40 protein-coding genes, 3 rRNA genes, 2 pseudogenes and 1 riboswitch (2 of these 46 only partly in view) are annotated in these 57671 nt (G+C 70.7%); of the genes and pseudogenes, 33 read left to right on the top strand and 12 right to left on the bottom strand.

Features of this window, described 5'->3' with window-relative positions; all coding sequences use genetic code 11:
- Positions 1 to 569, bottom strand: the 5' portion of a protein-coding gene (locus tag ACWZEH_RS04645) for a glycerophosphodiester phosphodiesterase family protein (RefSeq protein WP_456195858.1). 199 nt of this gene lie to the left of the window's left edge; only the first 569 of its 768 coding nucleotides appear in the window; the start codon lies at positions 567 to 569; its stop codon lies off the left edge, out of view.
- A complete protein-coding gene (gene yczE, locus ACWZEH_RS04640; protein ID WP_456195856.1) occupies positions 566 to 1231 on the bottom strand; it encodes a membrane protein YczE in 666 nt (221 codons plus the stop codon). Before yczE ends, ACWZEH_RS04645 begins: the two co-directional genes overlap by 4 nt.
- A gap of 98 nt (positions 1232 to 1329) precedes the next feature.
- On the opposite strand from yczE, the gene ACWZEH_RS04635 reads away from it, so the two are divergent.
- On the top strand, positions 1330 to 2829 hold the full coding sequence (locus tag ACWZEH_RS04635) for an SCO1417 family PLP biosynthesis transcription factor (protein WP_456195854.1): 1500 nt from the start codon (positions 1330 to 1332) through the stop codon (positions 2827 to 2829).
- A gap of 160 nt (positions 2830 to 2989) precedes the next feature.
- Here ACWZEH_RS04635 and ACWZEH_RS04630 read toward each other — a convergent pair whose 3' ends face one another.
- Together ACWZEH_RS04630 and ACWZEH_RS04625 are read right to left on the bottom strand one after the other, a co-directional pair.
- Entirely contained in the window at positions 2990 to 4693 is a 1704-nt protein-coding gene (locus ACWZEH_RS04630) for a hypothetical protein (RefSeq protein WP_456195852.1), read from the bottom strand.
- Between the two features lie 45 nt (positions 4694 to 4738).
- Positions 4739 to 4933, bottom strand: coding sequence for a membrane protein (locus ACWZEH_RS04625; protein WP_042173973.1), 195 nt, complete (start codon positions 4931 to 4933; stop codon positions 4739 to 4741).
- Positions 4934 to 5246: 313 nt separating this feature from the next.
- On the opposite strand from ACWZEH_RS04625, the gene ACWZEH_RS04620 reads away from it, so the two are divergent.
- From ACWZEH_RS04620 to ACWZEH_RS04600, 5 genes are all read left to right on the top strand, one after another.
- Positions 5247 to 5639 carry an ankyrin repeat domain-containing protein gene (locus tag ACWZEH_RS04620; RefSeq protein ID WP_456195850.1) on the top strand — a complete coding sequence of 131 codons (393 nt, stop codon included), beginning with the start codon at positions 5247 to 5249 and terminating at the stop codon, positions 5637 to 5639.
- Positions 5640 to 6044: 405 nt separating this feature from the next.
- Positions 6045 to 7463, top strand: a complete 1419-nt coding sequence (locus tag ACWZEH_RS04615; RefSeq protein WP_456195848.1) for a HEAT repeat domain-containing protein — start codon at positions 6045 to 6047, stop codon at positions 7461 to 7463.
- 162 nt (positions 7464 to 7625) lie between these two features.
- Complete coding sequence (locus ACWZEH_RS04610; protein WP_456195846.1) at positions 7626 to 8750, top strand: glycosyltransferase family 4 protein; 1125 nt, start codon at positions 7626 to 7628, stop codon at positions 8748 to 8750.
- Positions 8747 to 10075: a glycosyltransferase gene (locus tag ACWZEH_RS04605; RefSeq protein WP_456195844.1), complete on the top strand. Its 1329-nt coding sequence runs from the start codon at positions 8747 to 8749 to the stop codon at positions 10073 to 10075. Before ACWZEH_RS04610 ends, ACWZEH_RS04605 begins: the two co-directional genes overlap by 4 nt.
- Complete coding sequence (locus tag ACWZEH_RS04600) at positions 10072 to 10950, top strand: SGNH/GDSL hydrolase family protein (RefSeq protein WP_456195842.1); 879 nt, start codon at positions 10072 to 10074, stop codon at positions 10948 to 10950. The genes ACWZEH_RS04605 and ACWZEH_RS04600 overlap by 4 nt, the downstream gene beginning before the upstream one ends.
- On the opposite strand, the gene ACWZEH_RS04595 is transcribed toward ACWZEH_RS04600, so the two are convergent.
- From ACWZEH_RS04595 to ACWZEH_RS04585, 3 genes are read right to left on the bottom strand one after another with little or no spacing between them, the layout of a single operon-like run.
- Positions 10928 to 11797 (bottom strand): 5-oxoprolinase subunit C family protein, encoded by an 870-nt coding sequence (locus ACWZEH_RS04595; RefSeq protein WP_456195840.1) that lies wholly within the window; start codon positions 11795 to 11797, stop codon positions 10928 to 10930. The genes ACWZEH_RS04600 and ACWZEH_RS04595 overlap by 23 nt on opposite strands.
- The gene (locus ACWZEH_RS04590) at positions 11794 to 12522 is read right to left on the bottom strand and encodes a 5-oxoprolinase subunit B family protein (protein ID WP_456195838.1); all 729 of its coding nucleotides are present in this window, start codon (positions 12520 to 12522) and stop codon (positions 11794 to 11796) included. The genes ACWZEH_RS04595 and ACWZEH_RS04590 overlap by 4 nt, the downstream gene beginning before the upstream one ends.
- Entirely contained in the window at positions 12519 to 13277 is a 759-nt protein-coding gene (locus ACWZEH_RS04585) for a LamB/YcsF family protein (RefSeq protein ID WP_456195836.1), read from the bottom strand. The genes ACWZEH_RS04590 and ACWZEH_RS04585 overlap by 4 nt, the downstream gene beginning before the upstream one ends.
- A gap of 133 nt (positions 13278 to 13410) precedes the next feature.
- Here ACWZEH_RS04585 and ACWZEH_RS04580 point away from each other — a divergent pair, with 133 nt between their 5' ends.
- The 4 genes from ACWZEH_RS04580 (at position 13411) to ACWZEH_RS04565 (ending at position 21553) form a co-directional block, all read left to right on the top strand.
- Positions 13411 to 14115, top strand: a complete 705-nt coding sequence (locus tag ACWZEH_RS04580; RefSeq protein WP_456195834.1) for a GntR family transcriptional regulator — start codon at positions 13411 to 13413, stop codon at positions 14113 to 14115.
- 69 nt (positions 14116 to 14184) lie between these two features.
- Complete coding sequence (locus ACWZEH_RS04575) at positions 14185 to 15711, top strand: hypothetical protein (RefSeq protein ID WP_456195832.1); 1527 nt, start codon at positions 14185 to 14187, stop codon at positions 15709 to 15711.
- Between the two features lie 187 nt (positions 15712 to 15898).
- Positions 15899 to 16783: a hypothetical protein gene (locus ACWZEH_RS04570; RefSeq protein ID WP_456199440.1), complete on the top strand. Its 885-nt coding sequence runs from the start codon at positions 15899 to 15901 to the stop codon at positions 16781 to 16783.
- A 120-nt stretch (positions 16784 to 16903) separates the two neighbouring features.
- On the top strand, positions 16904 to 21553 hold the full coding sequence (locus ACWZEH_RS04565; protein ID WP_456195830.1) for a hypothetical protein: 4650 nt from the start codon (positions 16904 to 16906) through the stop codon (positions 21551 to 21553).
- Positions 21554 to 21643: 90 nt separating this feature from the next.
- Here ACWZEH_RS04565 and ACWZEH_RS04560 read toward each other — a convergent pair whose 3' ends face one another.
- A complete protein-coding gene (locus tag ACWZEH_RS04560) occupies positions 21644 to 22273 on the bottom strand; it encodes a hypothetical protein (protein WP_456195829.1) in 630 nt (209 codons plus the stop codon).
- Between the two features lie 422 nt (positions 22274 to 22695).
- Here ACWZEH_RS04560 and ACWZEH_RS04555 point away from each other — a divergent pair, with 422 nt between their 5' ends.
- From ACWZEH_RS04555 to ACWZEH_RS04525, 7 genes and pseudogenes are all read left to right on the top strand, one after another.
- Positions 22696 to 25653 (top strand): sensor histidine kinase, encoded by a 2958-nt coding sequence (locus ACWZEH_RS04555; protein WP_456195827.1) that lies wholly within the window; start codon positions 22696 to 22698, stop codon positions 25651 to 25653.
- Positions 25654 to 25665: 12 nt separating this feature from the next.
- Entirely contained in the window at positions 25666 to 26100 is a 435-nt protein-coding gene (locus tag ACWZEH_RS04550) for a roadblock/LC7 domain-containing protein (protein WP_456195826.1), read from the top strand.
- Between the two features lie 9 nt (positions 26101 to 26109).
- Positions 26110 to 26505 (top strand): DUF742 domain-containing protein, encoded by a 396-nt coding sequence (locus tag ACWZEH_RS04545; RefSeq protein ID WP_456195824.1) that lies wholly within the window; start codon positions 26110 to 26112, stop codon positions 26503 to 26505.
- A gap of 24 nt (positions 26506 to 26529) precedes the next feature.
- Positions 26530 to 30225: a hydantoinase B/oxoprolinase family protein gene (locus tag ACWZEH_RS04540; protein ID WP_456195822.1), complete on the top strand. Its 3696-nt coding sequence runs from the start codon at positions 26530 to 26532 to the stop codon at positions 30223 to 30225.
- Positions 30206 to 30805, top strand: a pseudogene (locus ACWZEH_RS04535) (GTP-binding protein); the annotation flags it as partial. The gene ACWZEH_RS04540 and the pseudogene ACWZEH_RS04535, both read left to right, overlap by 20 nt.
- Positions 30802 to 31095 (top strand): annotated as a pseudogene (locus ACWZEH_RS04530) (M15 family metallopeptidase); the annotation flags it as partial. The pseudogenes ACWZEH_RS04535 and ACWZEH_RS04530, both read left to right, overlap by 4 nt.
- A 55-nt stretch (positions 31096 to 31150) precedes the next feature.
- Positions 31151 to 31687 (top strand): NUDIX domain-containing protein, encoded by a 537-nt coding sequence (locus tag ACWZEH_RS04525; protein ID WP_456195820.1) that lies wholly within the window; start codon positions 31151 to 31153, stop codon positions 31685 to 31687.
- A gap of 23 nt (positions 31688 to 31710) precedes the next feature.
- Here ACWZEH_RS04525 and ACWZEH_RS04520 read toward each other — a convergent pair whose 3' ends face one another.
- On the bottom strand, positions 31711 to 34077 hold the full coding sequence (locus tag ACWZEH_RS04520; protein ID WP_456195818.1) for a glycoside hydrolase family 31 protein: 2367 nt from the start codon (positions 34075 to 34077) through the stop codon (positions 31711 to 31713).
- A 212-nt stretch (positions 34078 to 34289) separates the two neighbouring features.
- Between ACWZEH_RS04520 and ACWZEH_RS04515 the strand changes: the two genes are divergently transcribed.
- Positions 34290 to 36257 (top strand): acetoacetate--CoA ligase, encoded by a 1968-nt coding sequence (locus ACWZEH_RS04515; RefSeq protein ID WP_456195816.1) that lies wholly within the window; start codon positions 34290 to 34292, stop codon positions 36255 to 36257.
- 99 nt (positions 36258 to 36356) lie between these two features.
- Positions 36357 to 37244 (top strand): hypothetical protein, encoded by an 888-nt coding sequence (locus tag ACWZEH_RS04510; RefSeq protein ID WP_456195814.1) that lies wholly within the window; start codon positions 36357 to 36359, stop codon positions 37242 to 37244.
- 97 nt (positions 37245 to 37341) lie between these two features.
- Here ACWZEH_RS04510 and ptsP read toward each other — a convergent pair whose 3' ends face one another.
- Positions 37342 to 39012 carry a phosphoenolpyruvate--protein phosphotransferase gene (gene ptsP, locus ACWZEH_RS04505; RefSeq protein ID WP_456195812.1) on the bottom strand — a complete coding sequence of 557 codons (1671 nt, stop codon included), beginning with the start codon at positions 39010 to 39012 and terminating at the stop codon, positions 37342 to 37344.
- 76 nt (positions 39013 to 39088) lie between these two features.
- A complete protein-coding gene (locus tag ACWZEH_RS04500) occupies positions 39089 to 39538 on the bottom strand; it encodes a PTS sugar transporter subunit IIA (protein WP_456195810.1) in 450 nt (149 codons plus the stop codon).
- A gap of 576 nt (positions 39539 to 40114) precedes the next feature.
- Here ACWZEH_RS04500 and ACWZEH_RS04495 point away from each other — a divergent pair.
- From ACWZEH_RS04495 to ACWZEH_RS04435, 13 genes are all read left to right on the top strand, one after another.
- Positions 40115 to 41644: ribosomal RNA gene (locus tag ACWZEH_RS04495) — 16S ribosomal RNA — on the top strand.
- Positions 41645 to 41962: 318 nt separating this feature from the next.
- A 23S ribosomal RNA gene (locus ACWZEH_RS04490) occupies positions 41963 to 45082 on the top strand.
- 99 nt (positions 45083 to 45181) lie between these two features.
- A 5S ribosomal RNA gene (gene rrf / locus ACWZEH_RS04485) occupies positions 45182 to 45298 on the top strand.
- Together the 16S, 23S and 5S rRNA genes form the textbook arrangement of a ribosomal RNA operon.
- A 109-nt stretch (positions 45299 to 45407) precedes the next feature.
- Positions 45408 to 46016 (top strand): cardiolipin synthase ClsA, encoded by a 609-nt coding sequence (locus ACWZEH_RS04480; protein WP_055692599.1) that lies wholly within the window; start codon positions 45408 to 45410, stop codon positions 46014 to 46016.
- A gap of 114 nt (positions 46017 to 46130) precedes the next feature.
- Positions 46131 to 48626: a sugar phosphate nucleotidyltransferase gene (locus ACWZEH_RS04475; RefSeq protein ID WP_456199438.1), complete on the top strand. Its 2496-nt coding sequence runs from the start codon at positions 46131 to 46133 to the stop codon at positions 48624 to 48626.
- A 109-nt stretch (positions 48627 to 48735) separates the two neighbouring features.
- The gene (locus ACWZEH_RS04470) at positions 48736 to 49653 is read left to right on the top strand and encodes a DUF881 domain-containing protein (protein WP_456195808.1); all 918 of its coding nucleotides are present in this window, start codon (positions 48736 to 48738) and stop codon (positions 49651 to 49653) included.
- The gene (locus ACWZEH_RS04465; RefSeq protein ID WP_030808725.1) at positions 49650 to 49982 is read left to right on the top strand and encodes a small basic family protein; all 333 of its coding nucleotides are present in this window, start codon (positions 49650 to 49652) and stop codon (positions 49980 to 49982) included. The genes ACWZEH_RS04470 and ACWZEH_RS04465 overlap by 4 nt, the downstream gene beginning before the upstream one ends.
- Before the next feature lie 59 nt (positions 49983 to 50041).
- On the top strand, positions 50042 to 50995 hold the full coding sequence (locus ACWZEH_RS04460; RefSeq protein ID WP_456199436.1) for a DUF881 domain-containing protein: 954 nt from the start codon (positions 50042 to 50044) through the stop codon (positions 50993 to 50995).
- 61 nt (positions 50996 to 51056) lie between these two features.
- Complete coding sequence (locus ACWZEH_RS04455; protein ID WP_456195806.1) at positions 51057 to 52004, top strand: FHA domain-containing protein; 948 nt, start codon at positions 51057 to 51059, stop codon at positions 52002 to 52004.
- A 46-nt stretch (positions 52005 to 52050) separates the two neighbouring features.
- The gene (gene ftsR / locus ACWZEH_RS04450) at positions 52051 to 52794 is read left to right on the top strand and encodes a transcriptional regulator FtsR (protein WP_456195804.1); all 744 of its coding nucleotides are present in this window, start codon (positions 52051 to 52053) and stop codon (positions 52792 to 52794) included.
- 95 nt (positions 52795 to 52889) lie between these two features.
- Complete coding sequence (locus tag ACWZEH_RS04445) at positions 52890 to 53363, top strand: bifunctional nuclease family protein (RefSeq protein WP_003988851.1); 474 nt, start codon at positions 52890 to 52892, stop codon at positions 53361 to 53363.
- Positions 53364 to 53580: 217 nt separating this feature from the next.
- Positions 53581 to 54267: a MerR family transcriptional regulator gene (locus ACWZEH_RS04440; protein WP_456195802.1), complete on the top strand. Its 687-nt coding sequence runs from the start codon at positions 53581 to 53583 to the stop codon at positions 54265 to 54267.
- A 110-nt stretch (positions 54268 to 54377) separates the two neighbouring features.
- Complete coding sequence (locus ACWZEH_RS04435) at positions 54378 to 55880, top strand: DNA polymerase IV (protein WP_456195800.1); 1503 nt, start codon at positions 54378 to 54380, stop codon at positions 55878 to 55880.
- 106 nt (positions 55881 to 55986) lie between these two features.
- Here ACWZEH_RS04435 and ACWZEH_RS04430 read toward each other — a convergent pair whose 3' ends face one another.
- Positions 55987 to 56361, bottom strand: a complete 375-nt coding sequence (locus ACWZEH_RS04430) for a PRC-barrel domain-containing protein (RefSeq protein ID WP_456195798.1) — start codon at positions 56359 to 56361, stop codon at positions 55987 to 55989.
- A gap of 120 nt (positions 56362 to 56481) precedes the next feature.
- Positions 56482 to 56578, top strand: a riboswitch (glycine riboswitch).
- Positions 56579 to 56749: 171 nt separating this feature from the next.
- Between ACWZEH_RS04430 and gcvP the strand changes: the two genes are divergently transcribed.
- Positions 56750 to 57671, top strand: partial view of an aminomethyl-transferring glycine dehydrogenase gene (gcvP, locus tag ACWZEH_RS04425; protein WP_456195796.1) — the beginning only. It continues 1964 nt past the right edge of the window; 922 of the gene's 2886 nt are visible here — the first part of the coding sequence; it begins with the start codon at positions 56750 to 56752; its stop codon lies beyond the right edge, outside the window.

Genomic DNA, 57671 nt, shown 5'->3' with positions numbered 1-57671 from the left:
GGCACCTGGGCGGCGACGGCCGACCGACGCACCGCCACCGGCACACCCCACGACCGCAGCCGGAGGTTCAGCACCCCCCGCGTGCCGTACGACGTCGCGAGGCGGGGCCCGGCCAGCCGCTGGGCGCGCACCACGCGTGCCTCCGAGAACGAGCCCAGGCAGACCCGGTCCCAGGCGTTCGTCCGCCCGACCAGTTCCAGAAAGGGCAGGAGGGCGGGCTCTGCCTTGACGTCGACGTTCCACCGCACCTCGGGGAAGGCGGTGAGCAGCTCCTCGAACAGGGGCACCGGCTCCCGGCCCGCCACCCGCGCCTGCTCCACGTCCCGCCACGGCAGGTCGCAGATCGGGCCGGCTCCGTCCGTCACCCGGTCCAGGGTCGAGTCGTGGAACGCGACGAGCCGGCCGTCGCGGGTGACATGGACGTCGGTCTCGATGTAGCGATAGCCCGCCTCGACGGCGCACCGGAACTGGCGCGCCGTGTTCTCCAGGCCGCCCCCCGCCCCGCCCCGGTGGGCGAAGGCGATCGGACCGGGATGGTCGAGGTACGGGTGGCGTATCGGTGGAGTCACGGACGCAGTATCGCCCCACGCGGTTGACCCGTGGCAACGACCGTGCTGCCGCCGGATGCCGGGGAGACGGCGAACACCCGCAGGAACAGCTGGGCGAGCGGACCGATCGTCACCGCGTACAACAGGGTCGCCACGCCCACGGTGCCGCCGAGCGCGAAGCCCGTGACGACCACCGTGGCCTCGATCACCGTACGTACCAGCCGGATCGACACCCCCGTGCGCCGGTTCAGTCCCGTCATCAGCCCGTCGCGCGGACCGGGCCCGAAGCGTGCCGCGATGTACAGCCCCGTCGCCGCGCCGTTCAGCACGATGCCGGCCGCCGTCATCGCCACCCGGAGGACCATGCCGTGCGCTTCGGGCACCACGGCCAGGGTCGCGTCCATGGCCGCCCCGATCACCAGGACGTTGGAGACGGTGCCCAGCCCCGGGCGCTGGCGCAGCGGGATCCAGAGCAGCAGCACCGCCGCGCCCAGGACGGTCAGCACCACGCCCATCGACAGGCCCGTGCGCTCGGAGAGACCCTGGTGCAGCACGTTCCACGGCTCCAGGCCGAGCCCCGACCTGACCAGCAGCGCCGAGCTCGCGCCGTACAGCGCCAGACCGGCGTAGAGCTGGAACAGCCGCCGTGCGAGGTGCCCGTACCGGGGCGGGTGGCTGGACAAGGTGTCCCCCTGTGGTGGAAGTGGACCGATGCATGACACCCTGTGGCGTGGATGGAAATCTCATCCATGGCCAATTCGGGGAAGGTGGACTGATCTCGATGGCGCAGTGGACCTCGGCGGTGGGTGCGGCGCAGCTCGCCCGGCTGCTCAACTCCCAGCAGGACCGCCCTGGCGGCCCCGGGACCCGCCGCCCGCCCGCCTACCGGGCCCTCGCCGACGGCATCCGGCTCCTGGTGCTCGAAGGGCGCGTCCCCGTGGCGGCCCGGCTGCCCGCCGAGCGGGAACTCGCCCTGTCGCTGTCCGTCAGCCGCACCACCGTCGCCGCCGCCTACGAGGCGCTGCGCGGCGAGGGCTTCCTGGAGTCACGGCGCGGCGCCGGCAGCTGGACCGCCGTCCCGGCCGGGAACCCGGTCCCCGCGCGGGGGCTGGAACCGCTGCCCCCCGAGACGCTCGGCTCGATGATCGACCTCGGCTGCGCCGCGCTGCCCGCGCCCGAACCCTGGCTCACCCGCGCCGTGCAGGGCGCTCTGGAGGAACTGCCGCCCTACGCACACACCCACGGCGACTACCCGGCCGGACTGCCCGCGCTGCGCGCGACGATCGCCGACCGGTACACCGCGCGGGGCATTCCGACCATGCCCGAGCAGATCATGGTGACGACCGGGGCGATGGGCGCCATCGACGCCATCTGCCACCTCTTCGGCGGCCGAGGCGAGCGCATCGCCGTCGAATCGCCGTCCTACGCCAACATCCTCCAGCTGATGCGCGAGGCCGGGGCCCGGCTGGTCCCCGTGGCCATGGCGGAGGGGCTGGCCGGCTGGGACGTGGACCACTGGCGCCGGGTGCTGCGGGAGGCGGCACCGCGCATCGCGTACGTCGTCGCCGACTTCCACAACCCGACCGGGGCGCTCGCCGACGAGGACCAGCGACGCCGGCTCGTGGACGCGGCGCGGTCGGCGGGGACGGTGCTGGTCGCCGACGAGACGATGAGCGAGCTCTGGCTCGACCCGGACGTGGAGATGCCACGCCCCGTGTGCGCCTTCGACCCGGCCGGGTCCACGGTGATCACGGTCGGCTCGGCGAGCAAGGCCTTCTGGGCCGGCCTGCGCATCGGCTGGGTGCGCGCGGCCCCCGACGTGATCCGCAGCCTCGTCGCCGCGCGCGCCTACGCGGATCTGGGCACGCCCGTCCTGGAGCAGCTGGCGGTGAACTGGCTGTTCGGCACGGACGGCTGGGAGCGGGCCGTGGAGATCCGGCGCGCACAGGCCAGGGAGAACCGGGACGCGCTGGTCGGTGCGGTGCGACGGGAACTGCCCGACTGGCAGTTCGAGGTCCCGCGCGGCGGGCTCACCCTGTGGGTGCGCACCGGAGGGCTCTCGGGGTCGCGGATCGCCGAGGCGGGGGAGCGGGTCGGCGTACGAGCGCCTTCGGGGCCCCGCTTCGGGGTCGACGGGGCGTTCGAGGGATATGTGCGGCTGCCGTTCACCGTGGGCGGCGCGGTGGCCGAGGAGGCGGCGCTACGGCTGGCCGCGGCGGCACGGATGGTCGAGAACGGCGGGACGTCGGGGGTGGAGGCGCCGCGCACCTTCGTGGCGTAGGGCCTGCCCGGCGGATCGTGCCAAAGACGCGGGATCCGGCGTGTCCTCCCCGAGTTCCTTCGAGCAGGGGCCCCATGAGCAGGGGCCCCATCACGTCGGCGCCTGCGCGAAGGGGCGACGGGAGCCGGGGCGGGCGCCACGGCCGACGCGCGGCGGACGGTCAGGAAGGGGACTCGGTGGCGGCCGCCTCCGCGGGAACCGGCTCCAGAAGGGACTCGTCCGCGTCCGACGCACGCGTGTCCGTGGTGGTCTTGTCCATGGAGCGCTTCTCCATGGACATCGCGTCCGCCGTGACCCCGGGTACGGGGCCGGGTTCCGCTGCAGTGCGCTCCCGCTCCGCCCGTGCGTGGTCCTGGACGGAGCGGGCCGGGAGCAGCTCCAGTACCGCCTGCCGATGGTCGTCGCGGGTCGCGTCGTCGTACGGGTTCGGCGTGGCCGGGACCTGGAGACGGTGCACCGGGCCTGTACCCAGGCGGGCGTATCCGCGGCCCGCGGGGACGTGATCGAGGGGGGTGGTGTGCGGAGGAGCGCCCAGGACGGCCGTCACCTGTTCCAAGGTCGCGGGGCCGAGGACGACACGCGCGCGGGTGTGCTGCCGTACCGCGGCGCTGAGGGTCTCCAGACTGTCGAGCTGATCTGCGACGACGACCGTGACGTTCGCCGGACGGCCGTGCCGCAGCGGGACCTGGAGCAGTGACTGGGGGTCCTCCCGGCCGTCGGCGGCGGCGAGGTGCGTGAACGTGCCGGGGCGGTCCAGCAGGATCCACAACGGCCGCTTGGTGTCCTCGGGCGGCGGATCGCCCGCCTGGTGGGCGCGGTTGGCCGCGATCAGCCGGCGCTCCGTTTCGCGCGCGGCCCACTGGAGACTCTCCAGCGCGCCCGCCAGGCCGCACTCGACGGCGAGCACGCCGTCCCGGCCGGTCAGGCACGCGTACTCACCGGTGCCGCCGCCGTCGACGATCACCACGTCGCCGTGGAGCAGCGCCTGGAGGGCGACTGAACGCAGCAGGGTGGTGGTGCCGCTGCCGGGCTGCCCGGCAGCCAGCAGGTGTGGTTCGGTGGAGCGGATGCCGGTGCGCCAGACGACCGGGGGGACGTCGCGCCGCTCCTCGCCGTGGGTGAGCGGCAGGGTCCGGCGCACCTGCGTGGGGTCGGTGAAACCGAGGACCGTCTCACCGGGGGACGTGACGAAACGCTGGGCGGCGATGTCGGCGGGCAGCGGGGCGAGGACCTGGACCGTGAGTTCATTGCCCTCCTCGTCCCAGGCGAAGTGGTATTCGCGGCCGCGCCCCGACTTGGCGGTGAGAAGATGCTCGATCCGCGCGCGGGACTCCGCCTCGCTGTCGGTGTAGTAGGCGGGGTAGGCGATCACCAGGCGCGTGATACGGCCGGTGCCGTCGAACTCGTACGCGGGGAAGGCCTTCTCCCATGTGCCGCCGTGGGTGTACAGGGGGTCGGGGTCGCCTGCCGAGGAGAAGTACGGCACCAGGGCGTCGTACAGCGACTTGAGGCGCTGGGCCTGCGACTCGTCGGGGCCGTCCGGTGCGGCGGGGCCACGGTCCCGGCCCTGCCAGGCCGCCGCCGCCATCAGGGTGATGGCGGCGAGCAGCGGACCGTACGGGAGCAGTGCGACGGCCAGGATCACCGACGCCACCAGGAAGAGCAGCGCACCGCGCCGGTCCCTGGGGGTGTCGAGCCACCTGCGCCGCCCGGCCGAGGCCAGTCGGCGCAGTCCGCGCGCGATCGTGATCAGCGGGTGGAGGACGTCGGTGGCGCCGTCGGCCGCCGTCCGGGCCAGCTCCCGGCTCCGGGCGAGGTGAGCGCCGCGGTTGCTCAGGATGCGGGGAAGGGGACGCCGGGCCACTGCTGCCTCCAGGGCGTGGGTGAGGGTGGGCGAGGGCTTGGGGGGTCAGAACCTGATGCCGCCGAGGAGGCCTGCCAGGCTCTCGCCGCCGGCCTTGATGCTCGGCGCGATGGCCGTACTGGCCAGATAGAAGCCGAACAGCATCGCCACCACGGCGTGCAACGGCTTCAGGCCGTCCTTGCGGCAGAGGATGAAGAGGACGATGCCGAGCAGGACGACGCCTGAGATCGAGAGGATCATGTGAGTTCTCCTGGTTCGCGGGGGACAGTCACCATGAGTACTTCCAGGATCACAGAATGTATCTATACGACAAAAGGTGCAAGTGAGTGAATGCAGCATGATTTCGCCCGGTCGGCGGACTGTTCCCGGCCTGAACGACGTGGGCGGTTGCGCACGGACGGGTATGCCGTGATCTTTGCCTCGGGCACGTCGGCCCATGTGCCGGGCGAGCCAGTACCCTGGCGATTCACCCGTACGGCTCTGCCCCGCTCGCAGACGTACGCCCTGTCCCCGATGCGCGGAGTGATCCGTGGTGAGAGGCGGTTCGGCCGATATGACTGAAGCCCCCGACCCCGAGGTCGTGGAGCTGGCGACCAGGATCTTCGACATGGCCCGGAGCGGCCGGACCGAGGAACTCGTGGCCTACGTCGACGCGGGCGTGCCGGCCGACCTCACCAACGACCGGGGCGACTCGCTCGTGATGCTCGCCGCGTACCACGGTCACGCCGACGCGGTCCGCGCGCTGCTGGAACGCGGCGCCGACGTCGACCGGATCAACGACCGGGGGCAGACCCCGCTCGCGGGAGCCGCCTTCAAGGGCGACACCGAAGTGGTCAAGGCCCTCCTGCAGGGCGGCGCCGATCCGGCCGTCGGCACTCCCTCGGCCGTCGACACGGCCCGGATGTTCGCCCGCGCGGAGCTGCTCGAGCTGTTCGGCGTGAACTGAGGCGCCCCGGCGCAGCGGATGAACGCAGCGGACGGAAGAGCCGCGCGACGAAGAAGCGCACCGAACGGCACTGAACCGCGCAGCCGCGCACGCTCCGGCCGACGAAGGCGCGGAAACGGCAGCGGAAACACACGGCGAACGGGGGAGGCGGTGGAGGGCCGCCGGAATTCGGTCGCGGCAGATGTGACCGCCGGGTCATCATGACGACGTGATTCACGGACGCGATGGCTGGGCAGGTGTTGCCGCACCGCGCGGGCCGTGACGCGGTCCGCGAGGGCCACGGACGAGAGGCAGAGGAAGATGGTCTACAGCAAGCAGGAAACGGCGGGCGCCCCGACGTGTTGGCACGCGGCCAGGTAATGCACGTCCCCGGTTGCGTCGACGCTTGATGTGAGGCTGTTTCCCATGTTCGATCCGGTCATAGCGCCCAGCGGTACGCTGCTCGGCCTGCTCCAGCGGGGTCGTGGCGACGGCACGCTGCATGCGCTCACCGCCCCGCGCTTCGAGACGCTCGAGGCGCTGAACCACTGCGTGCTCCACGACCCGCGCCACGACTGGCAGGTGGAGAACCGCTCCCTCTACTACGCCCGCCTCTACCTGGACCTGCACGGCGAACTGGACGCCATCGAGGCCCACCTCTTCGATGCCGAGGACATCCTCGACACCGACGAGTCCCGCACCGGCCTCGCCCTCGCCGTGCTCGGACACCTGGCCTCCTACGGCAGGCGGGACGCGCTCGCCCTGTTGCGCAGGTACGCCGCCGAGGGGGCCAACTGGGCCTGGGCCCTGGACGAACTGGCCCTCCGGGACGACGACGCGGGCCTGCGCGCCCTCGCCGCCCCCGTGCTCGCGCGATTCGCCACCGATCCCGAGGGCGAGGCCGAACTGGCCGCCACGGTCCGCGACGCCTTCGAACCGCGGCCCTGGCGTTTGTGGGCCGACGACCCGCGTGAATCCGTCGCCGCGCGCGTGCGGGCCGCCCATGAGACCGGCTGCTTCGACCGTTGGCAGCGGCAGATGCGCCCCGCCGGGCCCCGCCCCGGGTGGAGCGTGCAGGCCGTGTTCGCATGGGCCCAGCAAGGGATCGAGCGCGGTGCCGCCCTGCATGTCCCGGCCGCCCGCTGCCTCACCGCCGTCGCGGGCCCCGAGGACCGGCCCGAGATCGTCCGTGCCGCCGAGGACGGCACGGAGGGCGCCCGCTGCACCGCCCTGCGCTACCTGGCCGACGGCAACGACCCGGACGCCCTCACCCTGATCGAGCGGGCCGTGGCCGACGGGCCCGCGCCCGTCGTGGAGGCCGCCGTCGACGCCTTCGAACGGATGCGGAGTCTCGCTGCCGTGGACCGCGCGCGCCGCTGGGCCTGCCGGCCCGACGCCCTGGGCGCCGCCGCCGGCCGCGTCCTCGCCTGCCGGGGCGGTGTCCAGGACCGCGACCTGGTCCTCGCCGCCCTGCGCGAGGCGGTGCGGGGCGAGGGCCCCGACGCGCCGACCCTGTGGACTCTCGTCGACGGTGCCGGACGCCTGGACATCGCCTGCGCCGCTCCCGTGCTCCGGCACATCTACCGCGAGACCGCCTCCTCCCACCTGCGAGGCCGGGCCGCCCGTGCCCTCGCCGCCACCGACCCGTCCTACGGCAGCGGCTTCGCCGTCGAGTGCCTCTGGGACTGCGAGGAGTCCACCCGCGAGATCGCCGCGCGGCACGCCGAGACCGGCGACGCCCGGGTCGTCGAGCGACTGCGCCGGCTCGCCGCCGACCCGGCCGAGGAGGCCGAGGTGCAGACCGCCGTACGCAGCCGGATGGGTCCCGGGGAGACCGTCGTGTGACCGCCCGGACGCGCGCAGTGTGAACAAGGGACGACCCGCGGGTCAGGCGCGCATGGACGGCGTTCGGCCCGCGTGGGGGCGCGGGGCAACGCTCACGGGACGTTCCCCCACCGGAAAGATCCACGTTGACGTGGCCACGTCCGGTGCGGCGAGAACACCCGTATGCGAGTCGTCATCGTGACCGAATCCTTTCCCCCCGATGTGAACGGCGTGGCCCACTGCGCGCTCCAGACCGCCCGGCACCTCGTCGACCGCGGTCACACCCCTGTCGTCGTCGCCCCCGCCACCGCGGACCACGAGCCCGACGGCCAGGCTCCGTGTCCCGTCGTCCGGGTCCCCTCCCTTCCGCTCCCGGGCTACCCGCAGGTCCGCGTCGCTCTCCCCAGCCGACGCGTCGCCGCGGCGATCGCCGAGCACGGGGCCGACCTCGTCCACCTGGCCAGCCCTTTCGTGCTCGGGGTACGCGGCATGGCGTCGGCCTCGCGTCTCGGCCTGCCCGCCGTCGCCGTCTACCAGACCGATCTCGCCGGCTACGCCCGCACGTACATGGGTGCCGGTCAGGCCACGGCCTGGCGCCGTATCAGGTCCGTGCACTCGGCCGCCGACCTCACCCTCGCCCCGTCCGGCGCCGCACAGAGCGACCTCCGGGCGCATGGCGTCCCCAGGGTCAAGCTGTGGCCGCGCGGCGTGGACACCGTCCGCTTCCGGCCCGGTCTGCGCGACGAGGCGCTGCGCCGGGAACTCGCCCCGAACGGCGAGCTGATCGTCGGGTACGTCGGCCGGCTCGCCCCCGAGAAGCAGGTCGAGCTGCTGGCCGGGGCGAGCACCCTGCCCGGAGTACGGGTCGTCGTCGTGGGCGACGGACCGAGCCGGCCGAGCCTGGAACAGGCCATGCCCGGCGCGGTCTTCCTGGGGCGCCGCACCGGCGACGAACTCGCCCGCATCTTCGCCTCGCTGGACGTCTTCACCCACACGGGCCCCTTCGAGACCTTCTGCCAGACCGTGCAGGAGGCCATGGCGAGCGGCGTACCCGTGGTGGCGCCCGCCGTGGGCGGCCCGCTGGACCTGGTCGTCCACGGGCGAACCGGATTCCTGGTGCCGCCGCGCGACGCCGCCGCGGTCCGGGACGCGGTGTGGTCCCTGGCCGCGGACCCCGGACTGCGGGCCTCCTACGGGGCGGCGGGACGCGCCATGGTCGAGGGACGTACCTGGGCCGCCGTCGGGGACCAGCTGATCGGCCACTACGCGGACGTGCTCGCCGGGCGCCGGACGGCGGTGGCGGCATGAACGCCACCGTGGGAACGGGCGCTCGGCCGACCGGCGTCCCGCCCGCAGGGGGCCCGGCGGTCCGCCCGGTGCCGGCGGACGGCACCCGGGGGGCCGAAGGCCCGCTGCGGATCGTACGGCTCGCGAACTTCGTCGCACCGGCCTCCGGCGGACTGCGCACCGCCCTGCGGGAGCTCGGCAAGGGCTACCGGGCGGCGGGGCACGAATCCGTGCTCATCGTCCCCGGCGACCGGGCGGACGACCGGCAGACCGAGCAGGGGCGGGTGATCACCCTGCCGGGACCGCTGTTGCCCGGCACCGGCGGCTACCGCGTCCTCACCGACAAGCGGCGGCTGACCGCCCTGCTCGAGGAACTGGCGCCCGACCGGCTCGAGGTGTCCGACCGTACGACCCTGCGCTGGACCGGGAGATGGGCGCGGCGGGCGCGGGTGCCCGCGGTCATGGTCTCCCACGAGACCGCCGACGGCGTGCTGCGCACCTGGGGCGTGCCGGAGGCGGTCGCACGGCGCACCGCCGACACCCTCAACATCCGTACCGCCCACACCTACGCGCGCGTCGTGTGCACCACCGAGTTCGCCGAGCGGGAGTTCGCCCGGATCGGCGCCCGCAACGTCGTACGGGCGCCGCTCGGTGTCGACCTGACGGAGCGGCACCCGGCGCTGCGCGACCCCTCGGTGCGGGCCCGCTTCGCGCGCGCGGCGGAGACACTGCTGGTGACCTGCACCCGGCTGTCCGTGGAGAAGCGGCCCGGTACGGCGCTGGACGCGCTCGAGGCGCTGCGGCGGCGTGGACGGCAGGCGGTGCTGGTGGTGGCCGGGGACGGTCCGCTGCGGACGCGGCTCGAACAGCGCGCGCGGGAACGCGGACTGCCCGTCGTCTTCCTGGGCCACGTCCTCGACCGGACGTTCCTCGGCGCCCTCCAGGCCTGTGCCGACGTGTGCCTGGCGCCGGGACCGGCGGAGACCTTCGGGCTCGCCGCGCTGGAGGCGATGGCCTGCGGGACGCCAGTGGTGGCGAGTACCTCGTCCGCGCTGCCCGAGGTGCTCGGCACCGCCGGGGCGATTGCCAAAGACCGGGGCGAGTCGTTCGCGGACGCCGTCGAACTCCTGCTGGAACGGCCGGAGACGGAACGGCGCGAGGTGGCACGCGCGCGTGCGGAACGCTTCGGGTGGGAGGCGGCGGTGACGGCCTTCCTCGACGCCCACGAGGCCCCGCGGCAGGCGTCCGTACGAGGCGGCGTGCGGGAGAGCACCCTGGAGAACGGACGGGAGGACGTGGTGCCGGTCCGGTACGTGCCCGCGGCGCTGCCGGGAGGCCCGCTGTGAGCCCCGTGCGCTTCGTGGCCCTCGGAGACTCACTGACCGAGGGCGTGGGGGATCGCACCGCGGGCGGATGGCGGGGCTGGGCCGCGCTGCTCGCCGGGTCGCTCGGCGAGCAGCCCGCGCGGTTCACCAACCTCGCGAGGAGCGGGGCGCAGACGCGTGACGTGCTCGAAGCGCAGCTGCCCGTGGCACTGGCCCTGGGGCCCGAACTGGTCTCGGTCGTCGTCGGGGTCAACGACACCCTGCGCCAGAGCTTCGACATCCACGCCGTCGCCGGACGACTGGACCAGGTGTACGCGGCCTGCACCGACCAGGGTGCCGTGCTGCTCACCGCGTGCCTGCCCGACCCCGGTGGCGTCATGGGCCTGCCCGGGGCACTGGCCAGGCCGCTGGCCCGGCGGCAGCGTGCGGTCAACACCGTCGTCCACACACTGTCCGACCGGTACGGCGCGGTCCACCTGCACGCCGGTGAGGGCGACTGGGTCACCGACCGCGCGATGTGGAGCGTGGACCGGATGCATCCCGGCGAGCGGGGGCACCGTCAACTGGCACTGAGGTTCCACGCACTGCTGGCGGAACGTGGCCTCGCGGCCGGACCGGCGCCCTCGCCGGAGCCGCAGTCCCCGGCACCCACCCCGGGGGCGAGCCTGTGGTGGATGGCCACGGCCGGCACCGGATGGGTGGCCCGCCGGTGCACCGACCTGCTGCCCCAGCTCCTCACGCTCGCCGCCGACGAACTGCGGCACCGCGCGCGGGGCACGAGCATCCGGCTCGACCTGCGGGCCTCCGCCTCGGTGTCGGCGGCACTGGCCGCCCTGTCGGCGGTGGAGCAACGACCGGGCACCTCCCAGGGATTCAGCGGCGCCCTACCGCGGTGAAGCGGACCGGGGTGCCGGGGACGGCCTGAGCGGCGGCCGGGAGGTCGGCGGGGCGGACCACCGCGATCACCGGATAGCCCCCGGTGGTCGGGTGGTCGGCCAGGAACACCACCGGCCTGCCGTCCGGCGGAACCTGCACCGCGCCCAGCACCATGCCCTCGCTGGGCAGTTCGTCCGGCCGGGCCCGCTCCAGAGAGGGGCCGACCGTGCGCAGCCCGATGCGGTTGCTCGCGGGGGAGACGTGATACGCGCGGGAGGTCAGGGTCCGTAGCGCTTCCGGGGTGAACCAGTCGTCGCGCGGCCCCGGTGTCACCCGCAGGACCAGCTCGTCCGGGGGCGCCGGCTGCGGGGCGACATCCACGCGCGTGAGGAGACCGCGCGGCGCCCCCAGAGGGAGGACGGCGCCGTCCGCGAGGGGCGCCGGACCGAGGCCCGAGAGCAGGTCGGTGGAGCGGCTGCCGAGCACCGGCTCGACGGCGATCCCCCCGGAGACGGCCACATAGGCGCGCACGCCGGCGACCGCGGCCCCGACGTCCAGCAGCGCTCCGGCGCCGACGCGCACCGGTGCGCCCCAGGCGGCCGGACGGCCGTCCACGGTGACGGGGCAGGGGGCACCACCGACCGCGACGACCACTTCCGCGCGGGGGCGTACGGCGCAGCCGGTGAGGGTGGTCTCCAGGACCGCGGCGTCGGGCGGATTGCCGGCCAGCCGGTTGGCGAGGGCTGCGGCGGGTCCGTCCAGGGCGCCGGAGCGGGGCACCCCGAGATGGGCGTGCCCGGGGCGCCCGCGGTCCTGCACGGTGCTCAGGGCTCCCGCCCGTACGACGACGAGCGCACGGCCCGTCATACGGCCGGTTCTGACGTGTTCGTGGGACATGGAGTGTCCGGGGGGCCGGGCGCTTTCGGGGCTTTTGCGGGTCTCGGCGCGTTCCGGTTCCCCCGTACGCCCGTGGGCCGCGACGGTTCCACCGGGACGAAGCGCACAAGGGTGCCGGGGGAGAGGAGTGCCGCAGGGGCCCGGTCGGGGTCCCACAGCACCAGGTCCGTGGTACCGATCAGCTGCCAGCCGCCCGGCGACGACCGCGGGTACACGCCCGTGTAGGAACCCGCCAGCGCCACCGAGCCCTTCGGCACCGAGGTACGCGGGGTCGCCCGGCGCGGCACGCCGAAATGGCTCGGCAGCCCCGTGAGATAGCCGAAGCCGGGCGCGAAACCGCAGAAGGCGACACGGAACTCGGTACCCGCGTGGATACGGGCCGCCTCCCGCGCGGTGACGCCCCAGTGCGCCGCGACGGCGGCCAGGTCCGGGCCGTCGTAGCGCACCGGGACCCTGACCGTCTCCCCCGCGCGCGAGGGCACGGGCGGCAACGCCACGGCCGTCAGCTCGGCGGCCAGCCGGCCGGGGTCCGCCAGGCCGTCGAGCAGTACCGTGCGCGCCGCCGGAACGATCTCGCCGACCGGCAGCGAGCCCTCCGCCCGGCGTCGCAGCAACGCGGAATGGAGCGCCTGCGCCTCGCCGTCCGAGGCGACCTCGACGAGCAGGGCGTCCGCACCGACGGGCAGAACCCTCATGTGAACGCCTCCACCCGGACGCCCGACGCCTCCAGGCGCGTGCGGACCCGTCGGGCCAGCTCCACCGCTCCGGGGGTGTCACCGTGCAGGCACAGGGAACGTGCCCGCACCACGATGCGCCGCCCCGAGTGCGCGTCGACCTCCTGGGACCGGGCCAGGTCCACCGAGCGCGCCACGACGGCCTCCGGGTCGCTCACCAAGGCGCCCTCCTGGTGGCGGGGCACCAACGTGCCCTCGTCGCCGTACGCGCGGTCGGCGAACGCCTCCGGGACGACAGGCAGCCCCGCCTTCCCGGCCAGCTCCAGCAGGCGCGACCCGGGCAGGCCGAGGACGGGCAGCGCGGCGTCGGCGAGAAGCACCCCGTCGACGACCGCTCCGGCCTGGTCCTCGTCGCGCACGACCCGGTTGTAGAGCGCCCCGTGCGGTTTGACGTAGGCCACGCGGGCCCCCGCCGCGCGTGCGAACACCTCCAGGGCGCCGATCTGGTAGGCCACTTCGGCCGCCAGTTCGGCGGACGGCACATCCATCGCGCGCCGTCCGAAGCCCGCGAGGTCCCGGTAGGAGACCTGGGCGCCGATCCGTACCCCGCGTGCGGCGGCCAGCTCGCACACCCGGCGCATGGTGGCCGCGTCGCCGGCGTGGAAGCCGCAGGCCACGTTGGCGCTGGTGACGACGGACAGCAGCTGCTCGTCGTCGGTGAGACGCCAGCGGCCGAAGCCCTCACCGAGGTCGGCGTTCAGGTCGATCGAGATCATGGAAGGCCCGTCTCCCCTCGTCGGGCCGGGGCCGTGGAGAGGGACCGGGCCGTGGGAAGTACAGTAGATATCGTTCAACGATCCTTCAATACCCGTGTTGTCCGGCCCTCAGCCGTGCGATTGAATTCCGGGCATGGCAGAGCAGCTGAGCGGACTGGCCGGCGACCGCGCCCTGTTGGGCCGCACCAGCACCGCCGAACGGGTCTCGGACATCCTCAGAAGCCGGATCGCCGAGGGGTATTTCCCGCCCGGGACACGTCTGCCGGAGGACGGCATCGGCGGCGCGCTCGGCGTCTCCCGCAACACCCTGCGCGAGGCGTTCCGGCTGCTCACCCACGAGCGCCTGCTCGTCCACGAGTTGAACCGGGGCGTCTTCGTGCGGGTCCTGACCGTCGAGGACGTCGAGGACATCTACCGCACCCGCCGCCTCGTCGAGTGCGCCGTCGTGCGAGGGCTCCGGGAGCCGCCCCGCCGACTCGACGCGCTCTCCGCCGCGGTGCGCAAAGCGCGCGCCGCGGCGCGCGAAGGCGACTGGAACGCAGTGGGTACGGCCAACATCCACTTCCACCGGGAACTGGTGGCGCTGGCCGGCAGTGAACGCACGAACGAGCTGATGCGCAGCGTGTTCGCCGAACTGAGGCTCGCCTTCCACGTGGTGGACGAACCCCGTCGGCTCCACGAACCGTACATGGCGCGCAATGCGGACATCCTTCGGGCTCTGCGGTCCGGGCAGCGGGACCAGGCCGAGGCGCTGCTGGCGGGGTACCTGGACGACTCGCTCGAGCGCATGGCGGAGGTGTACCGGCGCAGGGCGGGGGAGGGGGAACGGGGGGTGTGACAACCGCGACACCGTGGCGCATCTGCGTCGTTTGGGTGGTTGTCAGACCGAGGACCTAGTCTGTGCACCGTGACCTCACCAGCATCGACGGACAGTGCTCCGCCCCAGCTCAGCGCGGGGCCGCGGCCCGCTTTGGGCCCGGCGGCCGACGAGGGGCTGGCCCGGCGGCTGCGCGCGCTCGCCTGCACCGCGCCGCTGCACGACCTCGACGCGCGCAAGGCCAACCTGGCCGGCGAGTACTCGGTGTACGGCATGGCGGAGATCGCCCTGGCGGCCATCGACCTGGTCACGCTGAACATGGACTTCGACACGGGCGCCGACCACGAACAGATAGTGGCCCGGCTCATCCCGCGCATCGCCGCCCAGGCCCCGCGCCGGCCCGCCGGTGAGCACGAGCGGGTGGCCCGCTGGGTCCTGGAGAACCTGATCAACGTCGGCAGTGTCGACCGCGGCTTCCGCGCGGTGTACGGCGTGTTCGGCGCGGACGGCACCTACGTCCGCCGCGACTACGACTTCAAGCTCATCGAGGAGGTCCCCGGCCCCGGCGGCACGGTCTACCTCCGCACCACGGACGAGGCGGTCAACGTCCTGGTCGGCGCCCTGGACACCGACGTCACCAGCGCCCAGATCGCCGCCGAGGTCAAACTCGAGGTACTCATCAGCCGCGGCAGGCTCGCCGACGCCCAGCTCGCCGCCGAGCAGGCCCGCTACCGGACCGTGCAGTACTCCGAGTCCCTGCGACGCGCGCTGGACGCCACCCGGCGCAATGTGCGCGCGGTGGACTGGCTGAGCGCCGTCCCGGACATGATCGCCGAGGCCCTGGACCACGTCGCGGACCGGTACCGCCACGAGAACGCGATCCTCACCAACATCCGCAGAGCCCGCGACGAGTCGGAGGACCCGGAGCACAAGCGCAGGGCCGCCGAACTGGTGGACATCGTCAAGGACTGCATCCGCAGGCACACCCAGCTGCAGTCCCGGCTGCTGGAGGCCGGTCCGCTGTTCCGCGCCGAACAGGACCGGCAGGCCTTCGCCACCCCCGCGTCGTCCTCGGGCACGGACCTCTACGGACACCTCCTGGCGCCGCTGCTCCCACTGCCCCTGGAGCAGGCGGTCCGGGTCACCGACGCCTTCTTCGCCCGCGGCACCGGACTGCGTACACCGGTGTCCGTCCGGGCCGCCGACCTCGTCGACATCCTGCTGACCCCGCCGGTGGAGCGGGAGCACCTGGGTGCCGAGATGCCGGAACCCGACCTGATCGCCACGCCGGACGACAGCCGTTTCACCGAGGAGCAGCTGGCGGCCGCGACCACACTGCTGGAACTGCCGGCCGACGCGCCCCGCCGGCTGTCCGGACTGCTCGCCGAGGCACGCCGTCAGGACCCCGGCCTGCCGTACCTGGTGGCACTGCTGGCGGTCCACGCCGCCAGCCCGCCGGTCGGCACCGCCTACCGCCAGGGTGAGCGGCGGCTGCTCTTCGCGGTGGACGACGGTGTCGAGCTGGACGATCCCGAGTTCGGCGGCGCCGACCTCATCGTCGGCACGGCCCTGCTCGACGCGGCGGGCATGGCGGCGGACCGGACGGAGGCGGCGTGATGACGCTCTCGCGGGGGATCCGGCCACCGGTCCCGGCCGACGGCCCCGGGACAGCCGTCCGTGTGTTCCGCGCTGTCGGCACGGGCCGTGCCGCTCGTACGGTCCGCGCGGTCCGCGGCGCCTTCACCGGCCTTCCCGTCGTTTCTGCCGCCCCCGTCGTTGTCCCGTGCGAGGAGGACCCGTGTCCGTGACCGAGGATGCCGAGTGGAGCGGGGCGGAGGAGCCCTCCGCCGCACCGGCGGGCGGGTCCGTCACCCCCGCCGACGCCGCCGACGCGGCACGCCTTGTCGCCTTCGGCCTCCAGCCCAAGCTCCAGCCGGCCCGCGACCAGGAGTACGCGGATCTGCTGCGCCGCTACCGCGAGGACCCGCCGTTCGCGCGGCTAGCCGACGCCGTGGCCACCGGCCTCGGGCTGATCGTCCTGGAGGTGTCCCCGCGCGCGGGGATGGCGGTGACCGCCGCAGAGGACTCGGTCTTCGCCGTCCGCATGGGCGACTACGCGCGGCGCACCTCCGCCGACGGCGGGGACAGGTTCCTGCACGGACTCGCGCACCTCGCCGTCGCCGTCATGGCGTTCCCGCGCCCCGAGGACCTCGCCGACGACGGCTACATCGGGCGGGTCACCGTCAACGGCGTCGACGCCTTCGTGCGCCAGACCTGCCACCGGCTCGAGGAGCGGGCCGCGGAGCAGGGCGAGAACACCGACCCGGCCAGTGACGCCCCCGGGCTGGAGACGGCCTGGCGGATCTGGGCGAGACGCAGCGCGACCGGCGCCACCAAGGACGCACGCAGGCTCGCGGGCTCGACCACCGGCATCGTCGCCAAGGCCGTCACCTTCCTCACCGACTCCGGCTTCCTGCAACGCACCGGCGACGACAACGGCGGCACCTACCGCACAACGGCCCGCTACCAGCTCCAGGTGCGCGACCTGGCCGGCAGCGCGGCCCTGGCCGAGCTGCTGGAGCTGGGCGTCGTCCCGGTCACCGACGGCACCCCGACCCTGCTGCCCGCGGACAGCGGAGAGGACCTGGACCTGGTGGCCGACGCAGGACTGCCCTTCCACTCCACCTGAGCCGCCGACCCCGCCGGCACCGAGGCCCAGTCGCCCGCTCTCGCATCCCCGCCCCTGCCCTCCGTCCCCCTTCCCTCCCTCCGAGCCACCCCGACCTGCCGAAGACTTCGAGAGTCCGCCATGTACGAGCTGTCCCGGGTCCGCCTCTACTCCATCGGACCCGCCGGTGCGCGCTACGCCGACACCGTGCTTGACCTGCGCGGTGTCGGTGAGACCGTGCCGCAACCCGCGCCGACGCAGGCGGAGTTCTTCGCGGAGGAGCCCGTCGGCCCGCCCCGCCGGCCCGCACCCGCCGGGGTGCTTTTCCTGGAGAACGGCGGCGGCAAGTCCGTCCTCCTGAAACTGATCTTCTCCGTGATGCTCCCGGGCCACCGCAACACCCTCGGCGGTGCCAGTTCCGGTGTGCTGCGCAAGTTCTTGCTGGCCGACGACTGCGGCCATGTGGCCCTGGAGTGGCAGCACGTGCTGACCGGAGAGTGCGTCGTCGTCGGCAAGGTCAGCGAATGGCGCGGGCGCCAGGTCTCCAACGACCCGAGGAAGTTCGCCGAGGCCTGGTACTCCCTGCGGCCCGGCCCGGGGCTCAGCCTGGACAACCTTCCCGTCGCCGAGGCCACCTCCGTACGGCCGCCCGCCGACGGGCAGTCGGGGGCGCGGGGCCGCCGCCGCACCATGAAGGGCTTCCGGGACGCGCTCACGGAGGCGGGCAGGACGTATCCGCATCTGGAGGTGCACTGGGAAGAGACCCATGAGCGCTGGACCGAGCACCTCGGCGAGCTGGGACTCGACCCCGAACTCTTCCGCTACCAGCGGGAGATGAACGCCGACGAGGGCGAGGCCGCCGGCCTCTTCGCGGTCAAGAAGGACTCCGACTTCACCGACCTGCTGCTGCGCGCGGTCACCGACACCCGTGACACCGACGGACTCGCCGACCTGGTCGGCGGCTTCGGCAACAAGCTGGGCCGACGCGCCGAGCTGATCGCCGAACGGGACTTCACCGCCGGGTCCGTCGAACTGCTCGGCCGGATCGTCGAAGCCGCCGGCGCCCGCACCCGGGCGCGCGAGATCCACACCGCCGCCGAGCGCCGCACCCGCACCCTGGCCCGCAGGCTCTCCGCGCGCGGCCACCAGGAACGCGTCCGCGCCGCCGACCTCGCCCACCGGGTCACCGCCGCCGCCCACACCGTGACCAGGGCCGGGGCGGAGCGCGAGCACAGCGCGCTGATCTCCGCGGAGATCGCCTACCGGCACGCCTCCCTGGCTCTGGCCGCGACCGAGAAGTCCGCCGCGGCCCAGAAGCGTGAACTCGCCGACGCACGGACCCTGTACGCGGCCTGGCAGGCCGCCGAGACGGCGCTGCGCCACCGGGCCGCCGCAGACAGGGTCGCCAGGGTCTCCGCCGCGATCCAGGAGGCCGAGCGGGACGCGGCGCCGGCTCTCGCCGCCCGCGCCAAGGCCGCCGTCGACCTCGTACGTGCCCTGCACACGGCCGCCCGGAACGCCGAGAACCTCGCCAACGAGGAGGAGGAGCGGTCCGCCGCTCTCCAGGAGGTCAGCGACACGGCCCACCGCGACGCCACCTCCGCCGCGACCGAGACCCAGCGCGCCCGCAGCGAGATCGGCCACCTCCGGCAGCGGCTCGCCGAGGTCGAACAGGAGACCACCGAGGCCGTCCGGGCCGGCTGGCTCGACGACAGCGCCCCCGACGCCGACCCGGCCCGCGCCGCCCTCGCGGCCAGCGACGCGGAGAAGACCGCGGTCGCCGCCTGGGACGCGGCCCGTGAGACCTCCCACCGGGCGACCGAGCACGCGCGCGAGGCCGCCGCGGGCGAGGCCCGCGCAGAACTCACCGCCGCCCGCGCGGCAGACGCGGCCACGGCGGCCGGCCGCGCCCACGAGGGCGAACTGCGCACCGCCCAGGCGCTGGCCGCCGAGGAGCGCCCGGCCGAACTGCTCGGCCTGGCCGGCACCGGGACCCGCCCGTCCGTTCCGGGGCCCCGCCCCGACACGGACACCGAACCGGGCGGCGTCCCCGTCACCGAAGGCGCCCTCACCGCCACGGAACTGGACCGCTTCGCCGACGACCTGCGCGAACTGCTCGAGGAGGCGGTCTCCTCCGCCGAACGGCAGCTGTTCGAACTGCGCACCGCCGCCGCCGACGACGCCCGCATCCTGGGTGCCCTCGGCGACGGCGGACTGCTGCCGCCGGGGCCGGACGTGCTGGCCACGGTCGAGTTCCTCGGCGAGCACGGCATCCCCGCCCTGCCCGGCTGGCGCTACCTCGCCCAGGCCGTCGACCCCGCCGACCACGCGCGCGTGCTCGCCGCCCGACCCGAACTGGTAGACGGCGTTGTCATCACCGATCCGGACTCCCACACCCGCGCCCGCGAGGTCCTGAGCGACGCCGCCCTGCTGCCCCGCTCCGCGGTCGCCGTCGGCACGGCCGCCGCCCTCCTCGCGCCGGCCCCGGCACCGGAGGCGGACACCGGCGACGTCTTCCTCGTACCGCCGAACCCGGCCATGCACGACGAACACGCCGCCGACGAGGAACGGCAGGCACTGCGAGCCCGTGCGACCGCACGAGACGAGGAGATCCGGGCGCTCGCGGCACGGCTCGCCAAGGACCGCGAACTGACCGCGCGGCTCACTTCCTGGCGCACCGGCTGCCCGGCCGGCCGGCTCACCGAACTGGCCCGCGCCGCCCACGACGCCCGCGCCTTCGCACAGGAGGCCGAGGCGGAGCTGGCCGAGGCACGCGCCGTGCGGGCGGAGGCCGAGGAGGCCGCGGCCGAGGCTGCCCGGGTGCGCGACGAGCGCCAGGAGGTCGCGCAGAAGGCCAGGCGTGCCGCCGACGCCCTCGCGGGACTCGCCTTCCGGCTCCGCGAACGGGCAGGCTGGCAGGCCAGTCTGCGCGAACTGGCCGACGACGCCACCGAGGCGGAGGCCCGCGCCCAGGCTTGCCTGGAGCGAGCGCGGGCCGCCGACGAGGACCGGCGCGGCGCACAGCGGGCCGCCGACGACGCCCGGCGCACCGCGCGTGCGCTGCGTGCCGAGCGCTCCGAGATCGCCGGTGCCCCCGACGACGTGTCCGACGACCTGCCCGGGGCCGGCACGGAGCCGCCGCGGATCTCTCTGCCCGCCCTGCGCGAGGCCTACCGTGCCGCGTCCCAGGTGTACGAGAAGGTCGGAGTCGGCGCCGACCTGCGCGCCGAGCAGGCCCGCGCGGAGAGCGACGAGAGCGCGGCCCGTGCGGAGCTGGACCGGCTGAGCAACAAGGTCCGCAACCGCGCGGAGCAGCTGCTCGAATCACCCGACGGCTCGGACGGTCCCAGTCGGCAGGCCGCCGCCGCCCGTGCCGAGGAACTGGTGCAGCTCCTGGAGACCCGCATGACGAGCGCGAGCGAGCAGCTCGGGCGGCTGCGCGGCGAGGCCGAGCGGCTGGCGCCCGAGAACGGCGACCGGCACACCGCGCTTCCCGAGGAGATGGTGCCGCGCGACGCCGAGCACGCACAGGCGCTGCTGCGTACAGCCACGGCCGAACTGGCCACCCGGACGGAGGAGCTGGACAACGCCGGGGAGATCCACGGCGAACTCCTCGACGCGCACCGCGCCGCCGAGGACGCGGCCGGAGGGTTCGACGAGATCGCCGCCATGCTCCGCGACCTGCTGCGGGAACACGCCTCTGAGGAGGAGCCGGAGCAGCCCGGCCCCTATCCCGGCGACCCGGAGGAGGCCCGCCGGTCCGCCGCGGAAGCCCGCAGGTCACTCCGGGGCTGCGCCGCCGACCTGTCCGCCGCCGAGTCCGCGGTGCGCGAAGCGAGCGACATCCTCGTCCGGCACGCCAACTCCACACGTTACGAGCAGGTCCGCACCCCCGCGCGGCAGCAGATCCGCGAACTGCCCGCCTCCGCGCTGCCCGAGCACGCCCAGAAGTGGGCGGACGCCTTCGCTCCGCGGCTCCGGGTCCTCACCGACGAACTGGCACAGCTGGAACGCAACCGCGACTCGATCGTGGACCGGCTCAGGGGGCTCGTCGAGTCGGCCCTCGCCACTCTGCGCTCCGCCCAGCGGCTGTCCCGGCTGCCCGAAGGGCTCGGCGAGTGGTCCGGGCAGGAATTTCTGCGCATCCGCTTCGAGGAACCCGACCAGGCGACCCTCACCGAGCGGCTCGGCGAGGTCGTCGACGAGGCGACCCGCGCGGCCGTCCGCAAGAACTCCGACCTGCGCCGCGACGGGATGTCCCTGCTGCTGCGCGGAGTCGCCGCCGCCGTCCGGCCGAAGGGCATCGCCGTCGAGATCCTCAAACCGGACGCGGTGCTGCGCGCGGAGCGGGTGCCCGTCGGGCAGATGGGCGACGTGTTCTCCGGAGGGCAGCTGCTCACCGCCGCCATCGCCCTGTACTGCACGATGGCCGCGCTGCGCTCCAACGACCGGGGCCGCGACCGGCACCGGCACGCCGGGACCCTGTTCCTCGACAACCCCATCGGCCGCGCCAACGCCACCTACCTGCTGGAGCTCCAGAGGGCCGTGGCCGACGCGCTCGGTGTGCAACTCCTCTACACCACCGGCCTGTTCGACACGACAGCCCTCGCGGAGTTCCCCCTGGTCATCCGCCTGCGGAACGACGCCGACCTGCGAGCGGGCCTCAAGTACATCAGCGTCGAGGAGCACTTGAAGCCGGGCCTGCCCCGGGAGACCTCCGAAGAGGAAGCCGTGCACAGCGAGATCACCGCCACCCGGATGTTCAAGAGGCCCGCCCCGGCGAACGGTTGACCGGGCAGCCTTTCCCCGGTGCCCGGTGCCCGGTGCCTGACCGCGTGTCCCGTAGGGCGGCGGAGCGCCAGGGGCAGAGGCAGGGCGGGATCAGGGGTGGGACAGCTGACCGGTCCCGCCGTCCTGCCGGCGTATTCGCGCCTGCGCACGCTGCGCGGACCGTTCCTGACGACGGGCACGGCGCCGCTCGCGCCGCAGGGCCCGCGCGGTGCTGCTGGGTGCGGACACCACGCCGTTGCGCTGGTTCCAGACCTGGCGGGTCACCCACACGTCGAGGACACCCCAGGTGGCCAGGATGGTGCTGACGACACTGCTGATGACCATGGGGAACGCGAGCCAGGAACCGGCGAGCGTGCAGAGGAAGGCCACCATGGCCTGAATCAGCGTGATCGCGACGATGACGACCGCCCGCACGGCCGACGTACGCACCGGATCCGGCAACCGGCGCCGCCGCGCGGGCTCCTCGGCCCACAACGGCCGGTGGTTCGGCCGTCGGCGGGCCTCGGTCCGGGCGTCGTTCCCACCGGCCGTTCCGGCAGGCGGTGTCCCGGTCACGCCCGCCGACACCCGGTCGCTCCCGTTCGCCGGAACGTCCTGGGTGCCGGCCGCCCCTCTTCCGGCCGCGGGGGCGCCGCGGTTCGGAGTCCCGGCATCCGGCCGCTCCACCACCTGTGCCACCGCGTCGCCCTCGGGTGACCTGTACCGCTCCGCCGTGCCCATCAACGTGTCACTCCCCACCGCCGGCAGACCGCTTCCCTGGATCCGCGAGGACCCGGCTCCCCAACGACTGCCCGGCTTGCACTGATTTACGCCGCCCGGATAACGGGACGTGGCTCCTGTGGCCGATTCCGCCCTCATCGCCCCCAGGGAAGGACGAACGGCACGTCACAAAGATTCCCGAGCAAGGAAAGGAATCGGCCAAACCCTACCCGCGGGCGTTACGGCCCAGGCCGTCGGCCCCCCTGTGAACCGGGAGTCAATCTCACGCAATGCCCGGACAACTCACCATGTCTCGCCGTCGGTGCGGAAGTTCGGATTCCGGAGAGCTCTTCGAGTTGGCCGTGGCGCGGTAGTAGGCTCGCGCCGTTTGTTGACGCACATGTGTGCTCCTGGCTGCCCCGGGAGCCGAGCTGGGGGAGGCCATGCGCTTTCGCGGGGAGTCCATCCGCCGGAAGATCGTGGCGCTGCTTCTCGTGCCGCTGGTGTCCCTGACGACGATCTGGGCCTTCACCACCGTACTGACGGGCCGTGAGGCAAGCCATCTGTTCGATGTGTCGTCGGTGATGGAAGAGGTCGGGTACCCCGTTGAGGACACCGTCCGCGTCCTCCAGCAGGAACGCCGTCAGACCCTCGTCCATCTTGCCGACCCGCGTGCCTCCGACGGGCTCGCCGCACTCCGCCGCAGCCGGGTCGCCACCGACAGGGCGGTCGACAGCGTGCGGGAGAACGCGGCGAACCCCGATGTGCGAGACGCGATGGGACAGGACACCGAAGCGCTGAACGCGGTACTGGACTCCCTCGAGGGCATCGAGTCCCTGCGCCGCAGTGTCGAGGACGGCACCGTCGACCGCTCCCAGGCCCTCGACCTCTACAACGGGCTGGTTGACCCGTGCTACATCCTGTTGGCCGATTTGCACGTGGTCGACGACGTCGGGCTGGACAAGCAGTACCGCGCCCTTGTCAGTCTCGCCCGCGCCCGTGAACTCCTCGCCCGCGAGGACGCCCTGCTCGGCTCCGCCCTCATCGTCGGCACGCTCTCCCCCTCCGAGGTCCGTGACGTCTCCGACTTCATGGCCCAGCGCACGCTGCTGTACGACGTCGGTCTGCCGCAGCTGCCCGCGTCGGAACGGGACCGCTACGAGAGCTTCTGGAGGAACGCGGCGTCCGCTCCGCTGCGGGTCGCCGAGGAGGCGGCCGTCTCCTCGGGCACCGGACCGCCCCGCGGGATCACCGCGAAGAGCTGGGACACCGCGGCCGGTCATGTGCTCGAGGAACTCGGTACCCTCAACGACCAGGCGACCGACCGCTACCAGGACCGTGTCCGGCCCGTCGCCATGGGCGTCATCACCCAGGCCGTCGTCGCCGGCCTCCTCGGGCTGGCCGCCCTGCTGGTCTCGCTCGTCCTGTCCGTGCGTGTCGGCCGCGGCCTCATCCGAGACCTGCGGCAACTGCGCCTGGAGGCCCACGAGGCGTCCGGTGTGCGACTGCCCGGTGTGATGCGCCGCCTCTCTGCGGGCGAACAGGTGGACGTCGAGACCGAGGTCCCCCGCCTGGAGTACGACAGGAACGAGATCGGCGAGGTCGGCCAGGCACTCAACACCCTGCAGCGCGCCGCCGTGGAGGCGGCTGTCAAACAGTCCGAACTGCGCTCGGGCGTCTCGGAGGTCTTCGTCAACCTCGCCCGTCGCAGCCAGGTCCTGCTGCACAAGCAGCTCACCCTGCTCGACACCATGGAACGCAGGACCGACGACACCGAGGAACTCGCCGACCTGTTCCGCCTGGACCACCTCACCACCCGCATGCGCCGGCACGCCGAGGGCCTGGTGATCCTGTCCGGCGCCGCGCCCTCCCGGCAGTGGCGCAAGCCCGTCCAGCTCATGGACGTCGTGCGCGCCGCCGTCGCCGAGGTCGAGGACTACGAGCGCATCGAGGTCCGCCGGCTGCCGCGGGTCGCCGTCACCGGCCCCGCCGTGGCCGACCTGACCCATCTGGTGGCCGAACTCATGGAGAACGCCACGGTGTTCTCCCCGCCGCACACCGCCGTCCAGGTCCTGGGGGAGCGCGTGGCCAACGGCTTCACCCTGGAGATCCACGACCGGGGTCTCGGCATGGCCGCCGAGGCGCTGCTCGACGCCAACCTGCGGCTCGCCGAGACACCGGAGTTCGAGCTCTCCGACACCGACCGGCTCGGACTGTTCGTGGTCAGCCGTCTCGCACAGCGGCAGAACGTCCGGGTCTCGCTGCAGCCGTCCCCCTACGGCGGTACCACCGCGGTCGTCTTCATCCCGGACGCGCTCCTCACCGACGACGTCCCCGACACCAACGGCGTCGGCTTCCGTCTCGACCGGCCCCGGCGCGCCAAGGACAGGGAGCCGGAGGACAGCCGCCGTCTCGCGCTCTCCCAGGTGCCCGCCCAGCTGCCCGGACTGCCCGCCTCGCTCCTGGACGGCCCGGTCGAACTCGAGGCCCCCGTCGATCTGGACTCCCTCGACGACTACCCGGGCGCGCCCGCGGACGAGGATGACGAGCACGGCGGCCTGTTCGGTCACCACCGCTCCCCGTCCCGCGCCAAGGGCGAGCGGCCGGGCCGCCGCCGCGAGCCCCAACAGCAGGCCCCCGGCAAGGGCAACGGCGTCGGACCGGACCTGGACAGGGAAGGACGGGCGCAGGTGCCGCTCCCGCCGGCCCGCAGGGGAACGCCCAAGCTGGTCAGCTCCCACGGACGCCCTGTCGGCGACGAGCACGCCCGCCGGGAGCGGACGGACCAGGAGACCGGTACGTCGTCCACCCGCCCGGAGCAGGAACCGGCGCCCGTACCGCCGACCCGCCGCCGCGGTGAGCAACCTTCGCCGGACCGGGGCCCGGAACCCTTCGACGGTGAGAAGCCGCCGCCCCTGCCCGCCCGCCGGCGGGGAGCGGCGTCCCGTCCCCGGATCGGCGCACGCGCCGAGGACCGCCCCGCGGACCAGGCGCCCCACGGCCCTGCCCGGGGCGGCGGCCCCGTCCCCCCGGCCGCCGGTGACTTCCCGGGAGGCCCCGCACACCCCGCGGTCGCGGCGGACGCCCGCCAGGAGCACTCCGCGGCGGACCCGGCGGCGGAGCCGGGCTCCGGCAGCGCCCCGCAGGACACGGGGGCCGGCGGCCCGGCCGACACCGCGTCGCTGCCCCGGCGCGTACGGCAGGCCAGCCTCTCCCCTCAGCTCAAACGAAGCGCGCCACGACGGAACGAGGGGAGATCCCAGCCCGTCGAACGGGACGCGGAGGAAGTGCGCAGCCGCATGGCCTCACTCCAGCGCGGCTGGCAGCGCGGCCGTGAGGAGAACGCCGCGGGCGACGACGCCCCCGGCGGGACAGCACCAGGAACGACCAGGAACGACTAAGGGGGACGGTCGATGACCGCACCGCACACGACCGGCCACGCCGACGAGGGCAAGGGGGAGCTCAACTGGCTCCTCGACGACCTGGTGGCCCGCGTCGCGAGTATCCGAAAGGCCGTCGTGCTCTCCGGCGACGGCCTCGCCACGGGGGCCTCCCAGGACCTCACCCGCGAGGACAGCGAGCATCTGGCCGCCGTCGCCTCCGGGTTCCACAGCCTCGCCAAGGGGGTGGGCCGGCACTTCGAGGCAGGCAGCGTCCGCCAGACCATCGTCGAACTCGACGAGGCGTTCCTGTTCGTCACCGCCGCCGGGGACGGCAGCTGCCTCGCCGTATTCGCCGATGCCGACTCGGACGTCGGGCAGGTCGCCTACGAGATGACCCTCCTGGTGAAGCGGGTCGGTCCGCATCTGGACTCCGAACCGCGTACCGATCTGCCCCCGGGCGGGTAGTGGGATGGCATGAGCGCTGACGGCGAGGGAAGAAGCCACTGGTTCGACGACGATGCCGGACCGGTGGTCCGTCCGTATGCCATGACGCGGGGCCGCACCTCGAGTGCGGCCCAGCACCGCCTCGACCTGATCGCAGTGGTCGTCACCCGACCCGACGCCGACGATCCGGAGACGGACCCCACACTCTCCCCGGAACACGTGGACATCGTCGAACTGTGCCGTACCGCTCCGCAGACGGTCGCGGAACTCGCGGCGGAACTCGACCTGCCGATCGGAGTGGTGCGCGTCCTCGTCGGCGATCTCGTCGACCTCGAATCCGTCCACGTGAACCGGCCCGTTCCCCCTGCCGAACTGCCGGACGAGAGTATTCTGCGCGACGTGATCAACGGCCTCCGGGCGCTGTGAGCGGCACGGAAGCGAGGTACTGACGTGACAGGCTGGCAGTTCTGGGTCGACCGAGGCGGCACCTTCACCGACATCGTCGCCCGTCGCCCCGACGGGCGGCTCCTCACCCGCAAACTACTGTCGGACAACCCGGCCCTCGACCGGCCAGGACCTCCTCCCGGCGGGGCGGGACCCGCCGCCGACGCGGCGGTTGCGGGCGTCCGCGAACTGCTGGCCGGCTCCCGCGCTCCCGTCGAGTCCGTACGCATGGGAACCACGGTCGCCACCAACGCCCTCCTGGAGCGCGCCGGCGAACGCACTCTCCTGGTCATCACCCGAGGCTTCCGCGACGCCCTGCGCATCGCCTACCAGAACCGCCCGGCCATCTTCGCCCGCCACATCGAACTGCCCGAGATGCTGTACGAACGGGTCGTCGAAGTGGACGAGCGCGTCGCCGCCGACGGCACCGTCCTGCGCGCCCCGGACCTCGACGCCCTCTGCGGGCCGTTGCACCGGGCCCACGCCGACGGCATCCGCGCCGTTGCCGTGGTCTGCATGCACAGCCACCTCCATCCTGCCCACGAAAAGGCGGTCGGGGAACTCGCCGCCCGCATCGGCTTCCCGCAGATCTCGCTGTCCAGCGAGGTCAGCCCGCTGATGCGACTCGTCCCGCGCGGGGACACGGCCGTCGTCGACGCCTACCTCTCGCCCGTGCTGCGCCGCTACGTCCGGCAGGTGGCCGACGCACTCGAGGGCGTACGGCTGATGTTCATGCAGTCCAACGGCGGCCTCGCCGAAGCCGCGCAGTTCCGTGGCAAGGACGCTGTCCTGTCCGGGCCGGCCGGCGGCATCGTCGGGATGGCCCGCATGTCGCAGCTCGCCGGCTACGACCGGGTCATCGGCTTCGACATGGGCGGCACCTCCACCGACGTCTCCCACTTCGCCGGGAACTACGAACGCGTTTTCACCACCCGGATCTCCGGTGTCCGGCTGCGCGCGCCCATGCTGGACATCCACACCGTCGCCGCCGGCGGCGGCTCGGTCCTTCACTTCGACGGCTCCCGCTACCGCGTGGGCCCGGACTCGGCCGGCGCCGATCCCGGCCCCGCCTGCTACCGGGCCGGCGGACCGCTCGCCGTCACCGACGCCAACGTCATGCTCGGACGCATCCAGCCCGCACACTTCCCCGCGGTGTTCGGCCAGAACGGCGACCAGCGCCTCGACGCCGGACTCGTCCGCGACCGCTTCACCACCCTCGCGCGCGAGATCCGCGAACAGACCGGCGACGACCGCACCCCGGAGCAGGTCGCCGAGGGCTACCTGCGGATCGCCGTCGCCAACATCGCCGCCGCGGTGAAGCGGATCTCCGTCCAGAAGGGCCACGACATCACCCGTTACGCCCTCACCACCTTCGGCGGTGCGGGTGGACAGCACGCGTGCGGGGTCGCCGACTCCCTCGGCATCCGTACCGTCCTCGTGCCCCCCATGGCGGGTGTCCTCTCCGCACTCGGCATGGGCCTCGCCGACACCACGGCCATGCGCGAACACTCCGCCGAGGCACCCCTGGAGCCCGCCGAGATGCCCGGCATCCACCGGCTCGCCGACGACCTGGAAGGGGCGGCCCGCACCGAACTCCTCGCCGAGGACGTCCCCGGGGACCGGATCGAGGTCACCCGGCGCGCCCAGCTCCGCTACGACGGCACCGACACCACCCTCACGGTCGAACTGACCGACCCCACCGCCATGCGCCGCGCCTTCGAAGAACGTCATCGCGCCACCTACTCCTTCACGCTCGACCGCCCGATCGTCGTCGAGGCCCTCTCCGTCGAAGCCACCGGCATCACCGAACCCCCCGATCTCTCCGCCCTCGCCCCTTACGAAGGCCGCCCCGCCGCTCCGCGCTCCGTCCGCCTCCACACCGGCGGCACCTGGCGCGACGTCCCCCTCCACCGTCGTGAGGACCTTCCCCCCGGCGAGGCGGTCGCCGGCCCGGCGATCATCACCGAGGACGGCGCCACAACCGTCGTCGACGAAGGCTGGCGGGCCGCTCCGAACCAGGACGGGCATCTGGTCATGGAACGCGTCGCCGTTACGCGGAGTTCTGTCCCCGACACGGAACCGGACAGGGGATCCGGCCCGGAAGCCGACCCGGTGATGCTTGAGGTCTTCAACAACCTCTTCATGTCCATCGCCGAACAGATGGGCGCCCGCCTCGAGTCCACCGCCCAGTCCGTCAACATCAAGGAGCGCCTGGACTTCTCCTGCGCCCTCTTCGACCCGGACGGAAACCTGGTGGCCAACGCCCCCCACATCCCCGTCCACCTGGGGTCGATGGGCGCCGGCGTCAAGGAGGTCATCCGGCGGCGCGGCTCCACCATGCGCCCGGGTGACACCTACGCCGTGAACGACCCGTACCACGGCGGTACCCATCTACCCGACGTCACCGTGATCACCCCGGTCTTCGACACCGGGCACGCCGACACCACGCGGGGTGACGGAGAGGTCCTCTTCCACGTCGCCTCTCGCGGCCACCACGCCGAAATCGGCGGCATCGCCCCGGGGTCCATGCCCGCCGACAGCCGCAGCATCGACGAGGAAGGCATCCTCTTCGACAACTGGCTGCTCGCCGAGAACGGCCGGTTCCGCGAGGAGGAGACCCTCAGCCTCCTGACCGACGCCCGGTACCCCTCCCGCAACCCGCAGACCAATCTCGCCGATCTGCGCGCCCAGATCGCCGCCAACCAGAAGGGCGTCGACGAGGTCGGCCGGATGATCGGGAACTTCGGCCTCGACGTGGTCCAGGCGTACATGCGACACGTCCAGGACCATGCCGAGGACTCGGTACGCCGCGTGATCGACGCCCTCGAAGACGGCGAGTACGCCTACGAGACCGACTCCGGCGCCGTCATCCGTGTGAGCGTGCGCGTGGACCGTGCGGACCGCTCCGCCACCATCGACTTCACGGGCACCGCAGCACAGTTGCCCACCAACTTCAACGCCCCCTTCTCGGTCGTCAACGCGGCGGTCCTGTACGTCTTCCGCACTCTGGTCGGCGACGACATTCCGCTCAACGACGGCTGTCTGCGGCCGCTGCGGATCATCGTGCCGCCCGGCTCCATGCTGGCGCCCCGGCCACCCGCCGCCGTCGTCGCGGGCAACGTGGAGACCTCCCAGAGCATCACCGGCGCCCTCTACGCGGCGCTCGGCGTCCAGGCCGAGGGATCCGGCACCATGAACAACGTCACCTTCGGCAACGCCCGCCATCAGTACTACGAGACAGTCGCCTCCGGCTCGGGCGCGGGGGACGGCTTTCCCGGAGCGCCCGTCGTACAGACCCACATGACCAACTCGCGCCTCACCGACCCCGAGGTCCTGGAATGGAGGCTGCCGGTCCGTATCGACGCGTTCGGCGTACGCGAGGGCAGCGGCGGAGCAGGCCGGTGGCGCGGCGGGGACGGCGCGGTCCGCCGCATCCGGTTCCTGGAACCCATGACCGTTTCCACACTGTCCCAGCACCGCAGGATCCCCCCGTACGGTATGGCGGGCGGTGCGCCCGGGGCGCTCGGCGCCAACCGGATCGACCGCGCGGACGGTGGCGTCACCACACTCGACGGCAGCGATTCGGCGGACGTCCACCCCGGCGACGTACTCGTCATCGAAACCCCCGGCGGTGGCGGCTACGGTCCACCGCAGGACCTTCACCGAGCAGGAGAAAAGTACGATGATCTTCGGGCGTTCTGAGCGCGGCAAGCCCCCGGTCGAGCCCGTCACGCTCAAGATCCTGGTGGCCGGCGGCTTCGGCGTGGGCAAGACCACGCTCGTCGGCGCGGTCAGTGAGATCAGGCCGCTGCGCACCGAGGAACTGCTCACCGAAGCAGGGCGCCCGGTCGACGACCTCAGTGGGGTGGAGGCCAAGAACACCACCACGGTGGCCATGGACTTCGGCCGCATCACGCTTCGCGAGGACCTGGTGCTGTATCTCTTCGGCACGCCCGGCCAGGAGCGGTTCTGGTTCATGTGGGACGAGCTCGCCGAGGGCGCCCTCGGCGCCGTCGTCCTCGCCGACACCCGGCGGCTGGAGGACTGCTTCGCGGCCGTCGACTACTTCGAGCGGCGCTCCATACCGTTCCTCGTCGGCGTCAACTGCTTCGAGGGAGCCGCGCGTTACCCGGCCGAGGACGTCCGCCGAGCACTCGATCTCGACCCGGACGTACCACTCCTGATGGGCGACGCCCGGGACCGCGAGTCGGTCAAGACGGTCCTCGTCGGCGTCGTCCAGCACGCCATGGCACAGGCGGCGCAGCGCCGCCAGGCCGTCACCCCGGAGAACCCCTCGCCCCTTGCTTCGCGGACCGGGGCGAGCGGTTCCCCGACAACTCGGTCGACATGGGCACCGGTTACGACTGCTTCGACACCCTCAGCCACACCCGCGACCCCCGCATAAAGGGTGAGCAGCGGAGCAACCGGTCACTCCTCGAGAACACCCTGGGAAACCCCGGCTTCGTGAGCCCGGCCGAGGGATGGTGGCACTCCACCTTCAAGCTGGAGGCCGGTTCCGGCACCCACTTCGACTTTCCGGTCTCCCGGAGGTCACTCACCGGCCACCGCTGAACGGCCCCGGACAGTCCCTGGAGACGCCTCCACCCCGATCGGCTACAGTCCGCGCGTGCCCATAACCCAGACCCCCGGCCCTGATCCCGTGCCGGACTCCCACTGTTCGAGCTGCGGCACGCCCTTCGGTGAGGGCGTCCCGGGCCGGCCCCGCACCTGCCCGGCATGCGGCACCGCCGCCTATCGCAACCCGCTGCCGGTCGCGGTCGCCCTCCAGCCCGTGTACGACCCGAAGGGCACCGCCCTCGTCGTCATCACCCGGACCATCGCCCCCGCGAGCGGAGGAACAGCCCTGCCCGGCGGCTACATCGACGACCGGGAGGACTGGCGCCGGGCCGTCGTCCGCGAACTCCAGGAGGAGACCGGCATCGACGCGGCGAGCCGGGACGTACGGCTCGCCGACGCCATGAGCTCGCCCGACGGACACCTGCTGCTGTTCGGGCTGCTCCCGGAACGTCCCGCGGAAGGGCTGCCACCGTCGGACGCCACGGACGAGACGGAGGGCTGGCACCTGCTGCGGCGCGCGGAGGAACTCGCCTTCCCGCTGCACACGCGTGCCGTGCGGGCCTGGTTCGAGGGCCGGTACATCTGACGCGACGCCGCGTCCCGCCCCGCTCAGCCGGGCCCGAGCCCGCGGACGCGCACCGGGTGGGGGAGGCCGCAGGTGCCGTCCCCGCCCTCCCGCTCGACGACGATCCGGGAGCCCGTCCAGCGGGTGGTGTACCGCTCGAGGTCCGGCTCCTCCCAGCCGTCGCCGGCGTCCGCGACGACCGTCCCGCCGCCGGCCCGCCCCCTGAGGGGCGCCCACACCTCCAGTTCCAGCCCGCCGTCCTCCCCGCGCACGGGAATGACGGCGCCCGCGCGGGCGAACACCGGAACGCGGTCCAGGGGCGTGTCCACCACCACCTGGGCAGGCCCGTCGAACACCCGGTCCGTCGCCGTCTCGTACCAGCGCCCGCCGGGCAGCCGCACCGTGCGCCGCTCCACGCCAGGATCCAGCACCGGTGCCACCAGCAGGCTGTCGCCCAGCAGGAAGGCGTCCTCGCAGTCGCGCAACTCCCGCTCCTCCGGCGCCGACCACCACAACGGCCGCACATAGGGGGCCCCGGTACGCCGGGCCAGATGCGCCAGAGTCACGAAGTACGGTTGCAGCCGCCGGCGCTCGACGAGAGCCGCGCGTATGTGCGCCAGCACCTCGGTGCCGGACTCCCACGGCTCCCTGTACCCGGTCCCCGCCCCCGCGCGGGTGCGGAACAGCGGCAGATGGGCGCCCAGCTGGAGCCACCGCAGATACAGCTCGGGAGAGGGGTCCCCGCCGGCGCCGCCGACGTCCGGCCCCGCGTACGGGACCCCGCACAGCCCGAGCCCCAGTACCAGGGCCAGCGACGCCCGCAGTCCGGGCCAGCCCGGGGCCACTTCCCCCGACAGGATCCCGCCGTAGCGCTGTACGCCGGCCCAGCCCGAGCGGGAGAGCAGGAACGGCCGCTCCCCGGGCAGCAGCGCCCGCAGTCCCTCGTGAGCCGCCCTGGCCATGCACAGTGCGTACACGTTGTGTGCCTCGCGATGATCACCGTCCAGCCCGTCCAGGGCGTGGCGGGCCGATCGGGGGAGCGTCGGCTCCCCGAACGCGGTGAACGACGTCGGTTCGTTCATGTCGTGCCAGAAGCCGGCGAACCCCTGTTCCAGCCGCTCCGCGTACAGATCGCCCCACCACGCACGCACGCGCGGGTGGGTGAAGTCGGGGAAGACCACGTCCCCGGGCCAGGACACACCCTGGACGACATCTCCCGACGCGTCGCGCACGAACGCGTCCCGGGCCGTCCCCGCGTCGTACACGGCATGGCCGTCCCCGGCAGGGACCGCAGGACCGACGACCGACACCAGCCGGATCCCGTCCCGCCGCAGCTCGTCGGCCAGGGCCGGCAGCTTGGGGAACCGCTCCTGGTCCATGGTGAACGCCCGGTGGGCCTCGTGGTGGCCGCTGCCGAGGTGGACGGCGTCGAGCGGCAGCCCGTGCTCCTGAAAGCCGGCGACGGTCCGCCGCACCTCCTGCTCACCGCCGTCGCCCCACCGCGCGTGATGATGTCCGAGGGCCCACGCGGGCGGCAGCGCGGGCGCACCGGTCAGTGACGCCCAGGCGAGCAGCACCCGCGCGGGAGTGCCCACCATCACCCAGCAGCGCAGCGGGCCCCCGCCCATCCGCAGTTCACAGGTCCCCGCCCGGTCGTGCCCGGATCCGGCGCCCTCCGCCCCCTCCCGCAGCGTGACGGTGCCGTCCCACGAACTGTCGTGGAACGCGAGATGCGCGCCCGCGTCGGCCACCACCAGCTGCACCGGCATCGTGACGGGCGACGAAGCGTCGCCCGTCACGATGCCGCGACCGGGACCCGTGTTCCACAGCCGGTAGGTACCGTCCCGCAGCCACGGCCCCGACGCCCGTCCGCCGAGCCCGAAGAACCGGGCGTCGGCACGTACCTCGGACCGCTGCATCCAGCGTGCCGGGCCTCCTGCCACCGGCTCCCACCACCGCGGCGGCAGCTCCCGACGCAGCACCACGCCCCCCGGAGTGAGTACCTCCACCGCGCCGTGTCTCGAGACGGCGACCGTCACCCGCTCGGCGACCACCCGCCAGCCGCCGTCGGTGTCCGGCTCCAGCACCGCTCGCGGATCCGGGTCGGGGCAGCGCCCGGCCAGCGCGTACGACGGCTCCGGAGCCGCCCCGTCCCAGCCCCAGAAGACGGCTCCGCTCACGGCGACGCGGATCCGCAGCTCGGAACGGCCGAACCGCACGACACCGCCTCCGGGCCCGGGATCCACCTCCCGCACAGTCCCGGGAGTGCGCGCGCGCTCCGCCCCGCGGGGCGGCAGCCCGGTGGCATCCGCCCGCCGCCTGCGCCACGCTGCCCGTACGGTACGCAAACCCTGTGCCGTCCCCACCGAGCCGACCGACCTCACCGAACGCACCAGGTCACGACCGTCCATGGTGCTCACCCTGCCACCGCCGGCACCCCGCAGGCGTGTCGTTCAACTGCCGTTCACCCATGACCGGACCACATCTTCACGACCGGGACCATGTGGGCCGTGCCCTGGTACGGAAGACGATCACGTGGCATCGTCCCTGTCAGCCGCGTCACGCGCACACCCCAGCCCGTGCGCGCAGGACGCACACGACGCGCACAGTCCGGGAGCCGCCCATGTCGACCGTGAACCCCCAGCCGCTCTGGCGGCCAGATCCGGAACGCACCGCCCGTGCCCGGATCACCCACTTCCGCACATGGGCGGCCGAGCACCACGGAGCCCCCGCCGAGGGCGGCTACGCGGAACTGCACCGCTGGTCCGTGGACGAGCCGGAAGCCTTCTGGAAGGCCGTCACGGAATGGTTCGACGTCCGTTTCTCGACCCCCTACGCACGCGTGCTGGGCGACCGCTCGATGCCCGGCGCCCAGTGGTTCCCCGGTGCCACCCTCAACTACGCCGAACACGCCCTCCGCGCGGCCGCGACCCGCGCGGGGCAGCCGGCGCTCCTCCACGTCGACGAGACCCACGACCCGAGGCCCGTCACCTGGACCGAGCTGCGCCGTCAGGTCGGCTCCCTCGCAGCCGAACTGCGCGCCCTCGGCGTACGTCCCGGCGACCGCGTCAGCGGCTACCTGCCCAACATCCCGCAGGCCGTCGTCGCCTTCCTGGCCACCGCGGCCGTGGGCGGCGTGTGGACCTCCTGTGCGCCCGACTTCGGCGCCCGGAGCGTCCTCGACCGCTTCCAGCAGGTCGAACCGGTCGTCCTGTTCACCGTCGACGGCTACCGCTACGGCGGCAAGGAGCACGACCGCCGCGACGTCGTCGCCGAACTGCGCCGGGAACTGCCCACCCTGCGCGCCGTCGTGCACATCCCCCTGCTCGGCACGGATGCCCCCGACGGCACGCTCGACTGGCAGGCCCTCACCTCCGCGGACACCGAACCGGTCTTCGAGCAGGTGCCCTTCGAACACCCCCTCTGGGTGCTCTACTCCTCCGGCACCACCGGGCTGCCGAAGGCGATCGTCCAGTCCCAGGGCGGCATCCTGGTCGAACACCTCAAGCAACTCGGACTCCACTGCGACCTGGGCCCCGAGGACCGCTTCTTCTGGTACACGTCGACCGGCTGGATGATGTGGAACTTCCTCGTCTCCGGCCTGCTCACCGGAACGACGGTCGTCCTGTACGACGGCAGCCCCGGCTACCCGGACACGGGCGCCCAGTGGCGGATCGCCGAACGCACCGGAGCCACCCTCTACGGCACCTCCGCCGCCTACGTCATGGCCTGCCGCAAGGCGGACGTGCACCCCTCGCGCGACTTCGACCTCTCGGCGGTGCAGTGCGTCGCCACCACCGGCTCCCCCCTGCCGCCCGACGGTTTCCGCTGGCTGCACGACGAGGTGCGCGACGACCTGTGGATCGCCTCCGTCAGCGGTGGTACGGACGTGTGCTCCTGCTTCGCCGGTGCCGTACCCACCCTTCCCGTCCACGTCGGTGAGCTGCAGGCACCCTGTCTCGGCACCGACCTGCAGTCCTGGGACCCGAGTGGCAGGCCCCTGACCGACGAGGTCGGCGAGCTCGTGGTCACCAACCCGATGCCGTCCATGCCGATCCACTTCTGGAACGACCCCGACGGCAGCCGCTACCACGACAGTTACTTCGACACCTACCCCGGCGTCTGGCGGCACGGCGACTGGATCACCCTCACCTCCCGGGGTTCCGTCGTCATTCACGGCCGCTCCGACTCCACGCTCAACCGCCAGGGCGTCCGCATGGGGTCGGCGGACATCTACGAGGCCGTCGAGCGCCTTCCCGAGATCAAGGAATCCCTCGTCATCGGCATCGAACAGCCCGACGGCGGTTACTGGATGCCCCTGTTCGTCCACCTGGCACCGGGCGCCGTGCTCGACGAGGACCTGGCGGGCCGCATCCGGCGGACCATCCGCGAGGAACTCTCCCCACGCCACGTACCCGACGAGATCATGGAGGTCCCCGGCGTCCCGCACACCCTGACGGGCAAACGCATCGAGGTTCCGGTCAAACGCCTTCTCCAGGGCACACCGCTGGAGAAGGCGGTCAACGCCGGCTCCGTCGACAATCTGGAGCTCCTCACCTTCTACGAGGACCTGGCCCGCAAACGAGCCTGAACCCGCCCCGGCCTCCGGGTCCCGGCCGCCCGGCCGGAGGCCGGTGTCAGTGCCCCCGGTTACTGTGAGTGAGCATTGATCGACCGTGCAGGGGGAGACATGACGTACACCGACCGCCGAACCGTGCGACGCGTCCTGCGCCGCGAAATCGCGGGCACCATCGGGCTGCTCACCGACGAACACGACTTCCGCGTCATGCGGCACTACCGGAGCTTCACCTTCGACGACCACCGCACGTACCTCGAGCACGTGGAGGCCCTCCTCAGGGCCCGTGCCCGGCAGGGCAGCCACACCACACTGGCCCTCTTCGACCCCGAGGAGTACGCGGAGTTCTGCGCACAACGCGGCCTCGACCCGGACAGCCATGCCAGCCGCACCCGCTTCACGGCCGAACTCGCGGCCACCGGACCCACCGTCTCCTACGAGGGGCAGCCCCTGACCGATCTCCTGCCCGCCCTCGTCGACGAGGGCGTCCGCCGGGCGACCTGGGAGTACGCGGCCATGCTGCTCACCCGTCTCGGCGCCTGCCCCTCGTGCGGAGAGGACCTGGGAGGCGAGGCCTTCGCCCGCGCCTCCCGGCTGATCGTCCGCATCCTCGAAACGGCAGGTCCTGGAAGCCGGCATCTCGTCTGCAGCGTCGCCGGACCACCCGAGACCCTGGTCGCAGTCCTCCACGCGGACGACAAAGGCGGACGTCTCGAACTGGACGACGCCGAGATCCTCGAATTCACCACGGTGCTGGCCGTCGGTCTCGCCACCGACAGCCCGGGCGGACTCGTCATGCGGACCACCACCCCGGACGCCCCCGACCGCATTCACGGCTGGCGATTGCGCGCCCACGGCCTCGAGCCCCTCACCGCGGGCGAGGTGTTCGACGCCTACTGCACCGACGTGGAATCGGGAGATCTCATCTCGCCGGAATCCAACGTCGACTACTGCGAGCCACCCGACCTGGGGGAAGGCCCGCCTCCGAGCCACCACCACTGAACCCCGAACGGAAAGCGGAGATCAAGGAAAGGGGCGCCCCCCGAGTGGAGCGCCCCTCCGGAACGGCGGCGGTCGTCCGCGCGCCCGCCGCCTCCTGCTACTCGCCCGACAGCACGGCCTGAGCGGCCCTACGGGCCTCCTCGGCGCTGTCCGTCGCACGGGCCGCCGCCGCGGCCCGCTCGCACTGCGCCAGAGTGAACTTCGCCAGCGCCGCCCGCACATAGGGAATGGACGCCGCACCCATGGAGAGGGAGGTGACACCCAGACCGGTCAGCACCGAAGCGAGCAGCGGGTCGGACGCGGCCTCACCACAGACACCACAGCTCTTGCCCTCGGCCTTCGCGGCCTCCGCCGACAGCGCGACCAGGTCGAGCAGCGCGGGCTGCCACGGATCCTGCAGCCGGGACACCGCACCCACCTGACGGTCCGCGGCGAACGTGTACTGCGCGAGGTCGTTCGTCCCCAGCGACAGGAACTCCACCTCCTGCAGGATCGAGCGCGCCCGCAGCGCGGCCGACGGAATCTCGACCATCGCGCCGAACTTCGCGTGCAGGCCCGCCTCACGGCACGCGTCGGCGAAGGCCTTGGCATCCGCGCGGTCCGCCACCATCGGGGCCATCACCTCAAGGTGGACGGGCAGCCCCTCCGAGGCCTTGACCAGAGCCGACAGCTGGGTACGCAGCACTTCCGGGTGGTCGAGCAGCGACCGCAGACCGCGTACGCCCAGTGCTGGGTTCGGCTCATCCACCGGGGTGAGGAAGTCCAGCGGTTTGTCCGCGCCCGCATCCAGCACCCGCACGACCACACGGCCCTCGGGGAACGCTTCGAGCACCTGACGGTAGGCCGAGACCTGCTTCTCCTCGGAGGGAGCGTTCTTGCTGTCGTCCAGGAAGAGGAACTCGGTACGGAAGAGACCGACGCCCTCCGCGCCCGCCTCGACCGCGGCCGGCACGTCCGCCGGACCGCCGATGTTCGCCAACAGCGGCACCGTGTGACCGTCCGCGGTCACACCGGGGCCGGTCGACGCGCCCAGCGCCGCCCGGCGCTCGGCCGCCGCGGCTTCGAGCCGCCCCTTCTTCTCCTCGCTCGGGTTCACGAAGATCTCACCGGTACTGCCGTCGACGGCGATCAGCGTCCCCTCGGCGAGTTCACCGGCACCGGGCAGGGCCACCACGGCGGGCACACCGAGCGCCCGAGCCAGGATCGCGCTGTGACTGGTGGGTCCCCCTTCCTCGGTCACGAAACCGAGCACCAGGGCCGGGTCCAGCAGCGCCGTGTCCGCAGGCGCGAGGTCACGGGCCACCAGGACGTAGGGCTCGTCGCTGTCCGGGACACCCGGCATCGGCACGCCGAGCAGCCGGGCGACGATGCGGTTCCGCACGTCGTCGAGGTCGGCCACACGGCCTGCCAGATACTCACCGGCAGCGGCCAGCAGTTCGCGGTACGCGGCGAACGCGTCGTACACCGCACGCTCGGCGGTACTGCTTTCGGCGATGCGACGTTCCACGTCCGTCATCAGCTCGGGGTCCTGGGCCATCATGGCCTGGGCCTCGAGCACCGCCTGGGCCTCTCCGCCCGCCAGGTTGCCACGCGCCATCAGATCGGCCGCCACTGCCTCCACGGCCTTGCGGGCGCGCCCCTGCTCACGCTCCGCCTCCTCGGTCGGGATCTGCCTGGCCGGCGGCTCGAGCACCGCCGTTCCCATGTGCCGAACCTCGCCGATCGCCACACCGTGGCTCACACCGACGCCTTGCAGCGTTGTCTCCATCTCACTGTCTCCGGTAGTGCGGCGTTTCCGCCGCCGTGTGGGTTGCCCTGCCGGCCGTCGGGAGACGGCACCGGTGTCACTTCCAGAGGAAGAGGCGTTCGCCGGCCCTCACCTCGCTGTCGTCGCGCAGTTCGGAGAGGGCCTCCACCATGGCGTCCAGGGCCACGACCGGGCACACCGGGGACTTACCGGAGGCCTCGACCGCGGCAGGGTCCCAGTGCACGACGCCCTGGCCGCGGGTCACGGTGTCGCCCTTGTTGACGAGCAGTTCGAAACCGTCACCGTTGAGCTGCACGGTGTCGATGCCGAGATGGGTGAGCACGCCGTGCCCGCTCTCGTCGACCACGACGAACGCGTGTGGGTGCAGAGAGACGACGACACCGTCGACGGGTGAGACAGCCGTGGAGGGCTCCCGTACGGGGTCGATCGCCACACCCGGGCCGACCATGGCTCCGGAGAAGACGGGATCGGGCACGGAGTCGAGTCCGATTGCCCGTCCTGTGAGCGGGGACGTCACGGTGGTCATGGGAAGCCTCCCAGGGGCGGAGATTCATAGGGGCCCGTCACGGTCGGTCTCGGACGGCGCACTGTGGTGCAGCGTATGGCACCGGTAGTACCGGTTCCGTGCGAGAGGACCGATTAGAGGTCTAGACCACATCTTCTTATCGATTTGCACCCGCCGCGCGGCCCCATGTACAGTCGAGGACCTGCTTGGGGCTGAACGACGTGATCTTGCGTCGCCACCCCGCAGTAAATCCAACTTGTCGATCCTAACCCGGGGTCAGCTTCTGCGTGCTCGCAGGACGGTGGTCAGGGGGACGGAGAAACACTGGTAGTGTTGGAGACATGAAGGGAAGCGCCCGGAGGAAAGCCCGAGAGGGTGAGTACAAAGGAAGCGTCCGTTCCTTGAGAACTCAACAGCGTGCCAAAAATCAACGCCAGATATGTTGATACCCCGTCTCCGGCCGTTCGGCCGGGACGAGGTTCCTTTGAAGAAAAACACAGCGAGGACGCTGTGAACGGCCGGGCCTATTCCGCCCGACCGTTCCGCTCTCGTGATGTGTCGACCCGCAGTCCTTAATCGGACGCAGGCGGGAAAGCATTCACGGAGAGTTTGATCCTGGCTCAGGACGAACGCTGGCGGCGTGCTTAACACATGCAAGTCGAACGATGAACCACTTCGGTGGGGATTAGTGGCGAACGGGTGAGTAACACGTGGGCAATCTGCCCTTCACTCTGGGACAAGCCCTGGAAACGGGGTCTAATACCGGATAACACTTCCACTCGCATGGGTGGGGGTTAAAAGCTCCGGCGGTGAGGGATGAGCCCGCGGCCTATCAGCTTGTTGGTGAGGTAATGGCTCACCAAGGCGACGACGGGTAGCCGGCCTGAGAGGGCGACCGGCCACACTGGGACTGAGACACGGCCCAGACTCCTACGGGAGGCAGCAGTGGGGAATATTGCACAATGGGCGAAAGCCTGATGCAGCGACGCCGCGTGAGGGATGACGGCCTTCGGGTTGTAAACCTCTTTCAGCAGGGAAGAAGCGAAAGTGACGGTACCTGCAGAAGAAGCGCCGGCTAACTACGTGCCAGCAGCCGCGGTAATACGTAGGGCGCGAGCGTTGTCCGGAATTATTGGGCGTAAAGAGCTCGTAGGCGGCTTGTCGCGTCGATTGTGAAAGCCCGGGGCTTAACCCCGGGTCTGCAGTCGATACGGGCAGGCTAGAGTGTGGTAGGGGAGATCGGAATTCCTGGTGTAGCGGTGAAATGCGCAGATATCAGGAGGAACACCGGTGGCGAAGGCGGATCTCTGGGCCATTACTGACGCTGAGGAGCGAAAGCGTGGGGAGCGAACAGGATTAGATACCCTGGTAGTCCACGCCGTAAACGGTGGGAACTAGGTGTTGGCGACATTCCACGTCGTCGGTGCCGCAGCTAACGCATTAAGTTCCCCGCCTGGGGAGTACGGCCGCAAGGCTAAAACTCAAAGGAATTGACGGGGGCCCGCACAAGCAGCGGAGCATGTGGCTTAATTCGACGCAACGCGAAGAACCTTACCAAGGCTTGACATACACCGGAAAGCATTAGAGATAGTGCCCCCCTTGTGGTCGGTGTACAGGTGGTGCATGGCTGTCGTCAGCTCGTGTCGTGAGATGTTGGGTTAAGTCCCGCAACGAGCGCAACCCTTGTCCCGTGTTGCCAGCAAGCCCCTTCGGGGGTGTTGGGGACTCACGGGAGACCGCCGGGGTCAACTCGGAGGAAGGTGGGGACGACGTCAAGTCATCATGCCCCTTATGTCTTGGGCTGCACACGTGCTACAATGGCCGGTACAATGAGCTGCGATACCGTGAGGTGGAGCGAATCTCAAAAAGCCGGTCTCAGTTCGGATTGGGGTCTGCAACTCGACCCCATGAAGTCGGAGTTGCTAGTAATCGCAGATCAGCATTGCTGCGGTGAATACGTTCCCGGGCCTTGTACACACCGCCCGTCACGTCACGAAAGTCGGTAACACCCGAAGCCGGTGGCCCAACCCCCTTGTGGGGAGGGAGCTGTCGAAGGTGGGACTGGCGATTGGGACGAAGTCGTAACAAGGTAGCCGTACCGGAAGGTGCGGCTGGATCACCTCCTTTCTAAGGAGCACTTCTAGGCTGCCAGGCTTGCCTGGTGGTCCAGGGGCCAGTACATCGGCGCATGTCCGATGCTGGTTGCTCATGGGTGGAACGTTGATTATTCGGCACTCTTGATCGTCTTCTTCTTCCAGTACTGCCCGCACGGGTGTGGAACGTCGGGGGAGGCGGCGGGGAGTGCCGGGCACGCTGTTGGGTGTCTGAGGGCACGGCCGTAAGGTCTGTCTTCGGGATGCCGACCCCAGTGAACTCCGGTTGTTGCCGGGGGTGATGGGTGGTTGGTCGTTGTTTGAGAACTGCACAGTGGACGCGAGCATCTGTGGCCAAGTTTTTAAGGGCGCACGGTGGATGCCTTGGCACCAGGAACCGATGAAGGACGTGGGAGGCCACGATAGGCCCCGGGGAGTCGTCAACCAGGCTTTGATCCGGGGGTGTCCGAATGGGGAAACCCGGCAGTCGTCATGGGCTGTCACCCATACCTGAACACATAGGGTATGTGGAGGGAACGCGGGGAAGTGAAACATCTCAGTACCCGCAGGAAGAGAAAACAACCGTGATTCCGGGAGTAGTGGCGAGCGAAACCGGATGAGGCCAAACCGTATGTGTGTGAGACCCGGCAGGGGTTGCGCATGCGGGGTTGTGGGATCTCTCTTTCACGGTCTGCCGGCCGTGGGACGAGTCAGAAACCGTTGATGTAGGCGAAGGACATGCGAAAGGTCCGGCGTAGAGGGTAAGACCCCCGTAGTCGAAACATCAGCGGCTCGTTTGAGAGACACCCAAGTAGCACGGGGCCCGAGAAATCCCGTGTGAATCTGGCGGGACCACCCGCTAAGCCTAAATATTCCCTGGTGACCGATAGCGGATAGTACCGTGAGGGAATGGTGAAAAGTACCGCGGGAGCGGAGTGAAATAGTACCTGAAACCGTGTGCCTACAAGCCGTGGGAGCGTCGCGCAAGGACTTGTCCTTGCGTCGTGACTGCGTGCCTTTTGAAGAATGAGCCTGCGAGTTTGCGGTGTGTTGCGAGGTTAACCCGAGTGGGGAAGCCGTAGCGAAAGCGAGTCCGAACAGGGCGTTTCAGTAGCATGCTCAAGACCCGAAGCGGAGTGATCTAGCCATGGGCAGGTTGAAGCGGAGGTAAGACTTCGTGGAGGACCGAACCCACCAGGGTTGAAAACCTGGGGGATGACCTGTGGTTAGGGGTGAAAGGCCAATCAAACTCCGTGATAGCTGGTTCTCCCCGAAATGCATTTAGGTGCAGCGTCGTGTGTTTCTTGCCGGAGGTAGAGCACTGGATAGGCGATGGGCCCTACCGGGTTACTGACCTTAGCCAAACTCCGAATGCCGGTAAGTGAGAGCGCGGCAGTGAGACTGTGGGGGATAAGCTCCATGGTCGAGAGGGAAACAGCCCAGAGCATCGACTAAGGCCCCCAAGCGTACGCTAAGTGGGAAAGGATGTGGAGTCGCACAGACAACCAGGAGGTTGGCTTAGAAGCAGCCACCCTTGAAAGAGTGCGTAATAGCTCACTGGTCTAGTGATTCCGCGCCGACAATGTAGCGGGGCTCAAGCGTACCGCCGAAGTCGTGTCATTCATACAACAGGGCCAACGCCCGTATGGATGGGTAGGGGAGCGTCGTGTGCCGGGTGAAGCAGCCGCGGAAGCGAGTTGTGGACGGTTCACGAGTGAGAATGCAGGCATGAGTAGCGATACACACGTGAGAAACGTGTGCGCCGATTGACTAAGGGTTCCTGGGTCAAGCTGATCTGCCCAGGGTAAGTCGGGACCTAAGGCGAGGCCGACAGGCGTAGTCGATGGATAACCGGTTGATATTCCGGTACCCGCTGTGAAGCGTCAAACATCGAGCATCGTGATGCTAAGGCCGTGAAGCCGTTCCGGACCCTTCGGGGAATGGAAAGTGGTGGAGCCGCCGGCCCAAGCGGTTAGTAGGTGAGTGATGGGGTGACGCAGGAAGGTAGTCCAGCCCGGGCGGTGGTTGTCCCGGGGTAAGGGTGTAGCCCGTCATCCAGGTAAATCCGGATGGCATGTGGGTGAGACCTGATGCCGAGCCGATTGTGGTGAAGTGGATGATCCTATGCTGTCGAGAAAAGCCTCTAGCGAGTTTCATGGCGGCCCGTACCCTAAACCGACTCAGGTGGTCAGGTAGAGAATACCGAGGCGTTCGGGTGAACTATGGTTAAGGAACTCGGCAAAATGCCCCCGTAACTTCGGGAGAAGGGGGGCCATGTCCGGTGATGGGGTTTTCCCTCTGAGCTGGGTGTGGCCGCAGAGACCAGCGAGAAGCGACTGTTTACTAAAAACACAGGTCCGTGCGAAGCCGTAAGGCGATGTATACGGACTGACGCCTGCCCGGTGCTGGAACGTTAAGGGGACCGGTTAGTCACTCTTCGGGGTGGCGAAGCTGAGAACTTAAGCGCCAGTAAACGGCGGTGGTAACTATAACCATCCTAAGGTAGCGAAATTCCTTGTCGGGTAAGTTCCGACCTGCACGAATGGCGTAACGACTTCTCGACTGTCTCAACCATAGGCCCGGTGAAATTGCACTACGAGTAAAGATGCTCGTTTCGCGCAGCAGGACGGAAAGACCCCGGGACCTTTACTACAGTTTGATATTGGTGTTCGGTTCGGCTTGTGTAGGATAGCTGGGAGACTTTGAAGCTGCCACGCCAGTGGTGGTGGAGTCGTCGTTGAAATACCAGTCTGGTCGTGCTGGATGTCTAACCTGGGTCCGTGATCCGGATCAGGGACAGTGTCTGATGGGTAGTTTAACTGGGGCGGTTGCCTCCTAAAGAGTAACGGAGGCGCCCAAAGGTTCCCTCAGCCTGGTTGGTAATCAGGTGTTGAGTGTAAGTGCACAAGGGAGCTTGACTGTGAGACCGACGGGTCGAGCAGGGACGAAAGTCGGGACTAGTGATCCGGCGGTGGCTTGTGGAAGCGCCGTCGCTCAACGGATAAAAGGTACCCCGGGGATAACAGGCTGATCTTCCCCAAGAGTCCATATCGACGGGATGGTTTGGCACCTCGATGTCGGCTCGTCGCATCCTGGGGCTGGAGTCGGTCCCAAGGGTTGGGCTGTTCGCCCATTAAAGCGGTACGCGAGCTGGGTTTAGAACGTCGTGAGACAGTTCGGTCCCTATCCGCTGTGCGCGTAGGAGTCTTGAGAAGGGCTGTCCCTAGTACGAGAGGACCGGGACGGACGAACCTCTGGTGTGCCAGTTGTCCTGCCAAGGGCATGGCTGGTTGGCTACGTTCGGGAGGGATAACCGCTGAAAGCATCTAAGCGGGAAGCCTGCTTCGAGATGAGGACTCCCACCTCTATAAGAGGGTAAGGCTCCCAGTAGACGACTGGGTTGATAGGCCGGATATGGAAGCACGGCAACGTGTGGAGTTGACCGGTACTAATAGGCCGAGGGCTTGTCCTCAGTTGCTCGCGTCCACTGTGTTGGTTCTGAAACCACGAACAACCCCGCACCCGTCCCCGGACGGTGTGTGGTGCGGTTGGATTGATTGTTTCATAGTGTTTCGGTGGTCATAGCGTAGGGGAAACGCCCGGTTACATTCCGAACCCGGAAGCTAAGCCTTACCGCGCCGATGGTACTGCAGGGGGGACCCTGTGGGAGAGTAGGACGCCGCCGAACTCCTTTTAGAGCTCTGGCTCTTGGGCACGCAGCCCGAGAGCCAGAGCTTTTTTGCTTTGAGGTAAGGTCAGTGAGCATCATCGGCACGTTTCCCACAGGAGGTCCCCGGGTGGAGGTCCAGGAGACTCGCGTCCAGACGGACCGTGTCCTCACCATCCCGAACATCCTCAGCATGGCGCGACTTCTCGGTGTGCCCCTCTTCCTGTGGCTGATCCTCAGGCCGGAGTTCGGCGGTCCGAAGAGTGACGGCTGGGCGCTTCTGGTGCTCGCCCTGAGCGGTGTCAGTGATTATCTGGACGGCAAGCTCGCGCGGCGATGGAACCAGATCAGCAGCCTCGGCCGGCTTCTGGATCCCGCGGCGGACCGGCTCTACATTCTTTCGACCCTTGTCGGACTCACCTGGCGCGAGATTCTCCCGCTTTGGTTGACGGCCGTACTGCTGGCCCGTGAGCTGGTCCTGCTGGTGATGGTGGGTATCCTCCGGCGTCACGGCTACCCGCCGCCGCAGGTGAACTTCCTTGGGAAGGCAGCCACCTTCAACCTGATGTATGCCTTCCCGTTGCTCCTGCTCAGTGACGGGAGCGGCTGGATCTCGTCACTCGCTGCTATTTTCGGATGGGCGTTCGCCGGATGGGGTACAACCCTCTATTGGTGGGCAGGAGTCCTCTACGTGGTGCAGGTCCGCCGTCTGGTTCGTGCGGACGCCATGGCCGGTTGACCTCGCTGAGTGGCACGCGCAGCGTCGCGCGATGGCCCGCAGTGGAAAAATGCGGGACAATCTTGGCGGGGGAAGTCGGCTAGACCGTCATCTCATGAGGAGGACGCTTCCGACATGAAGGCCGTCGTGATGGCCGGGGGCGAGGGCACGCGCCTTCGTCCCATGACCTCAAGCATGCCCAAGCCGCTCCTGCCGGTGGTCAATCAGCCGATCATGGAGCACGTTCTGCGGCTGCTCAAAAGGCATGGGCTCAACGAAACCGTTGTAACTGTCCAGTTCCTGGCTTCGCTCGTCAAGAACTATTTCGGTGACGGTGAAGAGCTCGGAATGGAGCTCACTTATGCCAACGAGGAGAAGCCACTCGGTACCGCAGGAAGCGTCAAGAACGCCGAGGAGGCGCTGAAGGACGATGCCTTTCTCGTCATTTCCGGTGACGCGCTGACGGATTTCGATCTCACCGAGCTGATCAACTTCCACAAGGAGAAGGGCGCACTGGTCACGGTCTGCCTGACCCGGGTGCCGAATCCGCTGGAATTCGGTATCACCATCGTGGACGAGGAAGGCAAGGTCGAGCGTTTCCTGGAGAAGCCGACGTGGGGGCAGGTCTTCTCCGACACGGTGAACACCGGCATCTACGTCATGGAGCCCGAGGTCTTCGACTATGTCGAGGCCGACGTGCCCGTCGACTGGTCCGGAGATGTCTTCCCGCAGCTGATGAAGGAAGGCAAGCCCGTCTACGGCTTCATTGCCGAGGGCTACTGGGAGGATGTCGGCACGCACGAGAGTTATGTGAAGGCTCAGGCGGATGTCCTGGAGCGCAAGGTCGACGTCGACATCGACGGCTTCGAGATCTCCCCGGGCGTATGGGTCGCGGAGGGGGCCGAAGTACATCCCGACGCCGTGCTGCGCGGGCCGCTCTACATCGGCGACTATGCCAAGGTCGAAGCCGGCGCCGAGATTCGCGAGCACACGGTCGTGGGGTCCAATGTCGTCGTGAAGAGCGGGGCCTTCCTGCACAAGGCCGTCGTGCACGACAACGTGTACGTCGGGCCGCACAGCAACCTGCGAGGGTGTGTGCTCGGCAGGAACACCGACGTCATGCGCGCGGCACGGATCGAGGACGGCGCCGTCATCGGTGACGAGTGCCTGATCGGTGAGGAATCGATTGTCCAGGGCAACGTACGGGTGTATCCGTTCAAGACGATCGAGGCGGGCGCGTTCGTCAACACCTCGGTCATCTGGGAGTCCAGAGGACAGGCACACCTTTTCGGCGCCCGTGGGGTGTCGGGAATCCTGAACGTCGAGATCACGCCGGAACTCGCCGTTCGGCTGGCCGGCGCCTATGCGACGACGCTGAAGAAGGGATCGACGGTCACCACGGCCCGGGACCATTCCCGTGGTGCCCGTGCCCTGAAGCGTGCGGTCATCTCCGCGCTGCAGGCCAGCGCCATCGACGTACGGGATTTGGAGAACGTGCCGCTGCCCGTGGCCCGGCAGCAGACCGCGCGGGGCAGTGCGGGCGGCATCATGATCCGGACCACTCTCGGTGTGCCGGACTCCGTCGACATCATGTTCTTCGACGGACAGGGCGCCGACCTCTCGCAGGGCAGCCAGCGCAAACTGGACCGGGTGTTCGCGCGGCAGGAGTACCGACGCGCGTTCCCGGGCGAGATCGGTGATCTGCACTTCCCGGCGAGCGTCTTCGACTCGTACACCGGCTCGCTGCTGCGGAACGTCGACATCACGGGAATCGCGGAGTCCGGACTGAAGGTGGTCGTGGACGCGTCGAACGGCAGCGCGGGGCTCGTACTGCCGAGTCTGCTCGGCAAGCTCGGGGTGGACTCGTTGACCATCAACCCGGGGCTCGACGAGTCCAGGCCCACCGAGACGGCGGATGTCCGGCGGTCGGGGCTGGTGCGACTCGGCGAGATGGTGGCGTCCTCCGGTGCCGCGTTCGGTGTGCGGTTCGACCCGGTCGGCGAACGGCTCTCCCTTGTCGACGAGAAGGGAAGGATCATCGAGGACGACCGGGCGCTGCTCGTTCTGCTCGACCTCATCGCGGCCGAGCGGCGCAGTGGCCGGGTCGCGCTTCCGGTGACCACCACCAGGATCGCCGAGCAGGTGGCGGCCTATCACGGCACCCAGGTGGAATGGACGACCACCTCGCCCGACGACCTCACCCGCGTGGGTGGTGAGGAGGGCACGATCTTCGGCGGTGACGGCAAGGGCGGTTTCATCGTTCCGGAGTTCAGCAGGGTCTACGACGGCACCGCGGCCTTCGTCCGGCTCATCGGCCTGGTGGCGAGGACGCAGCTCACGCTCAGTCAGATCGATGCGCGTATCCCGCGTGCACATGTGATCAAGCGCGACCTGGCGACCCCGTGGGCGGTCAAGGGGCTCGTGATGCGGCGGGTCGTCGAGGAGGCCGGCGACCGCTTCGTGGACACCACCGACGGTGTGCGTGTGGTGGAGACCGACGGCCGTTGGGTGATGGTGCTGCCCGACCCGGCCGAGGCGGTCACCCACCTGTGGGCCGAGGGCCCCGACGACGCCTCTGCCCAGGCTCTGCTCGACGAGTGGGCAGCGGTCGTGGACAGCGCCGGACGGTAGCCGAACCGTCGAGCGAACGGTACGCGTGCGTGCCGGACAGGCGTCCCCAACGGGGCCTGTCCGGCACGCCGGTAGGCCCGTTCGGAGGTAGCGCCCGCGGCATGCGACGATGTGCGGCATGCCGCAGCAACCCCCCGTTCGGAGCACCCCCCGGCGGCTACCGCGTCCGGACGCGTCCATGTCGTTGATCACCAACGTGATGGACCACAGCCTCGACGAGGGATACGCCGAGGCTGCCGCGCGGAAGCGGGCCGACGGCGGTGGAGGTATGCCGAAGACCCTCAGGGCGAAGCTGGGGCTCGCCGGCGGTCTGGTGCTCGCGGCCCTGGTGGTGACCGTGGGGGCCGCGCAGGCCAGAGTGGAGGCTCCCGTCGTCGCCAAGGAGCGCGAGGAGCTGATCGAGAGGATCGACCGGGAGACCGAGGCGGCGGACAAGCTCGAGGACGGCATAGACACCCTCCGTTCCGACGTGAGCGCGCGGCAGCGCGAGGCGCTCAGACAGAGCGGTGAGAGCGACCGCACCGACCTGGTGGGCGTCCTGGCGGGCGCCGTCGCGGTGCAGGGCCCCGGCGTGAAGCTCGTGGTGAACGACGCCAAGGACACGAGTGCCGACGGGGACGGCGACGCCCGGTCGACCACCGGGTTCTCCGACACCGGGCGGGTCCGCGACCGGGACATGCAGCGTGTGGTCAACGGCCTGTGGGAGTCCGGAGCCGAGGCGATCTCCATCAATGGGCAGCGGCTGACCGCTCTTTCTGCGATCAGGGCCGCGGGGGACGCGATACTGGTCGACAACAGGCCTCTGGTACCGCCGTACACGGTCTTCGCCGTGGGGGACGGCCGGGAGCTGAGCAGCCGGTTCCAGAACAGCTCGGACGGGCTGTACCTGCATGCCCTGCAGGAGAACTACGGCATCCGTACCGCTCTCTCGGTGGAGGACGACCTCCGGCTGCCCGCCGCACCGAGTGTGATCGTACGAACCGCGCAACCGATAACCGAGACCGCACCTGAGAAAGGCACATCGTGATCGCCGTACTGGGCCTCGTCGTGGGAGTCGTGGCCGGCCTGTTGGTCCGGCCCGAGGTCCCGGCGGTCGTCGAGCCGTACCTGCCGATCGCCGTCGTGGCGGCGCTCGACGCCGTCTTCGGCGGGCTGCGGGCCATGCTCGACGGCATCTTCGACGACAAGGTCTTCGTGGTGTCCTTCCTGTCGAACGTGGTCGTCGCCGCGCTGATCGTCTTCCTCGGCGACGAGTTGGGCGTGGGTGCCCAGTTGTCCACGGGCGTGGTGGTCGTGCTCGGTATCCGGATCTTCTCCAACGCCGCGGCGATCCGCCGGCACGTGTTCCGGGCGTGAGACCGATGAGCGATCAGGACCACGAGCCCGAGCACGAGCACCCCCGTCAGGACGGCAGGATGACGCCCGATCCGCAGACCGGACCGCGCGCGGCGGCCCCCGGCGCCCATCAGGCGTCCCGGCCCCACCCCGCCTCGGCGCCGCGCCCCGCTCTCGCGCCGCGTCCCGCTGCGGCATCCGGCGGCGGGTTCCGGAAGGAACTGCCCGACGAAGTGCCCGCGTCCGCGAGCGTGTCCGCGGAGTCCGCGTCCATGGAGGGGGAGACGCCGCCGGACCGGCCCGGATCAGGCCTGTCCGGACGGCAGCGGCTGGTGAACAGCCTGTGGCCGCCCCGGATCACCCGGGCCCAACTCATCGTCGCCCTGCTGCTGTTCGGCCTGGGCTTCGGTCTGGCCGTCCAGGTGGCCTCGAACAGCGACGGCGACAGTGCCCTGCGTGGTGCCCGCCAGGAGGATCTCGTCCGTATCCTCGATGAACTCGACGACCGCACAGAGCGTCTTGAGGAGGAGAAGCAGGGACTCGAGGAGCAGCGCGACGAGCTCGAGAACAGCTCGGACCAGGCCGAGGAGGCTCGTCGGCAGACGCTGGAGAGGGAACGCCAGCTCGGCATTCTGGCGGGCACGGTGGCCGCCCAGGGCCCCGGCATCACGTTGGTCGTCGAGGACCCGAAGGGGATGGTCGAGTCGAACATGCTGCTCGACGCGGTCCAGGAGCTGCGCGCGGCCGGCGCCGAGGCCATTCAGGTGAACGGCATACGGGTCGTGGCGGGCACCTACCTGTCGGATTCCGGTGACGGAGTGAGCGTCGACGGGAACAAGATCACCGCGCCCTATCGTTTCAAGGTCATCGGCAAGCCGCAGGACCTCGAGCCGGCGCTCAACATCCCTGGAGGAGTGGTGCAGACTCTCGAGAAGGAACAGGCCACCGCCTTGGTGGAGAGGTCGACCAAGATCGTCGTGGATGCCTTGCGACCGGCGAAGCAGCCTGGCTACGCTCGGTCGTCCTCGCAGTGAACCGGGGGTGCATGGAGGGCGGCCGACGAGAGCAGGAGGTTGCGGGGGGTCGGCGCACCGAATGGGTGGTGCGTGGTGGAAACTGTCTGGTGGATACGGACGTTGTGAGGATGTCCGGGTCGGCCAGTGTGTTCAGTCAGGGTTCGTCCTGCCCCACGGGCGGGTCTGTTTCGGTCAAGGGGAATCGCCCGTGAAGTTGTTTGGGAAGTTGTTCGGCAAGAGCGCGCGAGAAGGCCGCGACAGTGCGACCGCTCGTCATCGCGCACAGCCCGGCGCGGAGGCGTCGCGTCCGCTGTACCGGGATCAGGTCGGTGGTCCCGGCGAGAACGTTGCGGGAGGCCAGGGCGCGCCGTCCGCTGACCCTGCGCAGTCGAGCGGCATAGGTTTCGGGCAACCGTCAACCTCAGGTACGGGTGGAGGGTTCTCCGCCCCGCACGCGTCCCAGGCCCCCGGTGGGCAGGAGGATCCGTCCATGTCGGCCCTGGTGTGTACGAGGTGCGGTAACCGCAACGCGGAGAACAGTCGTTTCTGTTCGAACTGCGGAGCCCCGCTCAGGCCCGGAGCCGTCCCGGAGCGCCCCTCCGAGACGACGTCCACCATCTCCATCTCCGGTCTCGAGGCGTACGACGCCGAGGTCACGGGCCAGACGCAGGTCCCGGCGCTGTCCCCGGAGGCGCAGGCGGCCGTCGACGCGCTGCCGATGGGGTCCGCGCTCCTGGTCGTGCGCCGCGGGCCGAACTCGGGCAGCCGTTTCCTGCTGGACGGCGATCTGACCACGGCCGGCCGCCACCCGCAGAGCGACATCTTCCTGGACGACGTGACGGTCTCCCGCCGGCACGTGGAGTTCCGCCGCGGCCAGGACGGTTCGTTCACGGTGGCCGACGTGGGCAGCCTGAACGGCACGTACGTCAACCGCGAGCGGATCGACCAGGTCGGTCTGTCGAACGGTGACGAGGTGCAGATCGGCAAGTACCGGCTGGTCTTCTACGCGAGCCAGCGGGGCTACTGACCCTCCCCGGACTCCGTCCGGGGCACCCTGACCCCAGGGAAGGTCCATGCTTCACACACCGAGCGGCGGTACCGGGCACGGTATCGCCGCCGCGGAAACTGGACTGATGAGCATCGGCACGGTGCTGAACGTGCTGCGCGAGGAGTTCCCCGAAGTCACCATCTCCAAGATCCGTTTCCTGGAGTCGGAAGGGCTCATCGAGCCGCAGCGGTCCCCCTCGGGGTACCGCAAGTTCAGTACCGAGGACGTAGAGCGCCTCGGCCACGTCCTGAGGATGCAGCGGGACCACTATCTGCCGCTCAAGGTGATCCGCGAGCACCTGGACGCCATGGAGCGCGGCGAGGCCGTCCCGCTTCCGGTGCTGTCCCGGCAGCGGGACGGGGAAGCCGACCCCGAGCCGTTTGCCGACCCGCCCGCCACAGCGGCCCGGATCGGGCGGGCGCAGCTGCTGGCGGCGGCCGGCGTCGACCAGCGCCAGCTCTCGGAGTGGGAGTCGTACGGGCTGCTCGCGCCGGTCGAGGACGAGGTGTACGACGCCGGGGCGGTCACCGTCGCCGGCCTCATCACCGAACTGGGACGGTTCGGGATCGAGCCGCGGCATCTGAGAGCGATGAAGGCCGCCGCCGACCGGGAGGCCGGGCTGGTCGACCAGGTCGTAGCCCCGCTCAAACGTCATCGCAACCCGCAGACCAGGGCGCACGCGCAGGCGCGCACGAGGGAGCTCGCCGGTCTCACGGCGAAGCTCCACGCCGCGCTGGTGAGCTCGGCGCTCGGGGTGCGACTGCCCTGAGAGCGAGGGCAAGAGGGTGGGCGCGGAGGACCGGATCGGCCGCCCGATCCGGGCCCGACTACCCAAACGTCCCGGGCACGGCCTAGGGTTGCTGTGTGAACGAGCTCGATGTCGTAGGTGTCCGGGTCGAAATGCCCTCGAACCAACCGATCGTGCTGCTGCGTGAAGTGGGAGGCGACCGGTACCTCCCCATCTGGATCGGGCCGGGGGAGGCGACGGCCATCGCCTTCGCCCAGCAGGGCATGGCTCCCGCGCGCCCGCTGACCCACGACCTCTTCAAGGACGTGCTGGAAGCCGTCGGCCAAGAGCTCACGGAAGTGCGTATCACGGACCTGCGTGAGGGGGTCTTCTACGCGGAGCTGGTCTTCGCCAGCGGTGTCGAGGTGAGCGCCCGGCCGTCCGACGCCATAGCGCTGGCGCTGCGCACCGGTACGCCGATCTACGGCAGCGACACGGTGCTCGACGACGCGGGGATCGCCATCCCGGACGAGCAGGAGGACGAGGTGGAGAAGTTCCGCGAGTTCCTCGACCAGATCTCGCCGGAGGATTTCGGCTCCAGCAGCCAGTGAGGGGCGTCGGCCGTTCCGCCGGAACGCTGCTCGGGACCCGGTGCGTGAGAGCCTTGCCCGGCCCGTACGGAGGGCATTCGGCTAGCCTTTCCCCGCGGTGGGGCACGGGAAACCACTCTTAGGGTGATTATCACTCGGCGTGCCGAGTGTGGCGATCGTTGACGCACCCTTGGTGACTGCCTACCGTCGAGGAGGCAGGTCAAGGACGGAGGTCGGCGTGAGAAGCACCGGCGACGGTACGGCTGGGGGTGCCCCCGGACATGGTCTCGGGGTGAGCGGTCCGTACCCTCCCCCAGGCTCTCAGCTCCGCGCGAGCGGGGCGTATGCCCATCACGGCAGCCCGGCCGATCCTGCTCCGCAGCGACCGGCGGCCGTGCCGAGCAGCGGAGGGGCGACGACGTCCATGGCGTCCGAGGAGATCGGCTACCGCGGCCCCACGGCCTGCGCGGCCGCCGGCATCACCTACCGGCAACTGGATTACTGGGCTCGCACGGGACTGGTCGAGCCGAGTGTGCGGCCCGCCCATGGCTCGGGGACCCAGCGGCTGTACAGCTTTCGGGACGTTGTCGTCCTGAAGATCGTCAAGCGGTTCCTGGACACCGGTGTCTCGCTGCAGAACATCCGGACCACCGTCCGGCACCTGCGGGAGGGGGGCTTCCACGACCTGGAGCGCATGACGCTGATGAGCGACGGCGCCACGGTCTACGAGTGCTCCACGCCCGACGAGGTCCATGCCCTGCTCCAGGGCGGCCAGGGAATCTTCGGGATCGCCGTGGGTGTGGTGTGGCGGGACGTCGAGAGCGCGCTGTCGCAGCTGCACGGGGAGCGCATCGACACCGGAGAGACGCTGATCGGCCCCAACCCTGCGGACGAACTGGCAAGGCGGCGCAACCGCGCCGTATGAGCCGTTGTGCCGCAGGGGTGGCCCGCCCCGTCCGCGCTGCCCGTGCGGTGGGTACGGGCCGACGGCAGGCGGGTGGGGCGTTGTCAGTGGCGTAGGGCAGCATCGGAGGTGTGAGATCCGCGCCCACCGTCCTGCACCTCGACATGGATGCCTTCTTCGCCTCGGTGGAGCAGGCGTCCAAGCCGAGTCTGCGCGGGAAGGCCGTGGTCGTGGGCGGGCTCGGGCCGCGCGGTGTGGTCGCCACCGCCTCGTACGAGGCCCGGCTCTTCGGTGTCCATTCCGCCCTGCCCATGGCGCAGGCGCGGCGGCTCGCGCCGAACGCGGCGTATCTGGTGCCCCGCTTCGCGTTGTACCGGTCGATCAGTGACCAGGTGATGGAGCTGCTGCGGGCGCTGTCGCCGTTGGTGGAACCGTTGAGCCTCGACGAGGCGTTCGTGGATCTGGAGGCCGGCGGGGCGGCCTGGGACGAGCGGTCCGCGCGGCTCGCCGGGGCGAAGCTGCGCGCCGACATCCGGGCGGTCACGGGGCTCACCGGATCGGTGGGACTGGCGGCCTCCAAGATGCTGGCGAAGATCGCCTCGGAGCAGGCCAAGCCGGACGGCCTGGTGCTGATCGAGCCGGGGACCGAGCGGGCCCTGCTGGCGCCGCTGTCGGTCCGGACCCTGCCGGGTGTCGGGCCGGCCACCGGTGACCACCTGCGGCGTGCCGGGATCCACACGGTCGGGGAACTGGCCGAGGCAGGGGAGGACGAGCTGGTACGTCTGCTCGGCAAGGCACACGGACACGCCCTGCACGCCATGTCCCTGGCGCGGGACGAGCGATCCGTGGTGGCCGAGCGGGAGACGAAGTCGGTGTCGGTCGAGGACACCTACGACGTGGACATCCACGACCGGGTGCGGGTCGGGGTGGAGGTCCGGCGCCTGGCCGACCGCTGTGTGCGCCGGCTGAGGGTGGCGGGGCTGTCGGGCCGGACCATCGTGCTGAAGGTGCGCCGGTACGACTTCTCGACGCTCACCCGTTCCGAGACCCTGCGAGGACCCACGGACGACCCCGCGGTGGTGCGCGAGGCCGCGGCGCGGCTGCTGGACTCGGTCGACACGACGGGCGGCGTGCGGCTGCTGGGCGTGGGGGTCAGCGGGCTCGCGGACTACACGCAGGAGGACCTGTTCGCACAGGCGGCGGGGGAGCGGGAGAAGGAGCTGCCGGGCGAGGAGGCGGAGGCGGCCGTGCCCTCGGAGGAACAGCAGCAGGCGGTCGCCGAGCGGCGCTGGCCGGCCGGGCACGACGTACGGCACAGTGAGTACGGCCATGGGTGGGTCCAGGGCAGTGGCCTGGGGCGGGTCACCGTGCGGTTCGAGACGCCCGGGTCGGCGCCGGGGCGGGTGCGGACCTTCCGGAACGGGGACCCGGCCCTGCAACCCGCGGATCCGCTGCCGTTGGTGGAGCGAAGACCTGGGGACGACAGGGAGAGCGCGGACGGCCCGAGCGGCAGGGACGGCCGGGCCGGGGACGGTCGGCACGGTGGGAGTGGCCGGGGTGCCCGGGGCAGCCAGGAGGCAGCGGCTGGTGCCGGGGCGGCGGGTGTCCCGGATCCAGGACCATCGGGAGGGTAGGGCCCAGGGCTGCCCCGGACGGGGAACAGGGGCGAGGACCGTGCGGGGTGTGCCCGCAGAGGCCGGACGGCGGGACAACAACGGCACGTGGGGGCCACTGAGGGCGTCAGGTGGAGTCGTCGCTGCCGGCGAGTTTGCCGAAGTCGTGGTCCGGGAGTGGCGGAGGGGCGGAGATGTCCAGGCCGTAGTGGTGGTAGAGCTGGAGTTCCTGCTCCGGGGAGAGATGACGGCCCACGCCGAAGTCGGGGGCGTCCTTGATCAGGGCGCGTTCGAAGGGGATGTGGAGACCGCCGTCGATCAGCTCGCTCGGCTCCAGAGGAACGAAGGCGTCCCTGCTGAACAGACCGGTGCGTATCGCCGCCCACTCCGGCACGCCGGTGGCGTCGTCGAGATAGACCTCGTCGATCGTGCCGATCCGGGTGCCGTTGCGGTCGAATGCCTTGCGGCCGATCAGGTTGCGCGGATCGATGTCGGTCTGCACGGGCCCTCCACTGGTCGCAATTCCGCACATCACTCGTCAGCACTACAAAACGGCACAATCGGCCCGGCGGCCACTCGGACGTCCGGGTCTTGCCCCCGCTGGTACGCTGGCAGCGGCTGCTGACCCCGTGCGGGAGAGTCCTCCAGGCACCACCGGAGGGCGCCGAAGGAGCAAATCCTCCCCGGAATCTCTCAGGCCCACGTACCGCATGGACGAGGTCACTCTGGAAAGCAGAGCGGGTGTCCACGGCTTCCGCTCTCACCGACGGTGAAAGCCGGCTGCCCCGGGCAGCCGGTGAAGCTCTCAGGTTGAGATGACAGAGGGGGAGGCCGTCCGGGCACCCGCCACGGTGCCCCTCGAAGGTCGTCGGACCAGGAGGCCTCCGCACATGACCGCCCATCGCATTTCCCTCTCCGAGCTCGAACAGGGAACGCCCTTCGAGCAGCGTCACATAGGCCCCGACCACGAGGCCCGCGCCAAGATGCTCGCGCAGGTCGGCTACGGCTCGCTCGACGAGCTGACGGCCGCCGCGGTCCCGGATGTGATCAAGAACGCTGACGCGCTGGACCTGCCGGATGCCCGGACCGAGTCCGAAACGCTGGCCGAACTGCGATCGCTGGCCGACCGCAACGAGGTGCTCGGCTCCATGATCGGGCTGGGGTACTACGGGACCTTCACGCCGCCCGTCATCCTGCGGAACGTGATGGAGAACCCCGCCTGGTACACGGCGTACACGCCGTACCAGCCGGAGATCTCGCAGGGGCGGCTCGAAGCGCTGCTGAACTTCCAGACCATGGTCGCCGAGCTCACCGGCCTGCCGACCTCCGGCGCCTCCCTGCTCGACGAGGGCACCGCGGCCGCCGAGGCGATGGCGCTGTCGCGCCGCATGGGCAAGAACAAGAAGGGTCTGTTCCTGGTCGACGCGGACGCGCTGCCGCAGACCGTCGCCGTCATCGAGACCCGGGCCGAGCCGGCCGGCGTCGAGGTCGTCGTCGCCGACCTGAGCGAAGGCATCCCCGCCGAGGTGGCCGAGCGCGAGATCAACGGCGTGCTGATCCAGTACCCGGGCGCCTCCGGTGCCGTACGCGACATCAAACCGGTGATCGACCAGGCGCACGAGCTGGGCGCGCTCGTCACCGTGGCCGCCGATCTGCTCGCCCTCACGCTGCTGAGGTCCCCCGGCGAACTCGGCGCGGACATCGCCGTCGGCACGACGCAGCGCTTCGGCGTGCCGATGGGCTTCGGCGGACCGCACGCCGGATACATGGCCGTACAGGAAAAGATGGCACGCAGCCTGCCCGGCCGGCTCG

The sequence above is a fragment of the Streptomyces yamdrokensis genome (assembly GCF_053890455.1).
The sequence above is the reverse complement of the archived record's forward strand: the minus strand, read 5'-3'. Positions and strand labels throughout refer to the sequence as shown.

Excerpts from the sequence above, each read along its gene's own strand:
- ACWZEH_RS04635 (WP_456195854.1), top strand. The coding sequence starts at position 1,330 with ATGGCGCAGTGGACCTCGGCGGTGGGTGCGGCGCAGCTCGCCCGGCTG.
- ACWZEH_RS04625 (WP_042173973.1), bottom strand. The coding sequence starts at position 4,933 with ATGATCCTCTCGATCTCAGGCGTCGTCCTGCTCGGCATCGTCCTCTTC.
- ACWZEH_RS04620 (WP_456195850.1), top strand. The coding sequence starts at position 5,247 with ATGACTGAAGCCCCCGACCCCGAGGTCGTGGAGCTGGCGACCAGGATC.
- ACWZEH_RS04615 (WP_456195848.1), top strand. The coding sequence starts at position 6,045 with ATGTTCGATCCGGTCATAGCGCCCAGCGGTACGCTGCTCGGCCTGCTC.
- ACWZEH_RS04610 (WP_456195846.1), top strand. The coding sequence starts at position 7,626 with ATGCGAGTCGTCATCGTGACCGAATCCTTTCCCCCCGATGTGAACGGC.
- ACWZEH_RS04605 (WP_456195844.1), top strand. The coding sequence starts at position 8,747 with ATGAACGCCACCGTGGGAACGGGCGCTCGGCCGACCGGCGTCCCGCCC.
- ACWZEH_RS04595 (WP_456195840.1), bottom strand. The coding sequence starts at position 11,797 with ATGACGGGCCGTGCGCTCGTCGTCGTACGGGCGGGAGCCCTGAGCACC.
- ACWZEH_RS04590 (WP_456195838.1), bottom strand. The coding sequence starts at position 12,522 with ATGAGGGTTCTGCCCGTCGGTGCGGACGCCCTGCTCGTCGAGGTCGCC.
- ACWZEH_RS04585 (WP_456195836.1), bottom strand. The coding sequence starts at position 13,277 with ATGATCTCGATCGACCTGAACGCCGACCTCGGTGAGGGCTTCGGCCGC.
- ACWZEH_RS04580 (WP_456195834.1), top strand. The coding sequence starts at position 13,411 with ATGGCAGAGCAGCTGAGCGGACTGGCCGGCGACCGCGCCCTGTTGGGC.
- ACWZEH_RS04565 (WP_456195830.1), top strand. The coding sequence starts at position 16,904 with ATGTACGAGCTGTCCCGGGTCCGCCTCTACTCCATCGGACCCGCCGGT.
- ACWZEH_RS04560 (WP_456195829.1), bottom strand. The coding sequence starts at position 22,273 with ATGGGCACGGCGGAGCGGTACAGGTCACCCGAGGGCGACGCGGTGGCA.
- ACWZEH_RS04555 (WP_456195827.1), top strand. The coding sequence starts at position 22,696 with ATGCGCTTTCGCGGGGAGTCCATCCGCCGGAAGATCGTGGCGCTGCTT.
- ACWZEH_RS04550 (WP_456195826.1), top strand. The coding sequence starts at position 25,666 with ATGACCGCACCGCACACGACCGGCCACGCCGACGAGGGCAAGGGGGAG.
- ACWZEH_RS04545 (WP_456195824.1), top strand. The coding sequence starts at position 26,110 with ATGAGCGCTGACGGCGAGGGAAGAAGCCACTGGTTCGACGACGATGCC.
- ACWZEH_RS04520 (WP_456195818.1), bottom strand. The coding sequence starts at position 34,077 with ATGGACGGTCGTGACCTGGTGCGTTCGGTGAGGTCGGTCGGCTCGGTG.
- ACWZEH_RS04515 (WP_456195816.1), top strand. The coding sequence starts at position 34,290 with ATGTCGACCGTGAACCCCCAGCCGCTCTGGCGGCCAGATCCGGAACGC.
- ACWZEH_RS04510 (WP_456195814.1), top strand. The coding sequence starts at position 36,357 with ATGACGTACACCGACCGCCGAACCGTGCGACGCGTCCTGCGCCGCGAA.
- ptsP (WP_456195812.1), bottom strand. The coding sequence starts at position 39,012 with ATGGAGACAACGCTGCAAGGCGTCGGTGTGAGCCACGGTGTGGCGATC.
- ACWZEH_RS04500 (WP_456195810.1), bottom strand. The coding sequence starts at position 39,538 with ATGACCACCGTGACGTCCCCGCTCACAGGACGGGCAATCGGACTCGAC.
- ACWZEH_RS04475 (WP_456199438.1), top strand. The coding sequence starts at position 46,131 with ATGAAGGCCGTCGTGATGGCCGGGGGCGAGGGCACGCGCCTTCGTCCC.
- ACWZEH_RS04470 (WP_456195808.1), top strand. The coding sequence starts at position 48,736 with ATGTGCGGCATGCCGCAGCAACCCCCCGTTCGGAGCACCCCCCGGCGG.
- ACWZEH_RS04460 (WP_456199436.1), top strand. The coding sequence starts at position 50,042 with ATGACGCCCGATCCGCAGACCGGACCGCGCGCGGCGGCCCCCGGCGCC.
- ACWZEH_RS04455 (WP_456195806.1), top strand. The coding sequence starts at position 51,057 with ATGGGTGGTGCGTGGTGGAAACTGTCTGGTGGATACGGACGTTGTGAG.
- ftsR (WP_456195804.1), top strand. The coding sequence starts at position 52,051 with ATGCTTCACACACCGAGCGGCGGTACCGGGCACGGTATCGCCGCCGCG.